This is a genomic window from Saezia sanguinis (assembly GCF_963921665.1).
Lineage (GTDB): Bacteria > Pseudomonadota > Gammaproteobacteria > Burkholderiales > Burkholderiaceae_C > Saezia > Saezia sanguinis.
The window spans coordinates 57,672-115,342 of sequence record NZ_CAWUGC010000005.1 but is presented as its reverse complement, the minus strand read 5'-3'; the positions used below and the strand labels follow the sequence as shown (position 1 = coordinate 115,342).

Genomic DNA, 57,671 nt, shown 5'->3' with positions numbered 1-57,671 from the left:
CAAATCACCCTGAACCCGCCGCCAGAATTCAGACGCTTCATGCGGATAGGTTTTTGCATACGCTGAAAACGTTTCATCCCACTGCGCTTCCGCTGCCATGCCCGTGGCTTTGGCATCCCATGCATCACGCACCTCATCTGGGATCACAAATGGCTCGGCACTCCAGCCTAAAGCCTCACGCGTCAAAACAATCTCTTCCGCGCCCAAGGGTTCGCCATGTGCTTTGGCCGTGCCGGCACGGTTGGGCGAGCCCTGTCCAATACTGGTTTTGCAGATAATCAGCGTGGGTTTATCTGCACTGCGCTTGGCCTGTGCAATCGCCGCGCTGACATCTTTTGCATCATGACCGTCCACATGGTCAATCACATTCCACTGGTAGGCTTCAAACCGCTTGGCAACATCATCCACAAACCACGGCGCAATCTGGCCGTCAATCGAAATACCGTTGCTGTCGTACAGTGCAATCAGCTTATTCAGCTTCCACGCCCCCGCCAGTGCACACGCCTCATGGCTGATGCCCTCCATCAGGCAGCCATCACCCAGGAATACATAGGTATGGTGATCCACAATCGTATGATCGGGTTTGTTAAACTCTGCCGCCAGCAGTTTCTCGGCCAGCGCCATCCCCACCGCATTGCTGATACCCTGCCCCAATGGTCCGGTTGTCGTTTCCACGCCGGGGGTCACATCCACTTCCGGGTGCCCCGGTGTTTTGCTGCCAAACTGGCGGAAATTCTTCAGCTCTTTCATTGGCAGGTTGTAACCGGTCAGGTTCAACAGCGCATACAGCAACATCGACGCATGCCCGTTGGAAAGCACAAAACGGTCCCGGTTCGGCCATTTCGGATTCGCCGGATTATGAACCAGGTGCTCACGCCATAAAGCCACGGCCATGTCTGCCATGCCCATTGGTGCACCGGGGTGTCCTGATTTTGCTTTTTGAACCGCATCCATTGCCAACACGCGTACAGCGTTGGCTAGTGTAGAAAGAGAGGGGGTTGTCATAAAATTTCCGGTAAGAAGAACAGAGTAAGCATAGAATTTTACCCGGGCTCAGGCTAATTTCACAGTGAACCGGCAGATGGGCCTTTACCATACTCAAATCTACAACAACCATGACCCAATTGTCCAAACCTCCAGTTACCGCCATGATTTTGGCCGCAGGGCGTGGCGAGCGCATGCGCCCGCTGTCAAACCACACCCCCAAGCCTTTGCTGAAGATACACGGCAAGCCTATGATCGTCTGGCATCTGGAAAAACTGGCCCAATCCGGCATCAAAGAAGTGGTTATCAATACCGCCTGGCTGGAAGAACAGTTTCCCGACCAGCTAGGCGACGGTTCACAATGGGGGCTGCAGATTCACTATTCCATGGAAAACCGCGACCACGGGCACGCATTGGGCACCGCTGGCGGTATTGTCAAAGCGCTCCCATTGCTGGGAAACGCCTTCTGGCTGATTTCCGGCGACATCTACGCGCCTGATTTTGACTTTACCCCCCAGACCGTCAACCAGTTTTTAAACAGCAACCTGCTGGCACACCTCTGGGTCATTCCCAACCCGCCATATCACCCGCAGGGCGATTTCGGCATCAGTGCAGATGGTTTTGGTCTGGCCGGCCAGCCTGGGCCCGATGGCAGGCTGTGGACATATGCCAGCATGGCGCTGATGCGCCCAGAGCTGTTTGCCAGGCTGCCCGCATCGCCCCAGACCAGTTTCATCAAACCGCTGTTACAAGGTATGCAGGAACAACGCATAACGGTAGAATCTTACATGGGGCGTTTTGAAAATGTCGGCACACCACAGCAGCTTCAGCAACTTAACCAGCCAGGCAATTGATCTGGCCTGGTTTCCAACTTGTGAACGAATGGTTTTGCCGTCAGATTATTCATTCCCCAAAATTCTTATCCTTTTTATTTTTACGCCATAACCATGACAGAAGCCCCTTCCTCTGCGTATATTCCCGTACGCGTCTGGTCCGTAGTGCATACGTTTTTTGCCCCTATTTATTATTTTGTATGCATTCCTGCTGCCCTCATTATGTCGTTCATATTTATCGCCGTCTCGGGGATGAACACGCTGACACTCGCGACCACCGCCCTGATGATTGGCACCGTTGTTGTCATCTGGTTTTTGTTCAAAAAAGCCCCCGCCAGCGCAGACAGCCTTGTCATTAAGCCAGACGGACTTATGTTTACCATGCGGGGGTTTGTTTCTTTTGCTGAAATGAATACGATCAATCCTTTGCCCTCCGGCATTTTTCAATTTACCAGCCGAAATAAACTGCTGCGTCAAAACGTTGAATTGGACACAGACCAGCAAACCAGTTTAAACCCTGTGGATGCACTTGTCCTGATCATGCTTGCCATTGATCGCTGGAAACAACAGCATCCCGAAGCAGCAAATTTAAAAAAACAGGGATTTTATGAATCTTGGGGAGCCAGGTTGTTAGGCGTTGGTTTTCTGCTTGTTGGTTTTTCCTGCATTGGTTTTTTAATTTACACTTGTTTTTTTGATAGCTTGCGAGACCTTCCAGTCAAAGGATTAATGATCATGGCATTTGGCGCGTTCATGTTCACAAGTGGGGGCGTTATCCTGGTGACTGGCAAGGGGCGGAATTACAGCTCTTAATTACCCCAAACCCATTTCATCAAACCATTGTGACAAAACAGGCAACCATTCTGAGATGACTGCCACACAACTGATTGCATCACCTTATTACAAGCGCATCAAGGTGCGGATAAAGAGAGAAACACCTCTCACATTTTCTCTCACCGCATCCTCACCGGAACAGATAACGGCCAAAATAGCCGGGTTCCAGTTGTCCGCAACAGAAATTGAAAAGCTGTTTGATCAGCACGCAGACGCCCTGCTGCTTTTCATTCATAAAAAGCACGCCATACAAAATCTGCCTTCACGTGAGTTAACTGATATTGACATCATTGAGGCTGCTGTCGAATTCTATTATCTGCACCATCGGCCTGATGAACTGCTCTCCATTTTGCGAAAAAATTCAACCCAGAATCTGGCTGCATATTACAAAAAACTCAAAACCATATACGCAGAAATCTTAAGCGCGCCTTTTACCACACCAGCCCCTCAAACCGCGTATGCTTTATCTGCGCTGGTTCACTTTGCTGTGCTGCAAAGCAGTTGTGATTTTTTTGATCAGTACAGCCTTTACATTCAACAGGATGAAGAGACAGGTCTGAACCCCCAGGCATCATGTTACCTGGACAACAGCCCGGATATCGACTGTAACGATGAAATGGTATTCCCTGAATTTGTCCGGCAGAACCAACTGTGCTTATATACCAGTGGAAATTTGTTTTATGATGTGATTCAAAACCTGTCGCTTCAACACCCGGACTTTTCCGATGCCGACGCTGTTGACGCGCTGGATTACTATCTGAAAAATGATACTTTCAAAGATTTTGAACCATAACGTTCCGATACATATATGACAACAACAACGCCATCACACACCGTTTACCAACAACGCCGCACCCGGGTCGCTCAATGGCTGAAAGCACATGGCGGCGGTATTGCCGTGCTGCCTACAGCCCCCGAAGTCTCCCGTAACCGTGACAACGATTACAGCTACCGCCCTGACAGCTACTTTTACTACCTGACCGGCTTTACCGAGCCGGGCGCCTGGCTGATCATTGACGATACCGGCCACAGCACACTTTTTTGTCGCGCTAAAAATCCGGATCAGGAAGTCTGGACCGGCTATCGTCTGGGGCCGGATGCCGCACCTGAAGCACTGGCGGTTGACACCGCTTATCCGGTAGAAGAGCTTGATCAACAAATACCGCAATTACTCGCCAATCAGCCTGCTGTATGGTTTCCGTTTGCGACACATACGGGACTGGAAGCACAAATCACCAACTGGCTGAAAGACGTGCGCGCGCTTGTACGCACCGGCGTATCGTGCCCGCAGGCTCAATATGATTTATGTGCCGTGCTGGATGAAATGCGCCTGATCAAAGACGCTCATGAAATTGAACTGATGCGCCGTGCCGGTGAAATCAGTGCGCTGGGCCACATGCGTGCCATGCAGAAATGTGCTCAGATGATGCGCGCCGGCGAAGATGTTCGCGAATACCATCTGGAAGCGGAACTGCTGCATGAATTCTGCCGACATGGCGCACAGGATGTTGCATTCAACTCCATTGTGGCCGGTGGTGCCAATGCCTGCATTCTGCATTATCGTGCCGGTAAGGCCGCTATCCATTCCGGCGACCTGGTGCTGATTGACGCTGGCGGAGAATATGGCTGTTATGCAGGGGATATTTCCCGCACCTTCCCTGCCAACGGACGTTTCAGCGGCCCACAGCGTACCCTGTATGATCTGGTGCAGGCCGCGCAGGAGGCTGCTATCGCAGCAACCGCACCGGGAGCCACATTCAACGATCCGCATGATGCCGCCTTGCGTATACTCTCGCAAGGCATGTTGGACTTGGGTTTGCTGAAAAAAGACACATATGGCAGCGTAGACGATGTCATCGAACAGCGTGCCTACTTCCGCTTTTACATGCACCGCACCAGCCACTGGCTGGGTATGGATGTGCACGACTGCGGCAGCTATGTTGAACCAGAGACGGAGCCTGTTGCTCATCACGATGCTAAAACAGGAAAAACCACTTACATCAGGCCCAGTCGAATCCTTCGCCCTGGCATGGCACTGACCATGGAACCGGGCATTTATGTACAGGCGGCCGATGATATTCCGGCGGAATTTCACAACATCGGCATTCGCATTGAAGATGATGCGCTGGTCACCGAAAACGGCTGTGAACTCTTAACGCGCAAGGCACCCGTTAAGGCAGATGAAATTGAAGTGTTGATGCGTTAGCATTGCCAACGATGAGTGAGGATGCACAATTCATTATTCTGATGGGCGTCTTGCCTGCGGTTTTAACTGCTCTGACCCTCTGGGCAGCCATCAAAAAAAGGCCATCCAAAACCTGGATAGCCCTCTTTGCTATTGTCGCCCTCTTGTCTTTATGCAGCATCGCGTTGTTGGCTTATATGCATGCTCTGGGCAGTGAATGGCGATATTAAAACCGCCATCATTGAAAAGGCATGGGAAGCATTACAAACTCCCGCAATCCCCGCTTAATGGTTCATGATGTAAGACAGTGGCGTGCTTGACCAGTCAACACTGTCAAACAGGTTTTTCACAACCAACCCCAGTTCGGTATCGCCCTCAATCATCAGTCTGCGGTTAAAAAACAGCGTGTCGGGGTCTTCTTCGCGCAGCAGAATTTTGATGAAATCGGCTGTGTTGGCCGCAAAACGCAAGTCTGGCGTTTGTGCAGACCGGCTCAGCGTGAATTTTTCTTCTGTTGCCGTAAAACGTATTGTCAGCCCGGCATCCAGCACATCAATTTGATAATGCTTGCCTGCCAGCAGACTCATATCTGCCGGCAACACACCTTTTTTCAGCATGCGGTTCAGCGTAAAAACCAGCGCCAGCTCCGGCGGCATGGCAGGCAATATACGGCCCAACTTGCCGACAAACGAAGGTAAAGTAAATTCAGGTATTTGCATGAGCAGATTCTCCTAATGCGGCAACACCTGCCGCACCTCTCCAATAACCATCCACCAGCGCACCCTGCGCCAGCCCCTGCAGTTGTTCTGTGGCCTGTTTCGGCGTTAATTTGCCATGCAGTTGATCATAATGCAACCTGACAATTTCCGCCATATGTTGTAACTGCGGCGACAGGCGCAGCATTTTCACCCCCATACCAGTCAGTTCCTGCTGGTGGCTCAGCAGGGCCTGGCAACCGGAGGACATGGTCTGTGTGCCATTGATTGTTAAGAATGGCTGCCCCTCCCGGGTATTGAGCACCAGTGCATCAGGGTGTTCCTGACACTTGAACTCGCACAGGTCTTTCCTCAGGTTGTAGTGTCTGGCGGTAAAGCAGCGTGCCGAATACGCCAGCGGCATCAGACCCCAGCCATATACCTCGCAGTCAACTTCCGGCCGGTTCTGGATGATCGTTGCCAGCTTTTTCGCCGATACCTCCACCGGAGGTACCCAACGCACAGCACCCAGCGACTGGAACAACTGCAGCGTCTCTTCGTTATAAATGTTCAGCGTTTGCCCGGCCACAAACGGCAGGCCATGCTCGCGCGCCAGCTTCACTGCGCCCAGGTCGTTGGCTTCCAGCTTGAAAGTGCCCTGCTCCACCAGTTTACGCAACCGGCGCAGATCAATTTCGCTTTCCAGCAGCACCTGCGATGACAGCACAATTTCTTTGCCCGTCTGTGACAGATCCTTCGCCAAATCGATCCAGTCTTCCACACGGATTTCATACCGCCTGGCGCAAACCACCTCGCCCAGATAAATGGCATCCAGCGGCAGTGTCGCCATTTCTTCATAAAACTTCAGCACCTGCGCTTTCGGCCAGAAAAACAGCAAAGGCCCAAGCGAAAGTTGGAGTGGTTGATGCTCTGATTGCGTATCCATCGTGTTCATGATTTCACTCATTTTTAATATCACTATTCGTGGGAAACCGGTACGTAGCCTACATCATGTACCAGTTGCTGGCCCTGCTCACTTAAAAACCAGTCCATCAGCTTTTGTGTATTTTCAGAAACTGGCCGTGCCGTCACCATGTAAACATCCACTGTAAACGGGTAGTTACCATTGCGGATGTTTTCCACGGTTGGTTCAATACCGTCAATAGCCAACAGGCGGATTTCATCGCTGGTATTCATGCGCGTTGAGTAATAGCGAAACGAGTATCCCAGCGCGTTCTCTGCATTGCGGTACTCGGCCACGCCCTCAATCATGCCGCCCATGCCTTCAAAAACGGCTTCTTTCAAAGGGGCACGCAATGGCACGCCTTCCATCACATGATTGACCATGGTACTCTGGCTGCCAGAGCCTTCCGCCCGCTGAAATGCCAGAATACGCGCGCCTTGCCCGCCAACCTCCCGCCAGTTATTAATCCGGCCTGAATAAATATCCCGTATCTGCTGCACCGCCAGTGTTTTTACCGGATTTTGCTGGTTGACCAGAAAAACAAATGCTTCTTTGGCAATTGGTGTCATCTGAAGCGTCAGTCCCTGTGCTTGTGCTGCTTCTATCTGTTTTTGCGATGGTGCAGCCACAAAAATCAAATCCACCTCGCCAGCAATCAGCCGCTGATAGGCGTTTGGCGTGCGGCTGCTTTGCACCAGTTGGTCCAGTTGTTTCTGTTCTTCCACATTTTGAGGCTTTTGGTATATGCTGTGAACAGCAGAAGCATAAATCGGAAACACCGCTGTCGCACCATCCAGCCGGGGAAAATCGCTGCTGATACTCAGTGTGCTTACCCCTCGCAGTACAACTGCCGGCATGTCACTCAATGCAGGGTTGGTATTTCGACGCCAAGCGTAATTTTGCTGCTCACCGATCTGCTCAGAAACTCTTGTGTACGCGCGCTCCACAGGTGAAAGCATTCGCTGACTGCGGTCATAATACTGCCACGCTGCAAACGCCAGCAGCCCCGCACAGATCAATACAGTTATAACCAGAATTTTGCTGCTTACCGGTTTAAAAAACCCTCTGCGCCAGCTTTTGGCAGCAAAGCCCAGTATAAAAAAAGTGTAGGTGGCAACCGGAATCCATAAAATAACCCAGCCTGAACTTGCACTCGCACTGAAAGATAGGCTTATCGATGTCAAGGCAAAAGCAATCAGCCCAACTCCCAGCCATAAAACAGCGCCCGATGAAATTTTACCCAAGGCAAAAACAATGGCATATACGGCAACGGTATACACAATGGGCGCTATCAAGGCTCCATAATGAAACTGCCAGTTGGCAGGCTGCGTTTTTTGAGATTTATAACGCCAGCCCAATACAAAGGCCATCACGGCCCCTACCAGCAGCATCCAAGGCTCCAAATAGTAGCCGTTGTTCAGCAGCTTTAGGCCAGATGCATCAAATACGACGCCCAATGCCAGCCCCATGAGAAAAGCAACCCATTGCACCAGCACAGGCATCAGCAACAGAACGGTAAAGAACGAACCCCAGGCAAAACGCCGTGGTTTATGGGGAGGTTGTGGTTCAAGCTCGTAGGTTTCTGGCATGTGGCTTATGGGTCATTCTGTGCAGTTTGATAACGTCGCCCACCGACTGATAAATGAATTTATTTCCACGGCCGGCTGTAAGCCCCCAACGTGGCCTGCTGCCCTTCGGACACCTTTCCCAAAGACTGTTGCCACAGCGGTGAAACCGTGAACTGATCGGGATTTTTAACCGCCGCATCAATCGCCTGCCTTAATACCTGCGTGACCTGTGCCGTATACACCGGGCTGCGCTGGCGACCTTCCACCTTGATCGCCGACACACCGATACGTACCAGCTCCGGCAGCAACTCAATCACGTTCAGGCTGGTCGGTTCCTCCAGTGCGTAATAGGTTTCGCCCTGCACATCAAAGCGGCCTTTGCACAGCGTGGGGTAACCTGCGGGTTCATTCTTGCCGAACTGGTCAATCAAAATGTCATTCAACCGCACATTCATGGTCTGCGGTTTTTGTTCCCAGCGCACAAATTTGGCCGGAGAACAGGCCCCCACCGTGTTGGGAGACTCCCCTGTCGCGTAGCTTGACAGGATACAACGCCCTTCCACCATCACACACAAACTGCCAAAGCCGAACACCTCCACCTGGACATCGGTATGCTCAATGACCTGGCGCACCTGGTCAATCGTCAACACCCGCGGCAAAATCACCCGCTGGATGTTGAACAGCTCACGCGCCAGATTGATCGCTTCGTAATTGGTGGCAGAACCCTGTACCGACAGATGCAAACGCAGATCAGGGTAGCGTTCACTGGCATATTTCAACAGCCCCATATCAGCCAGAATGACCGCATCCACACCCAGACCGGCCGCCGTATCCACAGCCTGATACCATTTATGCACTTCTCCTGCCTGGGCATAGGTGTTAATGGCCATCAGGACTTTGCGCCCGCGCTGATGCGCATAATTGATACCGTCCTGCGCGGCTTTCAGGTCAAAATTCAGCCCGGCAAAATTGCGTGCATTGGTCATGTCCTTCAGGCCCATGTAGACCGCATCTGCACCATGGTCAACCGCTGTTTTCAATGCAGGCAGATTACCCGCAGGACATACCAGTTCAGGGGCTTTTACATCATGTGACATTCGCTTCACCTTAACTCAGTTAACACCTTGTCTGTACAGATACTTTCACGACAGAGGAGCACCGAGCATCTGCGTCTGCGGCATTTTTGTGCCGCTGAATTGACAGCCGCATGTTCCATGCCTGTTTACCACTGCGGCATGCCGTCAGTGGTGTGCGTCTCCATTATGATACTTTGTATCTTTTGTGCAATCGAAAATCATGTCAGAAATCGGTCAACCACTTTTTGCGCCATATCAAGCCCTGACAAAATGCATATGGTTAAGCTGCCTGCTTAAAAAGATGGGTATCAAAAACACTGCGCATGAATAACAGGTTTTTGGCCATGCGCATTTGCGGCTTGCGGCCCCGGCGCTTGTTCGGCCCGGCATCTGCTGCTTCGTGGTTATCCGCCTGTGGTACAGAAATGTCGGCCTCCAGCTCTTGCCGTGCAGCGACAGCAAATGTATAAAACACCCGGAACGGCACGCGCCGTTTGGCCCAGTAGTCCGCCATGTCACGAAAAATATCCAGCAGCCGCTCACGTGCTTCTGCGCCAAATTTCAACGCGCTGGGAATATGGTCCAGCACCACCACAAATCCTTTTTGGGGGCCACTTTGACGCAAAACCTCTGTCATGCAATGATGCAGGTGCTCATGGTTTTTGGCTTTGGCCAAAGGCAGGCGAAACCCGCGGGCAATCATCCGGAAAACCTGTGTACGGCTGCGCGCCAGGCCCAGATCTGCATATAAAAAATGGTGTGCCAGTTTCATGGCCTCATTTTTCAGGGCCTGTGGCTGAAACGCTCGAATCGACTGAACAACGTTGGTATCGGTAGTTTGCAGCATGGTCATGTCTTCTTGATTATGGTACGGGAGGAATTTCGACTATCCGTCGAAAACTGTTGTAATGATCGGCAGAGTAATAACATACCTGAGGGGCTGTTTTCACATTTCCCCCACAGACAATCCGTCTGACACCCCGATGGCTGATCCCTGGTGTCTTTACGGTATATTCACGGTAATATCCACGCGCCTGTGCCGGCAGATGCCCTTCATAATTACCAAATACCGTGCCATCCTGCTGATAATCAAACGGCCCCCCACGCAAAATCAGCGTATAAGTATGTTGCGCTTGTGCAGGAAGACTTGAATAGACGATATCCCGGGCCGTTTCCTGCGGAGCAGACTGCATGGCATCTGTTTGTGCCTGGGTCGGAAAACTCCCGCGCGCCAAGCTATCGACCGGCACAAGCAATATACCTGCTGCCAGCCAAAGGACTGCCATGAATGGGCGGACAACACGCGCAAGGAAGTTCATTTGAATGATTTTTCAGCAATCTCTTGACGATGCTTAAGCGTAGCTGAGCCTATGGTAAATATCAAGATGTTGCGCCTCGTTGTAGTCAGCTATTATTTTGATGAAAATTTACAGCTTTTAATGCTTAAACAAGTATTTTTCAATGCAGATTGCACCAATTAGATCAATTCCCTCCTTTGTGAGAGAATCGGATCACACGTCAACAAGCAGGTAATGCACCAGTAAAAAAGGAGTTTGGTTTCCCAAACTCCTTATCCTCTTAATTCCCATGCTATGGGTAATAAAGCGCTCTTTTGACCAGCTATGCAGACTCCGCATTCGCTTTGACTGCCGTATAAGCCGTCATGTTGACAATGCGCCGCACTGTGCTGGTCGGCGTCAGAATGCTGACCGGCTGATTCGCGCCTAACAGAATCGGTCCGATGGCAATACCCTGGCCAGCGGTGGTTTTCAGCAGGTTGTATGCGATATTGGCCGCGTCAATATTGGGCATTACCAGCAGGTTAGCCGGCCCGGTCAATGTGGAGCGGGGCATTTGCTCCGCACGCAAGACCGCATCCAACGCGGCATCGCCATGCATCTCGCCATCCACTTCCAGGTCTGGCGCACGTTGACGCAACAAAGCCAGCGTTTGGCGCATTTTGAGTGCAGAAGGCTGATCACTGCCGCCAAAATTGGAATGTGACAGCAAAGCCACCTTGGGAATCAGCCCGAACCGCTGCAACTCTGTTGCTGCCAGCAGCGTAACTTCTGCCAGTTCTTCAGCCGAAGGATCGTAATTGACATGCGTATCCACCAGAAACACCTGTTTGCCAGGCAAAACAAGCGCGTTCATGGCCGCATAGACTTTTGACCCCACGCTGCGCCCAATCACCTGGTCAATGTAATGCAGATGCGTTCCATACTGCCCCCAGGTTCCGCAGATCAGGCCATCGGCCTCTCCCTTGGCAAGCATCATGGCCCCGATCAGCGTCAGGCGCCGGCGCATTTCAATTTTTGCCGTTGCCGCCGTAATACCCCGGCGCTCCGTCATACGGTGATATGTTTGCCAGAAATCACGATACCGATCGTCAAAATCGGTGTTGACCACATCAAAATCAACCCCTTCTTTAAGGCGCAGCCCAAAACGCTCAATCCGCTTGGCGATTACCGCCGGGCGCCCGACCAAAATCGGATGCGCCAGCTTTTCATCAATAACCACCTGAACGGCGCGCAAAATACGCTCTTCCTCACCTTCGGCATACACAATCCGCTTTTTGGTGCAACTGCGCGCCACCGCGAAAATTGGCTTCATGAATGAACCCGACTGGTACACAAACTGCTGCAGTTTTTCCACATAGGCGTCCATATCCGCAACAGGACGGGATGCCACGCCGGAATCCCTGGCGGCCTGAGCCACTGCAGGGGCAATTTTCATCATCAGCCGGCTGTCAAACGGTTTGGGAATCAGATATTCCGGGCCAAAGCTCAGTGTCGTTCCTGCATACGCCTTGGCAACAGATTCGTCCTGCTCGGCGCGAGCCAGTTCTGCAATGGCATTGACCGCAGCCACCTCCATCTCATCGGTAATGGTTGTTGCGCCCGAATCCAGCGCACCCCGGAAGATGTAGGGAAAGCACAGCACGTTATTCACCTGGTTCGGATAATCTGTACGCCCCGTTGCCAGAATGGCGTCCGGACGCACCGCTTTGGCTTCTTCCGGCAGAATCTCAGGCGTCGGATTCGCCAGCGCAAAGATAATGGGTCGCTCCGCCATGGTTTGCACCATTTCGGGTTTCAGCACGCCACCTGCAGACAGTCCAAGAAACACATCCGCCCCCTGGATCGCTTCCGTCAAAGTGCGCTGATCCGTCTTCTGGGCAAAAAATGCCTTATCCTCGTCCATCTGCTCCTGACGGCCTTCATAAACGAGCCCGACAATATCGGTGGCCCAGATGTTTTCACGCGGCAAACCAATTTTGACCAGCAGTTTCAAACACGCCAGCGCAGCAGCTCCTGCGCCTGAAGTCACCAGCTTCACCTGCTTGATGTCTTTACCGGCGACTTGCAACCCATTCAAAATGCCAGCAGCAACAACAATGGCCGTGCCATGCTGGTCATCATGGAATACAGGAATCTTCATCCGATCGCGCAGTTTACGCTCAATGTAAAAGCATTCCGGTGCTTTGATATCTTCCAGATTGATACCGCCAAATGTCGGCTCCAGCGACGCGATGATTTCCACCAGCTTATCAGGATCGAGCTCGTTGATTTCAATATCAAACACATCGATACCGGCAAATTTTTTAAACAGAACGCCTTTGCCTTCCATAACCGGCTTACCTGCCAGCGCACCGATATTACCCAGCCCTAAAACGGCCGTGCCATTGGTCACCACACCAACCAGATTGCCCCGGGCGGTATAACGAAAAGAGGTTTCCGGCTCCTTGACGATCTCTTCACAGGCCACCGCAACACCGGGCGAATATGCCAAAGACAAATCATGCTGGTTACTCAGTTGCTTTGTCGGCGTGACAGAAATTTTTCCCGGGGTTGGAAACTCGTGGTATTCAAGCGCTGCGGTGCGCAGCTTTTGCTTTTTGTCCTGCTGGTCGCTGGTTGGTGCCATTACAAAAATCCTCTAAGACGATCTGATACATTTACCTACCGCCTCAATCCAGCAATCAGACAGGTTCCAGATGAATATACGAAGCCTGTCTGCAAGACAGACCACACGAAACACTGGCTACCGTATCGCTCTTGTGCAATGGTTCTTGAGGAGGCTTTAAATTGGTATTTCTATGCCAAGCTCTATACTAATTCAACTTGCGGTAAACGTACAGAGGGCAAGTTATTATTGAAATGTTTCTTCACGGACATTGTGCTGCGCAAAAACTTTTGATAGTTGTTCCCGCTTCATTTTTGCCTGCACAAATTTGACCGGACGGTTTATCGGCGCGTTTGCAATAGCATCATGAACGCAGCTAAACCCGATCTGATCTTAACGCCAACCAAACATCATCCGCCTGGCCAACAGACGGCGCAACGGTGATATTTTTTGCATCGCACCTAATCCGAGATTACGCAATTCTGGCAACAACGGTACGTCCCAGGTAAAGCAACGGGCCAGCAGCTCGGTTACACCCATCACACCCCAGCGATCGGGCAGCCGGCTGAATGCGGCCCTTTTCAGCGCCTGATCGATATTTTCATGCCGGGCCAGTTGCTCCACCAGCACATAGGCATCACGCAGCCCGAGATTCAGGCCTTGCCCGGCAACCGGGTGCAGCGTCTGCGCCGCGTTACCAATGCGCACCGTACGCCCATGCACCAGTGTTCTTTCAGCATTCAGCCCCAATGCAAATGACTTCAGGTCTGAGACAGCGGTCAACCGACCAGCCTCTGGCGGGAACATGGTATTGAGCACGGCCAGACGTTGCGTCTGTGTCAGGGTTGCAACCTCGTCATGATCTGATGGCTGGCACCAGACCAGTGCGGCCTCATGCATCCCGATAGGCAGCAAGGCAGCCGGCCCATTGGCCGTGAAGCGCTCAAACGCCATGCCGTTCAGCGGTTGCTCCAGCGTGACAGTGCCAATCCATCCGTTCTGGTGGTAATCACTGACCACCGGTTTTTTCACCTGCTCGGAAAAAATGCCCCCTTCAGCCACGATCACCAGATCATAGTTTTTCAGCACTTGTGCATCCACTTCGACCTGACCATCTGGAAGCGTGCGAATATCTTTGACCTTATGACCAAAGCAGGCATGAAAACGCTGAGGGTGGTTGTGCACCATTTCCAACCAGCGCTGTTGCAGCGGCCCCAGCACGTTACCATACGAGATAACGGCACCCAGCATGGGTGCCTGCATTTCCTGCGCCGAGATCTGTACCGTGGCAGGAGGAATCAAAGAGGGCTGCTGCTGGGAAATATTGACTGTCAGAATCGGCTGTGCCTTGGCCGCAGACCAGGTCTGCAGGCGCTGTAACAGTTGGATGCTGCCCAACGATAGCGCAAGCGTTCTGGGGTCTTCATGCACATTATGGTCTGCCTGGCGGGCATCGTATGTTGTGATGTGTGCATTGGGCAACTGCGCTGCGGCCAACAATGCCAACGAGAGTCCTACCGGGCCGGCACCAATAATCGCAATCGAAACAGAAGATGAGTCCGGATGATCCACGTGCATAAAGTCAAGCCTCCACTTCGTTGAGTGTACCACTGCCGGCAGGCCTGAGCGCCTGCGCCAAAGCAATGTATTCCGTCACCGGCACCTCTTCCGCACGGCGCTGCACATCAAATTCGCCACCAAAATCCCGCTCCTGCAGCCAGCGCCCCAACGTATGGCGCAATAACTTGCGCCTCTGGCTGAACGCCACCTGTACCAGTTCGCTCAAAAGGGCCTGATCCAGTTGCACAGGCTGCGCCAACGGCACCATTCTGACGATGGCAGACACCACTTTGGGCGGTGGATCAAACGCTTCAGGAGGGACATCAAACAAGGACTCCACCTCATAACGCCATTGCAGCATCACCGACAGGCGGCCATATTGATGCGTGCAAGGCTCAGCAGCCATGCGGTCAACCACCTCTTTTTGCAGCATGAAATGCTGGTCTTCAATGTCTGCCGCGTAATTCAGCAGATGAAAAAGTATCGGTGTTGAAATGTTATAGGGCAAATTGCCGACAACCCGCAACCGCTTTGAGGTATCGCTATTGATACCTGCATCCTGCCGCAACTGCCGGAAATCCACAGTCAGCACATCCGCTGCAATCACGTTCAGTTGGTTGTGGGCCCGCAACCGCTCGACCAGATCACGGTCCAGCTCAACCACGGTTAAACGCCCCAGTCTTTCCACCAGCGGTTGGGTCAGCGCAGCCAGGCCAGGGCCAATTTCTACCATCAGTTGCCCTGCCCGGGGGCTGATTTCCGACACAATGCGGTCAATGACGCTGTTATCGGTCAGAAAATGCTGCCCGAAACGCTTGCGCGCAATGTGTTTGCTACGGCCTCCCATGGCAAAACAGGCAGCTTATTGCGGCGGATTACGCATTTCAATGTATGCGCTTGACTGGATATCACGAACCCACTGGTCCATCGCCTGTTCCACTTTGCGCTGGTGAATGCTTTCGCGGGCCACTTCGCGCTGCTGCTGAGGCGTCAGTTGTGATTCGCGCCGTTCCAGCACCTGGATCAAATGCACACCAAAACGGGTTGCCACCGGATCAGATATTTCGCCCGGTTTAAGCTGATTCATGACCCGCTCAAATTCCGGTACAAACATCCCCGGAACCACCCAGCCCAGATCACCCCCGTCTTTCGCACTCGCGTCCTGAGACTGCTCCTGCGCCAGCATTTCAAAAGTGGCCTGCCCTGTTTCGATCTGATGCTTATCAGCCAGCAGTTTATTGATTGCATCCTGCTCTGTTTGCTGTTCGGTAATATTCAGCAAGATATGACGTACCCGGGTTTGGGTCACCACCATGTCTGACTGCTCACGCTCCAGCACTTTGATGATATGAAACCCGGCGCCTGAGCGTACCGGTGGTGCAACGGCGCCAGCCCGCAAGCCGGTAACCGCCTGGATAAACAAATCAGGATAACGGGAAGCCGGCCTGGCACCCATCACGCCCCGGGTTGCAGATGCAGCCGGATCATCAGAATTGGCCTGCGCCAACGCAAAAAAATCGGCCCCGGCAGCTTGTGCCTTGGTATAAATATCCTGTGCTTTGGCTTCCAGCGCTTTTTCCTGTGCAGGTGTGGCATTCTCCGGCACCGCAATCAGAATCTGTGCCAGATTGATCTGCTGCTGCCCTGGGTCGGTCTGCCCCGAAAACTGCGCCAAATAAGCTTCCACTTCGGCATTGCTGACGGTAACGGTTGGGTCCAGCGTTCTTTCCCGCAATTGTGAAATCAGCAGTTGTTGCCCAATATCACGCTCCATGGTTGAAAAAGGAATGCCTTGTTCACTCAATACTTTTTGCAGTTCAACCACCGACATGCCGTTGTTACGGGCAATGGTTGCAATGGCTTGCTGTACGGTCTGGGGGTCTACCCGCAAACCATGTTCATGTGCCCGCTGTGCCAGGGCGCTCTGAGAAATCAACTGCTGCAGTGCCATCTGGCGCAACTGCTCCGCCGGTGGCTGCTGCTGCCCGGCATACTGCTGCCGCAAAGACAGCACATGCGCCCTGACCTGCGAATTGGTAATGGGCTCATGCTGGACAATGGCCACAATAAAGTCTGCAAGCTGCGGCTCTGCCGCCGCCGGTGCTGCCCCGGCATTCTGCTGCGCATGCGCACTCAGAGACATTCCCAAAGCACACAGCAGTGCGCTGATCAGTACATAAAATCGTTTACTCATATAAATAAAAACCGTTCGGTCTGCTAACCCGTTCATTTCGAATCGTTTCATAGTGATTGATATTATCCTGCAGCGTCTTCAACGGATTCACCCCGACCCGTGACAACCCCGTAAATTCTAATTGGAATGACAACCTGGTGTTCACTTCCGTACGCCCGGTTGAAATCCGCTCGGCCGCAACACGCGCAATCCAGCAGCAGCTCTGGTATTCAAATCCTAAAATCCCATCAACCAGTTTACTGTCACGCAAACTGTAGTTGATTCGTCCTACGGTATACCAGCGCCCGCCGGAACTGCTGGGCTCCGGCAACCTGGAGCCAAACCATGGCGAACCAATAGGCCATTGCCAGCTGAAATCCACCTGCTCGCTGAAGCCATGCATCATCCGGTAACCGAAATTCATCACCCGGTACTGCCCTGGTTTCCAGCGCGCCATCAGCAAACTGCGCTGCGACCTGTTTTCATCTGTATCGTATTGTACCAGCGCATCAAACCGCCAGTTGTGGACCAGTTCGGTACTGGCGCTGAGCAAGACATCACTGTAACGGCTGGTAATGGGCTCATCATCCAGCGTGACCCGCTGATTTGCAAACCGCAGCCGCTGTGCGAGGTTCAGGCTGAGCGCCTCAACGCCGGTTTGCGGGTTCTGCCAGCGCGTTCCCACACCCACCGTCATCATATTCACGTCTGCAATCCGGTCATAGCCTGAATAGGGGTTATCCAGATACAGCGTTGCCAGATTGTAGTCATAGGACCCGGTATCATAAAGCGGTAGCATGCTTTGATCCCGGTACGGCGTATAGGTATAAAGCGCCCGCGGTTCCAGCGTCTGCACATATTCGGTACCGAATAAATTCGCTTTGCGCTCAAAAATCAGCCCGGTGTCCAGACTGAATGTCGGTAAAGTAATGGAGCGGTTCCGTGTTGTCCGGTCGGAAGTCAGCAGCGGGTTGTCTGCCATGCTTTCCAAAACAATATCCGCATCAAAATCATAATACCGGGTCAGCATCTGCACTTTGGGCACAACAAACCAGCCCGGATGGCGTATCGGATAGCTTGCTGATAGTTGCAGCAGGCTGCGGACACTGTTCTCATTCGATTCGTCAGAAAGCCGGTCTGACTCAAACTTGGTGATATCCCCCATGACGGACAGGTCAAATCCGTACTGATCCGTCAGCCCATAATTCATACGCATCTGGGTACGATCAAACGGCGGGGTGATATAGGAATCCAGATCCTGCAGCACCTGCCAGCGCTGCACACGCACCAGTGTGGAAACACCCCCGTTATTCGATCTCAAGATACCTTCACTGTTGAGCAAACGTGTAGAAAGCGAGCCTGACGGTGCTCGGGGAAAATCGCGCCAGTAATTGTCGTCAGAAGCCCTGTTGAGATCCAGTTGCAGGTCTGTTGTGCCCAACAAACTCATATTGCGCGTCAGTATCTGCCTGTGCTGCCATGAATAGCCCCAGCGGTTGCGCGGCGTTGTCAACAGGCCGGCCAGAAACTGCGGGTCCCGCTCCATCCATTGGGTAAACTGGTCTGGACTGATTGATACCCCATCGCTTCGCAAGCGGTCATTGGGTAAAAACAGCCCGGTGAATGTTCCTGCGTAGTTGGGCTCCAGATACCGGAATTCCGTATTCAGCCCCACCCCACGTTTACTCATGACAAAAGGCGTCAGCGTTGCATCATAGTTGGGCGCAATATTCCAGTAATACGGCTGCTCATAGGTAAACCCGTTATCACTGTCGATGTCAAACGTGGGAACCAGCCAACCGGAGCGACGCTTATCCGACAGCGGAAAACTCATCCAGGGTGTTGCCAGAATGGGCACCCCCATGAACCGCATGACCGCATTGCGGGCCACACCCTCGTCTTTTTCAAAGTCCAGCTCCACCGAGTCGGCAGTCATGACCCAGTCATATTCACCGTCGGCTTTCGCATCACACAGGGTATATGTGGCATCATGCAAAGTCATCTGGTCTTTGCCAGTGAATTCAATCTGGCTTGACTGCCCATGCGCACCCGTTAACCTGACCTGATAGGTCGCTTCGTCAAAATGACCCTGGTACGTTGGCACATGCAGTTCTGCACGCGTTCCCCGGAACACATTCCCGTTATGGTTAATGCGAACATCCTGACATGCCGTTGCAACCTCTGTTTGCCGGTTATATGTCAGTTCCTCCCCTTGCACCACCGTCATGTCACGAATCAACTGGCCTCTTCCGGTCACTGTCACCAGCCCATCGGCATGGCCGTCAATGTGCTCGCCAGAAACATATACCGGCGGCGAATCCGGGTCAGCCCCGGGAGGTGGGGGGGGCACTTTCGCCGCCTCCAGCCCAGGAATGGCCTCTTCCACAGCGGGCTTTGTCACCGCATTGGTCCGCGTTTGATGGCCCTGCGCCGTAACCACCAAGGGCGCAGCATGGTTTTTCGGCTGCTCTTCATGCGCCTCGTCATCCGTCAACTGCTGCCGTTGCTGCCCGCTCTGCTGCTCAGTCACCGCCACCTTGGAAGGCGTCGCCTGGGCCAAATTGCCGGATGCACTCAACGCCGCTGGCGTATAGTCCGGGCTGACTTGGGCAACATAGATCTGCGGAATAACGTCTACCGGCTCCTGAACCGTAACCGCCACTTTAGAAGCATTGGGGCTTAACGGCTGTGCCTGTGCCTGATTTGCAAAAAACACGCCTGTTGCAAATAACATCATCAATGCAGGCGTTGCATAACGGTATTTGCTGCTATAGCGCCAGAATGGCAAACATGCGTGTTTTGGAATCATGCTGTGAAATCAAAGCCTGTCAAAAGGGTTTCCAGGGTTGTAAAAACACCGACAAAAGGTCCATTATAAAAAAGTTGCCCGCATTCGCACGGGCCATCCTGTTATTTCAAACCGTTGTAAGGATCTTGTTTGTAAAATAGCCTATTATTTCATGGACTCTCAATTTATTCCTGTGTCTGATCATAACCCGATTTCCGAGATTTCCTGGGCAGATCCCCAACGTGCTCAGGTTTTTAAGCAGTGGCTTGCTCCTTTGGCTGGCCAATTTGGTATAGAGCCACAAAGTTTACGCCCGGCATCGGTAGATGCCAGCTTCAGGCGCTACTTTCGCCTGTCTTCCAGCTTACCCGAAAACCCGACGCTGATTGTGATGGATGCCCCACCCCAGCAGGAAGACTGCCGCCCCTTTGTGCACGTTGACCAGTTGATGAAAGCTGCGGGGTTGCGTGTTCCCGATATTTTGGACTGGGATGAAGCCAACGGGTTTATGCTGTTGAGCGACCTGGGCAACCAGACGGTACTGGAAACCGTGAATGCCGGCACCCCGAACATGGCATTGGCACACCAGCTCCTGACTCAGGCATGCGATATCCTGGTCCGCTGGCAGCTTGCCAGCCAGCCCGGCACATTACCCGTTTTTGATGAAACACTTCTGCGCCGGGACCTGAACCTGTTTCCCGAATGGTATGTGGCCCAGTACCGTCAGATGCCACTCACCCCAGAGCAGCAAAAAGTACTTGCGCACAGTTTTGACCTGATTATTCAACGCAACCTGGCCAGTGCATCGGTCTACATGCACCGTGATTACATGCCGCGCAACCTGATGGTCGGCGGTACTTTGCCCAATGGGCAGACGGCTGAGCTGGGCGTGCTGGACTTTCAGGATGCCGTTTACGGCCCGATTTCTTATGACATTGCATCGTTGATGCGTGATGCCTTTCATTCCTGGGAAGAGGAGTTTGTGCTTGACATCACCATCCGTTACTGGGAAATGGCACGTAAGGCCGGTTTACCTGTGCCGGCGGACTTTTCTGAATTCTGGGTTGCGGTGGAATGGATGGGCCTGCAGCGGCACCTGAAAATTCTGGGTATTTTTGCCCGCCTGACATTGCGCGACGGCAAACCCAAATATCTGGCCGACACCCCCCGGTTTATCAACTATGTCCGCGCCACATGCGCCCGCTATCGGGAACTGGCCCCCTTATTAAAACTGGTTGACCAGATCGAAAACATTACGCCCCAGTTTGGTTACACGTTTTAAATCAAAGCCCGTTCATTAAAACCATGATCAGTCCCCCTGCCCCATCTGCACCCCGTCTATATGCCGACATGCCGCTGGAATCAGGCCTTTGTGCCCCGCTGCCGGCCATGGCGGCCCGCCACGTGCAGGTTCTGCGCATGCAGCCCGGACAGACGGTCTCGCTGTTCAATGGCCGTGGCGGACAATGGCGCGCCAGCATCACCCAGATGGGCCGCCAGCAGGTTGAAGTATTGCTCCAGGAGCATACACCCATCGAACGGGAGGCCCAGGTACAGGTCACCCTGCTGGTTGGCATTCCCGCCAATGAACGCATGGACTTTCTGGTAGAAAAAGCCACCGAACTGGGCGTTGCAGCCATTTATCCACTGCTGTTCGAGCGCTCGGTCATTAAACTCAATGCCGAACGCAGCAGCAAAAAAGTCGCCCACTGGCAGGCCGTTGCTGTTGCCGCCTGCGAGCAATGCGGCCGCAACCGGATTCCCCTGATTCACCCCGTTACCACCTTGCCGCAATTATTACAAACACAGATTTCCGATCTGCCTTCGGACAGGCGCATGCTGAGTTTGCTCAATGCTGCCGCGTGGACGGCTTCGCCTGCAAATACCGCGGTATGTATTCTCAGCGGGCCTGAAGGTGGCCTGACCCCTCAGGAAGAACAGCAACTGGTTTCTCTGGCACAGTTTCAGCCGTACAGCCTGGGGCCGCGCACATTGCGCGCGGATACCGCCCCGCTGGCTGCGCTAAGCACACTTGTGATCTGAACTGCCGGATACATTGTCTGTTTGACAGGCATTGTGTTTTTGCCGCCCTGATTTAACAGGGCATAAAAAAATATCGCATACAATGTTTTGTATCCCTCATGAATCTTTTCTCTAAACAAAATTAACCGTATGAAAAAAATCTTTGTTATTTTGAGCCTGGTCTTTATATGCGGATCTGCCTGGGCACAGCCTGCTGCCTACGAATCTCCGGAGCAGATGCCCATACTTGAGATCAGCAAGATTCAAATCAATGGTGTGCTGCCTGTGTCGGGCGCAAACAAGCAGGCCCTTATTGATGCATTTGGAATGCCTGATACGGTTCAACCCATTGAAGCTGATGCCGACTGCGGACTTCCGACAGATGACAACATGGACCCGGCTCAGGCCCAATACTATGTTTATGGCAAAACACAATTCATTGTTGATGCAGATGGCAACGTTACACTTTATAAACTGGACCTGAGTTCCGGCCGGTTTTTCCTGGAAACGTCGGACCAGCAGGTTTTCAACCAGCAGACCGACTGGAGCCAGATGCAGGCACTTTACCCGTCCATCGGCGTTTTCCAGACGCGCGATCATGGTCCTCTCGGCTGGGCAGCCGGGTTCAGGGTTTCACCCTGTATCGGCTGCGACGGCTCCGTCTTTTTATTCGGCTTTGACCAGGAACAAAAACTGGTGCAGTTTCTGTACTGGGGTACCTGTTAAAAAAAGGCGTCCATGTGACGCCTTTTTAACCGGAATGCTCAGACTACACGCAATGTGCCCATCATGCCCAGATCTTCATGCTCCAGAATGTGGCAATGGTACATGCGCTCCCCCGGCAGGTGTTGCATGGTTTTGAGCTGCACGGTTTCTCCGGCTCGTACGTTCACCGTATCACGCCACGCCAGAAAAGGTTCCGCAGTTTCTTCCTGCCCCTTCATTTGGCGCGCGATCACCTGAAACTGTGTGCCATGCACATGGAACGGGTGGTCCATGTCGCTGCTGTTCGTGACTTTCCACAGCTCCACCGTATCCCGCTGCATTTCAAAGTCGATACGCTGCGGGTCATACAAACGGCCATTGATCAGAAAATCCATACCCTGCACACGCCCATCAGGTGTCAGCCCGGCATGCATGCGCCTCATGTCCATCTTTTCCGTGAACTCAAACGTGCGCGTGACCTGCGCTGGCCCCAACACGCTTATGCTGCGTAATGCCGTGGGCAATGCATACGTTTTGTCATAAGGCGTCACATGAACCTGCGCCAGGACGATACGCTGCTCTGCTGGTGCATGCATACTGCCCATTGACATCTTGCCCCGCTCATAAGGTTCTGCAGCCAATACAACGTCTGCCGTCTTTGTAAATGCTGCCGGCGTGACAACCAGCTCTGCCCGCTCGCCCGGTGCCAGCAACAACTCAGACACCGTTTGCGGCGTTTGCAACAAACCGCCATCTGTACCCACCAGTGTTAACGGCACATTCCCCAGGGACAAACGCAAATACCGCGCACTGCACATGTTCCACAGCCGCCAGCGTTGCGGCTCAGCCAATTCAATCACGGGCTGGCGCTGCCCGTTGACCAGAGCAAACTGCCCTTCACGGCCATTCATCCAGTCCATCATGTCATTGGGAACAATTTGTCCGTCGCCACCCAATTTCAGATCAGAAATAATCAGATGCTGTTCCGGCAAGGCGGCCAGAGGGTCATTGCCGGAACGTACAATCACCGCGCCAGCCAGCCCGCGATACACCTGTTCAGCGGTCATGTGGTGCGGATGAGGATGAAACCAGTAGGTGCCGGCACAGTCTGTTGGCAGCGTGTACTGATAAATTTTTTGTTCTCCCGGCGCAATCAGGTCCATCGGTGCCCCATCCTGATCGGCAGGCACCGGCAAACCATGCCAGTGAATTGTTGTCGGCTGAGGCAACTGGTTGATAAATTCAATCTCAACCCGGTCCCCCTCGTTCAGTTCAATCAACGGCCCTGGCACATGGTCTTCATAACACCAGAACTGCGTCTGCTGCCCCTGCACCAGCTCCATCGCCTGCGGTTTGGCGACCATGCGCGCCCGATAAACGCCCGCTTGCCGGCTCATGTTGGGCAAGCGCCAAAGCGGGCGCAAGGACTGGTGTGCGGTAATGGCATCTACAGGAGCCAGTGCTGACGCATGCATCGGCATCTGGTGGTTCAGGTTATTCATCATTGTGTGCCCTCCGTTATGTGCCATTCCCGGCCTCATTTGCGCATATACCCATCCGGGCAGCAGCGCACCAGCACCCAGCGTTAGTTGTTTTTGCAAAAATTGACGGCGTTGTATTTTCTTTAACATGATATTCATTTTTCCCATGGATTGAGTAACCGGTTTATCTGTTTTAAAACCAGTTTGTCAGTAAATATGCTGATGGTGATTCAATGTCGTGGCAATGCAGATCGCTTGTGCATGTGCCTGTGACAACTCACCCCATGGGAGGAGGGACCGGCGGAGCGTAATGCTGGCTTTGAAAGCGCTTGTCACGAAGGACGGATACGGTTTCTGGCATTCCGGGCCAGAAATCAAATGCATATGACAGATTAGCCAGGCACATGACACAGACGGCTACGCAGCATGGATGATCGGCTGAAATATGCCCCTGATCGGGTAATTCCGGCTGGCAGCCATGCTCCGTTACGCAGGGCATAGGTTGCATATTTTCAGCTACCATCACGGTCTCGGCAGCCGCTTTCATATCAGAAGGCACAATAAGGCCTTGCCCTGCATATATATTCTGGGCAAGCATCAGAAACGACATCAGGCACAACAACAGATGCCGTACATTTCTTAACCTGAGAAGATATTTACCCATGATGGCCATTTTAACCCTGTCACCATTGTCCCACGGAATGGTTTCAAAAAAGCTGCCGCAACACATGATAACCCTGATTGCATTGGAAGATTCACCTCCCGCAGCCTTTGCATCGATCTTTTACGGTGTATATTGATCAACAAAAAAACAGCTGATAGCCATTACATATCAGCCAGAAACCACCCTTAAATTTGATAGGAGAAATGAACATGGCCAGTTACTATGAGATCAGCAAGAATACCAATGGTCAATTCCGCTTTGCATTAAAAGCCCCCAATGGTCAGATCGTTCTCGTCAGCGAACAGTATAAATCCAAAGACTCAGCCAAAAACGGTGTGGCCTCGGTTCAGGCTAATTGCACTCTGGATAAACGCTATGAAAAAAAGGTGGCTAAAAATGGCAACTTTTACTTCAATCTGAAAGCCGCCAACCATCAGGTTATTGGCACCAGTGAAATGTATACGACGGAAACCGCCCGGGATAACGGCATCGCCGCTGTCAAGGCAAACGGCATTGCCACCACCGTCAAAGACATTACCCAGTAAGTTTTCCAAACAACATTGCCGGGCAGAAGTTTCTGGCCGGCAATGTTTTCTGCAGCATCACCAATCAGCAGGACTGCCTGGCTTTTTCAATCATCTTGGTGGAGCTGCGCCCCGGTACCAGTTCAAAAGTCCGTACCTCTCCACCGTGTGCCAGAACATGTTTGGCACCAACAATCTGATCCACCGTGTAATCAGCCCCTTTGATCAGCACGTTGGGCGTGAGCGCTTCAATCAATGATTCTGGCGTATCTTCTCCAAACACAACCACCGCATCCACCGACTGCAGCGCTGCCAGCACATAAGCCCGGTCGCCTTCTGAATTAACCGGCCGGCTCGGACCTTTCAGGCGCCGCACAGAATCATCGCTGTTCAGCCCGACAATCAGCCTGTCACATTGTGCTCTGGCAAACGTCAGCAATGAAACATGCCCCACATGCAGCAAGTCAAAACAGCCATTGGTAAAGCCAACTTTCAGTCCCTGCTGTTGCCATTGCCTGCATAACTGCAACAATTCCGGCAGCGGGCCAATCTTGTTGCGTATGCTGTTTTGCGGATCGTGTTTTCTTTCCTGGCGTTTGATCGCTTCCAGCAACTCAAACATGGATACCGTTGCGGTTCCGGCTTTTTCCACCACAATGCCTGCGGCCATATTGGCCATTTTGGCGGCCTCCTCCAGCGGCAGGCCGGAGCCCAGGCATACAGCCAGTGTGGCCACCACGGTATCGCCTGCGCCCACAACATCAAAAACCTCATGTGCCGTTGCCCGGATATGCACAGCAGGCAAGCCGGCACGCACCAGCGACATACCCTGCTCTGCCCGGGTTACAAGCAGCGCACTGGCCTGGCTGATTTGCAGCGCTTTCAGCCCGGCGGCCTGAGCCTGTTCGTCATTGCTCGGGTCAATGCCCGTGGCCTCCAGCGTTTCTTTGGTATTGGGTGTGATCACTGTTGCGCCGGCATAGCGCGACAGATCGGATGATTTGGGATCCACGACCACCGGGATGCCCTTTTCCCGTGCCAGTGCAATTGCTTTTCCCAGTACTTTTTTGGTCAAAACGCCTTTGGCGTAATCAGAAAGTACCACCACATCATAAAGAGCGACTTCTTTTTCCAGCACCTCCAGCAGTTGCTGCTCCAAAGCGTCTGGCAGCAAGGCCGCGTCTTCCCGGTCGGCACGCAAAAGCTGCTGCCCTTGCGAAACATAGCGGATTTTTTCTGTTGTCGGGCGCTGTTCTGTCACCACAAACCGGGTCTGCACACCGTCATCACGGGCCAGTGTCATTTCCAGATCACGCCCGGTCGTATCCTTGCCAATAACACCCGTTACAGTCGCCTGCGCCCCCAGCGCAGCAATGTTGCGTGCCACGTTGGCAACGCCGCCGGCGATATTTTCCGTGCGGGTCACCCGTGCAACCGGGACCGGGCCTTCTGGAGAAATGCGGGAAACATTGCTGTGCAAATAACGATCCAGCATCACATCACCAATACACAATACCCGTACCTGTTTGATTTGTTCTATTTCCAGCATATATAAAGGCCGCTCTCTCAGCGCCAATGAAGTGTGAATCCCATGTATCATACTTGAAGATACACACGCTTTGTCTGCATGGTCATTTGACCGATTAAAATAATGCTGCAGTCGAGGTTGACATACCTGACTGGCTACCGTGTGTTGTACCCACTTTTATTTAAAGACGGGGAACTCCCGTCACTGACTTGATTTAATTTATATGACCTCACAGCAAACCGCTGAGCATACATCAGACCAGCGCCCCAAAACCGTCGTGCTGCACCAGCAAACCGGAATTGGCGACCTCATCTGGCACATTCCCTATATCCGTGCCGTTGCCAAAACCAGCCGGAATGATCAGGTTGCTCTGGTTGCCGCACCGACAACCCTGGCCAGGCAGATTATGGCGCCCGAAACCTGCGTGAGTGAGTATATTGATTACTACCATCTGCCACGCACACTGGACAAGAACAATTCGCGCAAAAACCGTCTGGGTCGCATGAAAAACATTGTGAATACCCTCAAAGGACATGAGTTTGACCGCATCGTGCTGTTTTCCGGCCGGGCCAGCCGGGGGCTGATTGCTTGTTGGGCCGGAATTCCACAGCGCCTGGGTTATGGCTACCGCTGGACCCAGCGCATTTTTCTGAATCAGCCTCCTTATATAGAGCGTTTTGCCGGTAAATCCAACCCTGTATACCACGACGCTACAGCGTTCTGTATTGCCCACGGTTTTTGTGATGCCCCCATCATCCCGAAAATGACCATTCCGCAGGAGCTGGAAGCAAAAATGGCCCGCCGTCTGGCACACTTGCCCAGGCCGCTTTACACGCTGGCAATTGGCTCATCGGAAGACTTTAAACAATGGGGGGTGGAAAACTACACCCGTTTGGCCCAAGCGCTCGTGGCCCGTGGCTTTGGTGTGCTGCTGTTGGGCGGTAAAATGGACCACGAAATGGCTACCGCCATTCAGCAACTGATTCCTGCGGCGCACCAGCACCAGGTCGAAATCGTTACCGATACGCCGATTCTGGAAAGCTCTGCTGCGGTAAAATGCACCGATGCCTGTATTGGCAACGATACCGGGCTGTGTCAGATTGCCGCTGCCTGCGACTGCCTGTGCTATATTATCATGGGGCCTCGCCCGACCCTGGACCATGACCCGATACAGCACTACGTGGTATCAGACCGTCTTTTGAACATCACGGTTGAACAGGTCATGGGACAGCTGGCACAAACGCCTGCGCCCGGTTTTTAAATATTTTTATCAAACGGATACTTCCATGATTATCGTTACTGGTGCTGCCGGATTCATCGGATCAAACATTGTCGCAGAACTGCAGGATGCTGGAAGAGGTCCTATCGCTGTTATCGACTGGTTTGGCGAAGAAAACAAGTGGCGCAATCTGGTTAAAAGAAATATTGCGGCCTTTGTTGCGCCGGAGCAGACCCTTTCATTTCTGGATAACAACGCAACCAAGATCGAATCCATCATTCACATGGGCGCCATTACGGCAACCACGGAAAAAAATGTTGACCTGCTGGTCGAGCGCAACATCAACTACTCTGTGATGTTGTGGGACTGGTGTACCCAGCATAAAGTCCCGTTCGTTTATGCTTCTTCTGCTGCAACTTATGGTGCACTGGAAAGCCTGCTGAAGGACGACGATTCTATTGAAGCGTTGAGCAAACTGCGGCCATTGAATCCTTATGGCTGGAGCAAAAATGCGACCGATCTTATTTTTGCCCAGCGCATTGCGGATGGAAAAACCCCTCCGCAATGGGTCGGGCTGAAATTTTTTAACGTCTATGGCCCGAACGAATACCATAAAGGCGATATGCGCAGCGTGATCACCAAGTTTTATGATGACATCCAGACCTGGGGTGCAGTCAAACTTTTCAAATCGGATCGCCCGGATATTGATGACGGCCAGCAAAAACGCGATTTTGTTTATGTCAAAGACTGTTCCCAGGCTGTACTCTGGTTTGTGGACCATCCTGCTGTCAGTGGCATTTTTAACATGGGAACCGGCAATGCCCGCTCATTCATCGATCTGGTCAAAGCCATGGAAAAGACCATTGGCAAACCGGTCGAAATCTCTTTTAAGGATATGCCCGAAGAACTGAAAAGCCGCTACCAGTACTATACAGAAGCCGATATGGGCAAAGCCCGTTCCGCCGGGTTAAACGTCAGTTTCCGTTCATTGGAAGCCGGCATTACCGATTACATTGAAAACTATTTATCCAATCCGGACAGCTATCGCTAGCCACCCAAAATAGCCTTACCATATCCATGCAAACCACTTTGCGTTTGAGTGCGAGGTGGCTGTTTTTTATTGCCGTATTCTTCAAATTTCTACCGTTTAATCTACCTCTGCATAACGGCACACGGCCTGTTTAGGCTTTATTGTTTTAAAGCTTGATCTAACTCCTGAAATCTCCATTTTTGTGCACTGATACGCGCATTTGCGATTGATAAAAATCAAGCATTTGCCAATATAAAAGTCATATATTGACAAAAAATCCCGGTTCTTTAGAAATATTTCAATGCTTTTACCAAGGTGGCACCTTATTTGGGTTTTAAAAAGGTTCTGCCAGAAAGAGTAAGTAATATGGCTGAGCAATCCACTTCCTCCACCCGGAAAATCTCAGGAAAGAACCGAAAAGGATCGATTCTCTCTGGTCGCTACCGGACCATTATCATTGCCATTGCCTGTTTTCTGCTGTTTGATTTAGGGGTTCTGATCCTTAACTTCTACACATCTTTTCAAATCAAGGAAGATGCTTTGGGAATCAACCTGGCAGGACGGCAACGAATGCTCAGCCAGCGCACGATCAAAGCATTGCTGATCGTCAGCGGAGAACCGCAAACCTCTTCTCAACGCGACTTGGCAGAGCTTAAAGAAGCCACCGCCATGTTCGACACGACCCTACAGGCGTTTCAGTCTGGCGGAATCGTCACAGGAGGTGATGGCCAAGCCACGTATTTGAAAGCCGTTCAAGACCCGCAGACTTTAAGTGTTTTGCAAAAAGCCTCGGAAATCTGGGCGCCTTACTATCGCCTGTTGCAACCCGTACTTGAAAACACGGCCACACCAGAGCAAGAACAACAGGTCATGACATATGCCCTGGAACATAACACCCAGTTGCTGCACCTGATGAACGAGCTGACAACCGCACTGGAGTTGCAGGCGGAAAACCGGGCATCTTTCTTACGCATGGTGCAAACTGTCGGGATTATCCTCGCCCTGCTTAACTTTGCTTTTATTTTATATAAATTCATTCACCAGTTACGCAGGTCTGACGATGCCATCGAAATCGTAAACGCAGAAAACCGCGAGATTCTCAATACAGTGCAGGAAGGGCTTTTTCTCGTAACGCCTTCTTGTCGGATCGGGTCGCAAATTTCGACCTCTGCCAGTGCCTTGTTCGGACAAAAAATCAATCCCGGTGACGATTTTTTTGAGATATTGGCCCCCCGTGTTTCTGCCAAAATTCTGCACGATGCACAGGAATATCTCAAATTATTGCTCTCTCCTCACATCAAAGATCATCTGGTGCGAAGCATCAACCCACTGTCTGAAGTCGAAGTGCAGGTCACCAATAGACTTCAGATTCAGAAAAGCCATTACCTCGCATTCAGCTTCAGCCGTGTGATGGATAAAAAAAGCGAAGAAGTGCAACACCTGCTTGTGACCATCCAGGACATCACCCACCAAATGGAGCTTGAAGCCAAGTTGCGTGATGAACGGTACCGCTCACAAAAAGAATTCTCCATGTTGCTTAAAGCCATGGAAGCGGACCCTGTTGAGCTGCGTTCATTCATAGAGCAAACGGAAAAAAGCCTGCTATATGTGAATGACCTGTTACGCGAAACATCGGATTCAAAAACGCAAACCAAACTTGCTGCAACCCTGGATGAAATCGCCCGAATCATTCACGCGATTAAAGGAAATGCCTCTGCCCTGAATCTGGACAGCGTTTGTGAACTCGCCCATACATTTGAATCCGAGCTGAAAGAAATTAAAGACATTGTTCACGAGAACAAACCGATCGGAGAATCTTTACTTGCACTGCCGATCCCGCTTGGCAACCTGTTGAGTATCATTTCCACATTAAAAACACTTTTCTTAGATGCTGCCGCTACCAGCACTAACGCCGACAGTGAGCAAGAGCCCTCGCCCCGTATACACTCCCCGCTGGCAATCAATCCTCTTGACAACAAAATGCTCACCCGTCTTGTGAACAACGCATCTGAAGATCACAACAAAAATGCACAACTTAACATTGCATGCGACGACGGCTGGGATAACATACCGATGGATACCGCCCGGCTGGTGCGTGAAATTGTGATTCAACTGGTCCGCAATGCCATTGTCCATGGCCTGGAAACACCGGAAGAGCGCGTCGCAGGACAAAAGCCCGAAGCGGGCAACATTGACATTCGTCTCAAGCGCGTTAATTCAAATGGATGGTCTTTAAGTGTGCGTGACGATGGTACCGGTTTACAAATTGACCGCATCCGCCAAAAGCTGTTAAAGCTTGGCTGGTTCAACCAGAAAGAACTGGATGGCATGTCCAATAAGGAAATTGCCTTGCAAATATTTAGACCGGATTTTTCCACCGCCCAAAATATCACCATGCATGCTGGCCGTGGTTCCGGGCTTGATCTGGTCGTTAACAATATCAATCAACTGAACAAACCACATTTGAATGTATCTTCTCGTCCCGGTTTATATACCGAATTTGCCCTCACATTTTCCGTTTGAGAAGCTTTATGCGTTTAATGATCGTTGATGACTCCAATACCATCCGAAGCCGGATTTTACGCATTGTGCGTAAATACAAGGATTCCAACATTGAGATCGTCGGGCTTGCTCCTGACGGGCAGCAGGCTTTGCAGATTGCCCGCAAAGCACTTCCCGATGTTGTGACCATGGATCTCACCATGCCGCAAATGGATGGCATTGAAGCCATTTCCAGACTGATCCAGCTTAATCCTGACATTAAAATTCTGGTGGTCAGCGCACTTGACGATAAAGCCACCGCGATTGTTGCACTGCGACTGGGTGCCTGCGGCTTTTTACCCAAACCTTTCACAGATGAAGAATTGATGCTTGCACTTCTGGATGTTTCCGAAGTAACCTGAAGGATGGATCTGTATGATTCTTAATTCTTTAAATGAAGAAGAACTCAAGTTCTTTGTGGATTCCGTGCGTAATTTTTTCAAAAAAACGGTACAGAGTGAACCCGAAATTACTTCCGCATTTTTAGGTACCGTTGATATTGAGGGTTATGAGTTCAATGGCATTGTCACGCTTTCGGGCAGCTACGATGGACAGATCATCGTCTCCATGCCTAAACAGATGCTGCGTGAAATCTTGCTTCTGCAACAGGAAGTCAACCTTGATGACAACAATTTACTGGACATTGTCGGAGAAATCGCAAACACGTTTGCCGGCAACGCCCGTAAAAAACTGTCTCATGGAGATGCGCTAACCGTCTCTGTTCCAATCAAACTGCAAGGCACTAATAAAACAAAAGCCCGTGTTCGCAAACATCCTTATATGATTGTATTGTCCTGGAATAAGTATCCGGCTCTTGTTTGCGTTGATATTGAAAAGAACGTCTAAACGCTTATCCGGATTCTGAATGAAAGCACGTTCATTTGCCACGCCAGGCAGAATTTTTATACATAACGCCTGCCTTGCTTTTTGAGGTCTGTTTGCCGCAGGCATGGTTTATCGGCAAAGCCGTATTACAGGCCGATTCTCTGAAAATTAAAATCACCACAGACACCCTCATCATATACCAGCCATGGATGGTTAACGCCGAGTAGTCGCTTCCTATTAAGCACCGTTAGTTTTTTAAACTCCGCACCTTCTCTAAAGGCCGGCAATGCCGGCTTTTTTTACGGCACAGTACAATACTCTCTTTTACTTTTTTGACCCATTTTCAATTATGATTTTATTGCAAATTAATTTTCATTTACCCGCAGAAATGATGGGCGAGGCGCTTGTTCACAGCGCTAAAGCATTAGCGGAGAGCATTAATCACGAGCCCGGATTTATTTCTAAATTCTGGATAGAAAATCAGCAAACAGAAGAAAGTGGCGGTATTTATCTGTTCCAGAATGAAGCAACAGCACAGCAATATGCACAGATGCATGTTGAACGCGTAAAAGCCATGGGTGCAACAGAGATTGAGTGCAAGTACTTTAACGTCAATATGCCGTTGTCAAAAATCAATCATGCCGTGCCATAAGGCTAAAGCATAAAAAACGGCGCCTGCATTTGTGCACAAGCGCCGTTATGTATCGCGGTGTTCTGATAATTAAAAATTATCCGTCGATGTGAACAGCCCGACACGCAGTCCTTCTGCCGTGTAAATTTCTTTTCCATCCACGCTCATGGTGCCATCGGCAATAGCCAGTGCCAGTGAACGGTTCATGACCCGTTTCAGATGGATGTGATAGGTTACTTTTTTCGCTGTCGGAAGTACCTGCCCTGTAAATTTAACTTCCCCTACACCCAGCGCTCTTCCGCGGCCTAAATGTCCGCTCCATGCCAGATAAAAACCAACCAACTGCCACAAAGCATCCAGCCCCAGACACCCCGGCATGACCGGATCATCGATGAAGTGGCATTGAAAAAACCATTGCTCGGGTTTGATATCGAGCTCGGCCACAATTTCACCTTTGCCATACTTTCCACCGGTATCTGTAATGGAAACGATTCTGTCCATCATCAGCATATTGGGAGCCGGCAGCCTGGCATAATCTTCACCGAATAATTTTCCTTGCCCACACCTGATCAATTCTTCATAGGTGTAACTGTTCTTTTTGGACATGCCAACTCCTAACCTGATTTTGTAAGTTAAATATAAAAATTATTGATATGAATCTGTTTGCTTTGTAATGTTGTGCTTGAATCACAATTGGATACAGAAATCAGGCATCCAGATTGGTCACCTTTAACGCATTATTTTCAATGAATGCCCTGCGTGGTTCAACATCATCACCCATCAGCATGGTAAATACTTTATCCGCTTCGATGGCATCTTCAATTTCTACCTGCAGTAAACGGCGATCTTCCGGATCCATGGTGGTTTCCCACAACTGTTCGGCGTTCATTTCCCCCAGCCCTTTGTAGCGCTGACGTGATACGGCACTTTCTGCCTGTTGCAGCAACCATTGCATGGCTTGGGCAAATGTCGTCACTTTCTGCCGCTTTTGCTTTTCACCCTCACCCCGGCGCACTTCAGCGCCTTCTCTGATCAGTCCACGGAAGACCTGAGCCATTTCTTTCAGAAATGCGTAGTCGTGGCTGTGAACGAAATCAGCAGAGATGACACTGGTTTGTATATTACCGTGATGCGGACGTTTGATGGCCAGTTGCAAATGGCTTGTTCTTGGATCAACAATCACCTCAACTTGTGCTTCGTGTAAAACGCTGCTCAACTCCTGGGCGGAGTTTTGTGCTTCTTCTTGTGTTGAAAGTTTAATTTCAACGCCGTGCGCAATACTTCTTAACGCCTCAACGTCCATCCAGTTTGCAAGGCGGTTAATGATCCGTTCTGTCAGAACATACTGGCGAGCCAGTTCGGCCAGCGCTTCGTCTTTTAAAATCTGGGTATTGTTGGCATCCGTAGCAACTTCTGCTCCATCCAACGCAACCTTCAGCATGAAAGCGTCCAGTTCCGTATCGTCTTTCAGATACCGTTCGCTCTTTCCTACTTTGACTTTATACAAAGGAGGCTGAGCAATGTAGATGTGGCCGCGTTCTACCAGTTCGGGCATCTGACGATAAAAGAATGTCAGCAGCAATGTCCGGATGTGGGCGCCATCAACGTCTGCGTCAGTCATGATGATGATACGGTGGTAACGCAACTTGTCCGGATTGAAATCATCCGTCCCGGTATTGCGTCCAATGCCGGTTCCCAAAGCGGTGATCAGCATCAATATCGCATCGCTGGACAAAAGTTTTTCATAACGTGCTTTTTCAACGTTGAGAATCTTGCCGCGCAGCGGCAAGATGGCCTGGAATTTACGGTCCCGCCCTTGTTTGGCAGATCCACCGGCAGAGTCGCCTTCAACGATATAAATTTCGCATAAGGCAGGATCTTTTTCCTGACAGTCAGCCAATTTTCCAGGTAAGCCCAAACCATCCAGAACACCTTTACGGCGTGTCATTTCGCGTGCCTTGCGTGCTGCTTCACGAGCTCTGGCCGCCTCGATGATCTTTCCGCAAATCAGCTTGGCATCATTGGGGTTTTCCAGCAAATAGTCCATCAACCCCTTGGACACAACGTCTTCCACCGGCCCGCGCACTTCACTTGAAACAAGCTTGTCTTTTGTCTGGCTGTTGAATTTCGGTTCGGGCAATTTGACAGAAAGTACACAGCACAGCCCCTCGCGCATATCATCACCGGTAACTTCCACTTTGGCCTTTTTAGCAAATTCATTGTCTTCAATGTATTTGTTGATGACACGTGTCATGGCTGCGCGAAGCCCTGTCAGGTGGGTACCACCATCACGCTGCGGAATATTGTTGGTAAAACACAAGACAGATTCCGAATAGCTGTCATTCCACTGCATGGCCACTTCGGTTGTGATTTCTGTTCCGATATCACTGGCCCTTGAACCCAGTACGTGCAGAATATGCGGATGCAAAACCGATTTACCCTGATTGGCAAATTCGACAAACCCTTTGACGCCTCCCGGATAAGAGAAGATTTCTTCCCGGCCTGTGCGCCGGTCAATCAACTGGATTTTTAATCCGTTATTCAGAAACGACAGTTCACGAAAACGCCGAGCCAGAATATCAAAGCTGAAATCCGTTATATTGGAAAAAATCTCATCATCCGGCAAAAACTGAACTTCGGTTCCTCGGCCTTCCGTCGGGCCAATGACTTTCATTGGCGAAATTTCAATGCCGTCTACATTTTCGATCAGACGGTCTTTTAAATGACCACGCTCAAAATCCAGCTGGTATTCTTTTCCGTCACGACGGACTGTCAATCGCAACGCTTTGGACAAAGCGTTAACGCAGCTCACACCCACACCGTGCAAACCACCTGAAACTTTATAGCTGTTCTGGTTGAATTTACCGCCGGCATGAAGTTCTGTCAGCGCGATTTCAGAAGCAGAACGTTTGGGCTCATGCTTATCGTCCATTTTGACTGCGGTAGGAATACCGCGCCCATTATCTGATACCGAGATAGAACCATCCTGATTGATCACAACTTCAATATGGTCACAAAATCCGGCAAGTGCCTCATCAACCGAATTGTCAACAACTTCAAACAGCAAATGATGCAGCCCCGTTCCATCAGAAACATCGCCGATGTACATTCCCGGACGCTTACGCACAGCTTCCAGCGGTTCCAGCATCTGGATATTGCCTGCGCCGTAATCTTCTTCTGCCTGATGATCCTTTGGGTTATGAGGATCATGAGCCTGCTGATCTGCACTGTTCATTGAATTTCTTTCATTTAAATCATTTGCCCAACAGGCAAAGAGCACCATCGCAGATTTTCCATCTGCTCCGGTGCTGAAAACTACCTATCTCTGCTAAATGCACAACACGGACAATGCATTTAAATTCTCATGGGCATGACAACATAGATGAAGCTGTCATCCCCAGGAACCGTGAGTAATGCAGAGCTGTTGGCATCTGCAAAAGAGATATTTACCTGCTCCTGGCTCATATTGGAAAGCACATCAATCAGGTAACTGACATTAAAGCCGATATCCACGGTGTTACCACTGTAGTCAATATCCAGCTCTTCAACCGCTTCTTCCTGCTCGGCATTATTGGCTGCAATGCGTAAGGTACCACTTTCAAAGGTTAAACGTACGCCTTTGAATTTGTCACTGGTCATGATGGCCACGCGCTGCAGGCTGTTAAGTAAAAGTACTCTGTCAATGCTGACAACGCTGGAATATCCTTGAGGAATGACACGGGTGTAATCAGGGAATTTGCCATCAACCAGTTTGGTAACAAATTCAAGCGAACCAAAGGTGAAACGGGCCTGATTGGATGCAAACTGGATCTCAATCAAACCATCACCGTCATTGTTCAGCAACCGTTGCAGTTCAAGCACGGTTTTACGGGGCAAAATCACCTGCTGGTGCGGGATTTCAATATCAAGCTCTACCTTGTCCAGCGCAAGGCGGTGACCATCGGTAGCGACCAGTGTCAGTGTTTTACCCTGTACCACAAACAAAATGCCATTCAGATAATAACGGATGTCATTGACAGCCATTGCGAAATGGACTCGGCTAAATAGATTTTTCAGTGTCTTTTGCGGAATGGCAAACTGGGGGCTGAAATCATTGGCTTTTTGAACCAGCGGAAAATCTTCTGCCGGAAGTGTCTGCAAAGTGAAACGGCTTTTCCCGCTTTTCAGCAGTAATTTTCCCTCTGCTGATTCCAGTGTCACCATTTGATCAGCAGGCATGGAACGTAGGATATCGATGACCTTGCGCGCAGCAACGGTCGTTGCGTACTGTCCCTGATCACCACCCAGGTCGGCAGTGGTCTGAATCTGAATTTCCAGATCGCTGGTGGTCAACCGAATTTCTTCGTTGACTTTATTGAACATGACGTTAGCAAGGATAGGAAGTGTGTTGCGTCTTTCAACGATGCCAGCAACAGACTGTAAGGCAGCGAGCACTTTTTCCTGCGTGTTCTTTAATACAATCATATTAACCTCTTAAATACTGTTTGTAGTAGTAGCATTTCCAGATAAATGTTGATAAGCCTAATTTTTATTTAAATTTCAATCAGTTAATGGCAGTCAAAGTCTGTTGACAATGAATGGTTGAACAGCGGATAAATAATGAACAAGTTTGAATTATCTGCCTGAGCTGTGAACAACTGTGATCTTATGCCAGAAAGATGCACAGAGTTTTCCACAAACAGGGTATTGTCCCATTTTCTGGGGATTTGTACCAGTGGTTGCCTGTATAAATTTACAGCTACTGTCTCAGTCTGTTGTAAGAGGTTTTGTCCGGTTGTCATTGGGTATGTTTCATGAAATAGATGGATCAGCCTTTGAGGGTCTGTTCCAGCACGTGTAATTGTTTGTTGAGTTCAGATTGTTGTTGCCGTTCCGAGGTGATCTTTCTGACCGCATGCAGTACGGTTGTATGGTCTCTGCCGCCGAAGAGCTCGCCGATTTCAGGCAGGCTCTTTTGTGTCAGTTCTTTGGCCAGGTACATGGCAATCTGGCGTGGTTTAGCGATGGAAGCTGGACGTTTCTTTGAATACATGTCCGCGACTTTGATTTTATAAAAATCAGCTACGGTTTTTTGGATGTTTTCAACAGAAATCTGTCTGTTTTGGATAGATAACAGGTCTTTCAGTGCGTCACGGGCCAGTTGTATCGAAATTTCTTTCTGGTTAAAGCGGGAATAAGCCAGAACTTTTCGCAAAGCGCCTTCCAGCTCCCGGACATTGGAGCGTACATTTTTGGCAATAAAGAAGGCCACATCTTCATTGAGCTGGGCGTTTTCAGTCTGGGCTTTTTTCAGCAGAATGGCAACCCGCATTTCTAGCTCAGGCGGTTCAAGTGCAACCGTCAGCCCTGAGTCAAAGCGCGAAGTCAGGCGTTCATCAATATTGCTCATGCCTTTGGGATAGGTATCACTGGTGAGGATGATGTGCGCTTTTTTGGTCAGCAGCGCTTCAAAGGCGTTAAAGAATTCTTCCTGTGTTCTTTCTTTGCCTGAAAAAAACTGAACATCATCAATCAGCAGCAGATCCAGGCTGTGGTAACGGGCTTTAAACTCGTCAAAAGTGCGGCGTTGGTAGGATTTGACAACATCGCTGACAAACTGTTCTGCATGGATGTACAACACCTGTGCATTGGGATTGTCGGAGACCATCTGGTTACCGACTGCATGCATCAAGTGTGTTTTTCCCAGCCCGACACCGCCATAAACAAAGAGCGGGTTGTACAGCACACCAGGTTCATGGGCGACATGCAGTGCTGCTGCACGTGCCATCTGGTTGGCGCGCCCGGGCACCAGGTTTTCAAAGGTCAGGTTAGGATTCAGATGGGAAAAATGGCGCAGGTGCTCTGCCGTTGCTTTTGGTACCTGCTGTGTCTGACTGGCAGGATTGATTTCTGTCGGGACGGCTATTTTTTGTAATCCACTGGACTGGTTCATTTGCTGGCGCTGAATACCCTGTGGTCGCTGACGTTGAGCCAGGGTAACCTCCAGGCGGACCGGCTGACCGCAAAGCTCTTGCAGAATGTCTTCAATGTGCGTTGTGTACTGGGAGCGAACCCAGTCCAGTTGAAACCGGTTGGCAACAGTCAGCGTTGCGTGTGACAGATCTTCCGCAACGACAGCAGGCGCCAAAGGTTTAAGCCATGTATTAAATTGTTGTTCTGGTATGCGAGCGACCAGTTGAGCCATGCAGGCTTGCCAGAGAGTGTCTTTCATGACTGTGGATATTTCCCCAATATAGACGGTCATTATAGTCGGCTGGATCTTTTTTAAGAAAACTTATCCACAGTTTCTTAAGTGGTCATTTTAAATGACTGCTTACAGGGTATCACTGTACTATATTGACTAAAAAGGAAAAATTTGCTGTAATAAAGGGTTCTGCATTTTGTGAAAATAGGATTCAGCTTGCTTTCGTTTATAAGGTGAGCGGAGAAAAGCCGTTTTGGCAGTATTGTGGGTGATTTGATACGGATTGAAATGACCCATAACGGCACAGTATGCCTGTATGTGAAATAGCTGCAAAGCTGAACGACAGTACAGGGATATGGATGCTTAAAACGTTTTCAAATGGGCTGGTGAATTTTTCATCAATTTGTTCGCGGTTAAAAAATCAGATGTTTAACTATTTGATTTTTAAGTATTTATCAGGTAAAAATCATGAAACGTACCTATCAACCTTCTAAAACACGTCGTGCGCGTACGCATGGATTCTTGGTTCGTATGAAAACACGCGGTGGACGCGCTGTTATCCGTGCACGCCGAGCCAAGGGCCGTAAACGCCTGGCAGTGTAACGGTATTTATTCCAACTGCTTACGGTAAGAAAGCGGTTGCTGAATGACCTCCGCGCCTCAAGTTCAGGTGAAAGTTGCCAGGCTGCAAACACATGCTCAATTTGAAGCGGTGTTGCAGCAATCAGTCAGTATCAGCAATTTTTATTTTGTATTGCACCATGGGGCCAGCAAGTTATCTACAGAGCCGCAGCAGGAAAAGCTTCAGTCTGTGGATAATTTGTTTTTTCAGGGCTCCAGATTGGGATTGATTATTCCCAAGCGGTGGGCAAAACGCGCTGTTACACGCTCTTTGGTGAAAAGACAGTGTCGGGCACAATTTGCGCTCGCGGCAGCAGATCTGCCTGCGGGAGACTGGATTATCCGGCTACGCCGTTCGCTGGACTCAGGCCAATGGAACAGCGCTTCATCACCTGCATTGAAGCAGCATGTCAGGCAGGAAATTCAGCATCTATTGGCACAGGCACAGCAGCGTTGGTCTAAGGAACATTCGTATCCATCTGAACAGGTCCTGATTAAAGGAGCGTCCTGCTGATGAAGTGGCTGTTAATGACCTTGATAAAAGGCTATCGTTTACTTCTAAGCCCGTGGCTGGGGGCCAGTTGTCGGTTTGAGCCGACTTGTTCTCAATACGGGTTGCAGGCACTGGAAAAACATGGGGCCGCCAAAGGTTCTTTGCTGATAACCAGCCGGTTGCTGCGTTGCCATCCCTGGTGCCAGGGTGGGTGTGACCCGGTCCCTGATACGTTGAATCTGGATCCTGGCGGCTTATTTACACGACTGTTAACACCGTCTTCTTCACAACGCATAAAATCAGCAGCTACGTCAACAGCTGAAACTGACTCTTCTCATATAAAGGTTCCACATGAATGATCTGCGTCGTACCCTGCTATGGGTCATTTTTGTTTTTTCGCTGATTTTATTGTGGGACCAATGGCAGGTTTATAACGGCAGGCCGAAAACTTTTTTCCCAGGCGGGTCGACAACAACAGAGCAACAGGCAACAAATAATGCTTCTGGCGCTCAAAATGCAGATCAGGATGTGCCGACGGCTTCCGGTGTTCAACCGGCAGGATCTGACAATGTTGCCATGCCTGTTGCAGGACAGGACAGCTCTGCTGAAAAAGTGGTTGTTACCACGGATGTTTACCGTTTAACTTTTGATACGGCCGGCGCCAGAATAACAGATTTAAGTCTGTTGAGGTTTGCTGATCAGGAGGATAAAGAGCAACCGTTCCGGCTGTTAAGCCCTGCATACGCTTATGAAGCGCAGACAGGTATTATCAATGCCGGTGGCGGCGAAGCATTTCCAACACACAATACGCTGATGCATCTGGTGGCGGGGCCGCTGGAAATGGCCGAGGGACAAAATACGCTGACGGTGAAGTTCCAGTCGGATGCGGTCAATGGCGTACAGGTTGTTAAAACGTTTGAATTCACACGTGACAGCTATGTCATCAATATGCGAACAGAGGTGGTTAATACGGGTGCCGTGCCGGTAACGCCGGAACTGTATCTGCAACTGGTTCGCAACAGCGACGCCCTGCCTGGTGGCTCCATGTTCTGGCATACATTCACAGGCCCGGCATACTATACGCAGGATGACAAATACAATAAGGTGGCATTTTCTGACATTGTCGAAGGCAAGAAGCCGTTAAATGCCCAGACCGATAATGGCTGGGTCGGCATGGTGCAGCATTATTTTGTCACGGCCTGGCTGCTGCCTGAAGGAACGCAGCGGACGTATTACACACGCTCCCTGGGTAATAACCGGGTTGCGATCGGCATGATTGCGCCGTTGAAGACGTTGGCCCCAGGTGAAAGCCTGACTTCGGAAGCCAAACTTTACACCGGGCCGCAAAATGAAACCGTGCTGGAAAAACTGGCACCGGGGCTGGATCTGGTTAAAGACTATGGCATGTTCAAGATTTTCTCCAAGCCGCTGTTCTGGCTGCTGAACATGCTGCACAGTCTTTTGAATAACTGGGGCTGGGCGATTGTGGCGCTGGTGGTGCTGATCAAAGCGGCATTCTTCTGGCTGAACGCAAGTGCGTATCGCAGCATGGCCAAGATGAAGGCGGTTGCGCCGCGTGTACAGGAAATGCGGGAACGTTATAAGGATAAACCGCAGCAGATGCAGCAGGAAATGATGCGTATTTACCGGGAGGAAAAAATCAATCCTCTGGGTGGATGTCTGCCGATTCTGGTGCAGATTCCGGTATTTATCGCGCTGTACTGGGTTCTGCTGTCTTCGGTGGAAATGCGCAATGCACCGTGGATTGGCTGGATTACGGATTTGTCGGTAAAAGACCCGTACTATATTCTGCCGATCATCATGACAGCTTCCACGTTGTTCCAGACCTGGCTGAATCCGACGCCGCCTGACCCGATGCAGGCCAAGATGATGTGGATCATGCCGATGGTGTTCTCTGTCATGTTCTTCATGTTCCCGTCCGGGCTGGTGCTGTACTGGGTGACAAACAATATTCTGTCGATTGCACAGCAGTGGTTTATCAATAAACGTCTGGGTGTGACACGGAAATAGGACGTTTATAGCTGTTATCCCGATAACCGCCCGCTTTCTGTATGCAACAGAACGGGCGGTTTTGTTTTAGATTATGGGCGGGTTAACACGCCTTAGGTAAAACACGCCGAATTGGAAGTTTGTTTTGTTAGGTTGAACTGATGCTTAACGACCGGAAAGATCCTATTATTGCCATTGCAACGGCTCCTGGAAGAGGCGCCGTGGGCATTGTGCGCCTTTCGGGCCCGGATTTGAAGGCATTTATGAATGCTTTCTTGGGGGTACAACTTCCTGCACGTGTTGCAACGCTGCTGCCGTTTAATGCGGCGAATGGCGATCCGATTGATCAAGGGCTGGCGATTTACTTTCCGGCTCCCCACTCCTATACGGGGGAGGATGTGCTGGAGCTGCAGGCCCATGGCGGCCCGGTTGTTTTACAACTGCTACAGCAGCGCTGTTTGGAGCTTGCTGCATCTGTAACGTCGGAAGGACAGCACGTTTTACCCCAATTGCGACTGGCCAGGCCGGGCGAGTTTACTGAACGTGCTTTTTTAAATGACAAGCTGGACCTGGTGCAGGCAGAAGCGGTTTCCGATTTGATTAATGCCACGACAGAAATGGCGGCGCGCTCTGCCAGCCGTTCCATAGAAGGTGTATTCTCCCGCGGGATTCAGACCTTGCTGGAAGCATTGATTGCCCTGCGCATGCTGGTGGAAGCCACATTGGATTTTCCTGAAGAGGACATTGACTTTTTACAGCGGGATGACGCTGCAGGTCAGACAGCGCGCATTTTGTCTGAGTTGGAAAACCTGTTGAAAAACGCCAAGCAGGGAGCCTTGCTCAGGGAGGGAATGGTTGTTGTGATTGCCGGGCAGCCGAACGCGGGCAAAAGCTCTTTGCTGAATGCCATTTCCGGTGTGGATGTTGCCATTGTGACGCCGGTGGCTGGAACCACGCGTGATAAGGTGACTCAAACTATACAGATTAACGGTGTGCCGATTCATGTGATTGACACGGCCGGTTTGCGCGAAACACAGGATGAGGTTGAGCGGATCGGCGTAGACCGTGCCTGGCAGGAAATTGCACGTGCTGATGCCGTCATTTTTCTTCACGATGCCTCGCGTACCGCAGATGCGGCATATGCAGCGTTAGAGAAGGAACTGCATCAACAAATTGCGAAATTGGTAGGTACCCAGGTGACCATGCTGGAGGTTTACAATAAATGCGATCTGGCAGATATTCATGATCTGGCATTGCCTTTATCAGGTGCAGAAATTTCAATTTCAGCAAAAACAGGTGCCGGGCTGGATACATTGCGGCAGAAATTGTTGCAGATTGCTGGCTGGCAGGCCGTGCCTGACGGCGTTTTCATGGCCCGCGAACGGCATGTGCAGGCATTGCGGCAGACAAAGGAGCATGTTGTACAGGCACAGGCGCTGTTAAACAGCAAAATCAAAGAACTGGAGCTGATTGCAGAAGAGTTGAGGCTGGCACAACAGGCGTTAGGAGAAATCACCGGGGCATTCAGTGCGGACGATCTGTTGGGAGTGATTTTTAGCCAGTTCTGTATCGGCAAATGAAATGGATACAAATCGCAGACAGTTTTAATGCAGTAGCAGAGAGAAGGTTGAAATGATTCACATTGACCATGATCGCATTTTGTCATGTGCACGCGAAACGGTGCAGATTGAAGAAGACGCGGTAAGCCACTTGAAAGCACAACTGGGAGAGTCGTTTGTAGATGCGGTACGTTTGATTTTGAGTTCTAAGGGCCATGTTGTTGTTTCGGGCATGGGTAAAAGCGGCCATGTCGGGCGCAAAATTGCCGCCACCCTGGCGTCAACGGGAGTTCCTTCATTGTTTGTACACCCGGCAGAAGCCAGCCATGGCGATCTGGGAATGATTACGGCGCAGGATGTGGTCCTGGGGATTTCCAATTCAGGGGAAAGCGAGGAGCTTACGGCCATTCTGCCGGTGATTAAGCGCTTGGGCGCTTCTTTGATTGCAATGACCGGGAATGTGCATTCAACGCTGGCCAGATTTGCCGATGTGGTGATTGATGCCAGCGTCAAGAAGGAAGCCTGTCCTTTGAATCTGGCACCCACTGCCAGCACAACCGTCCAGATGGTTTTGGGTGATGCGCTGGCCATGGCATTACTGGATGCGCATGGATTTAAGGCAGAGGACTTTGCGCGCTCACATCCCGGGGGTGCATTAGGGCGCAGGTTATTGACCCATGTGCGCGACGTGATGCGTCCAATGGAGGAAACACCGATCGTATTCCCTCAGGCGGGCTTCTCAGAAGTCATGCTGCAGATGACCAAAAAGGGCCTGGGGATGACCGCGATAACAGACGAGCAGCACCATGTCCAGGGGATCTTTACCGACGGCGACTTGCGCCGGCTGCTGGAAAAGCTGAATTCAACAGAACATCTGAGTAACTTGAAGGCAAGTGATATCATGACAGCAAATCCACAGACGGTGGCTGAAGATGCGCTGGCGGTACAAGCTGCCGAACTGATGGAAAAGCGTGCCATCTCGCAGGTGCTGGTGGTGAACCCACAGGGGCAACTGGTGGGTGTGGTGAATACCCACGATCTGATGCGCGCCAAAGTCATTTAAATGGGCGTACGCGCCCGGTAACCAGAAAGTTAATGTATGCCTACCAGCCAACATCCGGTTTTGCAGTTTGACCCAGAGGTTTTATTACAGGCCCAGGGCCAGAGCGAACAAGGTATTCGTGCGGCATTGCTGGATGTGGATGGCGTTTTTACGGATGGCGGCATCTATTTTTCCGAAACCGGCGAAACGCTCAAGGTTTTTCATACCCTGGATGGGTTCGGATTGAAAATGCTGCAACAAGCAGGAATCGAACCGGTTGTCATTACAGGGAGAGACACCGCGGCATTGCGCCTGCGGCTGGCTAACCTGGGGGTTGTGCATGCGTATTATGGCGTAGAAGATAAGCTGCAAGTGGCGCAACAGGTCATGAAAGAGCTGGACTTGAACTGGGGCCAGATTGCCGCAATTGGCGATGACTGGCCTGATCTGCCCTTGTTAACACGCGCGGCATTTGCGGCGGCGCCACTGAATGCGCATACCGAAGTGAAAGCGCTGGTGCATTATGTGACGCAGGTGGCCGGAGGCCATGGCGCATTGCGTGAGTTTTGCGATGTTTTGTTATTGGCGGGTGGTTGTTACGATCGTTTTTATCGACAATGGGTAAAGCCGGAAGTGTAAGGCGGGATCATGCGTAAGACGGTTTTTTTTGTGCTTGACTGGATGCTGACTTATGTGCCGGTCATTGTGATGGCACTGCTGGCAGCAGCCACTTGGTGGCTGGTGGAGATTACACCGGCTGCGCCAGAAGTGGTTGAAGCGGTTGAGGCCAGGCAGGAGCCGGATTACATTGTGGATGAATTCATGGCGGAACGTTTTGATGCCAGCGGCGCGCTGCGCTCCTGGATGACGGGTGATCAAGTCAGGCGCTATCCGGCAGCCAATCGCATTGCCGTTGATCAAGTCAACATGATGACCACAGAAATCGGCACGGACGAGCAGCAGGCACAGCCGGTGCTGGGCACTCCCGGGCTGGAGTTTTACCGGACGACGGCAATTGCAGACAAGGGGTTTCTTTTAAATAACAATGAAATCATTGAACTGCGCGATAACGCCTATGTGACCCGGCAGCCATTGGACGCCCAGGGGGATGCTGAAAAGGTTGAATTCCGGGGCGATGAGCTGAGAATTCTGGTCAGCGAAGACCGCATGGTTTCTAATAAGCCGGTTGATATTACGCAGGATGGAACACGTTTCATTGCAGACCGAATGATTTATCATAACGCTGCCAATACGCTGGAGATGCTGGGGGATGTGCGTGGTGTGGTGGTGAACCGGCCATGAGTCAAAAAATTGTTTTTATTACCGGTGCATCCAGCGGCATCGGTCAGGCATTGGCACACGGCTATGTGCAAGCAGGCTGGCATGTTGTCATGGTGGCCAGGCGGGTCTCCGAGTTGCAGCAATGGTGTGAAACGCAGCAACTCAACCCGGCGTCTTACACCATTTATGCAGCTGATGTCACAGACATTGGTGCAATCACGCTTGCAGGCCAGCGTTGTATTGAGGAAAAAGGTCTTCCGGACGTTGTAATCGCCGCGGCGGGTATCAGTATCGGTATTGATACGGCAGAGCTGGAGGATATTGAAGTGATGCGCCGCGTGTATGAAACCAATAACATCGGGATGATGGCAACGTTTCAGCCATTTATCCATCCGATGAAGCAACGCGCCAGCGGCAAGCTGGTGGGTATTGCCAGTGTGGCAGGCATTCGGGGGCTGGCCGGCCATGGGGCCTATTGCTCAAGCAAGGCGGCCGTTATCAGTTATTGTGAAAGCTTACGGCTTGAAATGCGCGAAGCCACGGGCAAACATGGTGTGCGTGTGCTGACGGTATTGCCAGGCTATGTGGCAACGCCGCTGACGAAGCATAACCGCTATGCAATGCCCTTTTTGCTTTCTGCACAGGAATTTGCGCGCAGAGCCATGCGTGCAATTGAGCGCAATAAGTCATATGCGGTGATTCCCTGGCAGATGGGCATTGTGGCCAAAGTCATGCGGCTGATGCCAAACTGGCTGTTTGACCGCTTGTTCATTGGGCGCGAGCGCAAGCAGCGCCAGAGTGAACAATAAAAAAAGCCATCAATGCAGATGGCTTTTCTTTTTAAAGCGGTCAGGCTTTCAATGAGGGATTAATAAAAACCACCTTCACGACCACCGCCGTTGCCACGGCCACCAAAGCCGCCGCTACCGCCACGGCCACCGCCGCCGAAACCACCACGGCCACCGCCTGCAGGACGTGGCTCACGCGGACGGGCTTCGTTCACAACCAGGTTGCGACCATTAACTGGACGACCATTCAGACCATTGATGGCGGCCTGTGCTTCGCTGTCATTGCTCATTTCGACAAAGCCGAAACCTTTGGAACGACCGGAATCGCGGTCCATCATGACTTTGGCAGAAGAAACGGTGCCAAATTCAGCAAACGCTTGTTGCAGGTCTTCGTCACGCATAGAGTAGGTCAGATTGCCTACATATAATTTGTTACCCATTTGAGAAACACTCCAGGAACTAAAAAAGAAATAGATAAAGCGATGGTGTTCCTAAAGAAATCAATAACTCACTCAGGCAACAATCCGATCACGCCCTCATTATCAGTCAGAATCTTTTCTTGTGGGGAACTTTTTTTAACACCTATACGCGGTTAAGTGCCAATAATCAAGGGTTTTCCAGTGGAATCACGGGTTTTTTGTGAAATAATGACTGGACGTAAGGGTAAAAAGTGTGTCATAATTACAACTTAAGCGCTGATTTGTTCCGGCTTGCGGGCGCTTTATAAATCCGGCTAAAGTGGGCACCCGTTGATAAAACCGGTTCTTGCTTGGTCAGGCAGAGCCGGTTTTTTTAATGGGATGAGTTTGTCATGCTTGTTCAACCACAGACCATGCATTTTGCGCAACCATTGCAGTTGTCTTCCGGAGCGCAGATTCATGACTACCAATTGGTTTATGAAACCTATGGGCAGCTCAATGCACAGCGCAGCAATGCGGTTTTAATTTGCCATGCGTTGAATGCATCGCACCATGTTGCCGGCAGTTATGCCAATGATCCGGATGACCTTGGCTGGTGGGATAACATGGTTGGCCCAGGCAAACCTGTGGATACCGATCGTTTTTTTGTCATCGGCATCAATAATCTGGGGTCGTGTTTTGGCTCTACAGGGCCCACGCATCCAAATCCGGATTCTGCTGTCAAGGGGCAGCCGTATGGTGCGGATTTTCCGGTGGTCACCGTAGAGGACTGGGTTGCTGCACAGGCTCGGCTGCTCGATGCATTGGGCATTGAACAACTGGCGGCGGTCATGGGTGGCAGCCTTGGCGGCATGCAGGTGCTTTCCTGGGCGCTGCAATACCCTGCCCGCATGCGGCACTGTGTGGCGGTGGCGACAGCGCCGAATCTTTCCACAGAAAACATTGCTTTTAATGAGGTGGCGCGGCGTGCCATTATGAGTGACCCGGATTTCTGTGGCGGCAACTATCTGCAGGAAGGTGTTATTCCCCGCAATGGTTTGCGGGTGGCGCGGATGCTGGGGCATATCACGTATTTGAGTGACGATGTCATGCAGCAGAAGTTTGGCCGTGAACGCCGTCCCGAATACCATGGCGATGCGGCCTACAGTTTTGACGTGGAGTTTCAGATAGAGAGTTATCTGAAACACCAGGCAGATAAATTCAGTGAATATTTTGATGCCAATACCTACCTTCTGATTACACGAGCGCTGGACTATTTTGATCCGGCAAAAGCGTATAACGGCAGCTTGAGCGCTGCGTTGTCCAATGTGCTGGCTCGGTTTCTGGTGATCAGTTTTACGACGGACTGGCGTTTTTCACCGGAGCGCAGCCGGGAGATTGTCAAGGCGTTGCTGGACAATAAACATCCGGTGACCTATGCAGAGATTGACGCCCCGCATGGACATGATGCATTTCTGCTGACAGACCCACGTTACCATGCGGTTGTCAAAGCCTATTTTGATCATATTGCGCAGGAGGTTCAGCCATGACCGGACGCACGACAATGAAGTTACTGGCAGACCTGGTACCTACGGGAAGCCGGGTGCTGGACCTGGGCTGTGGCAATGGCGAAATGCTGGCCTATTTGCGCGACGAACGGGGCTGTACCGGCTATGGCGTGGAAATTGATGATGCCAACGTGCATGAGTGTGTTCAGCGTGGCGTTGATGTCCTGCAACTGAATCTGGAGGATGGGCTGAAGATCTTTGATGATCGTAGCTTTGATGTGGTGTTGCAGATCAATACATTGCAGCATATCCGCAACCTGGAAGCTGTGTTGCGGGAAACAGCCCGTGTCGGGCGTCAGGTGGTGGCGAGCTTCCCCAACTTTGCGCATTGGCCCAACCGGTTTTCGGTGCTAAAAGGCCGCATGCCGGTGACCCGCACCCTGCCCTATGAATGGTATGACACGCCCAACATCCGTGTGGGTACGTTTGTCGACTTTGAGATTCTGGCAGAACGCAATGGACTGCATGTGCAGAAAAGCTTCGGGTTGCAAAACGGCAGAGTTATCCACCGTTTTCCCAACCTGCGGGCCTCTTTGGCGGTCTTTTTGCTGAATCAATAAGCAAGGCGATTGTGACCATGGTGTTGCTGTTGGGATACCGCATCTAGGGTTTGTCCCGATGCCATTTAATTACATTTCTCTTATCATGGGTTTAATGCGATGGCCAACTGACAATAGTTGGTTGATTGCAGGAGGCCCGAGGAGAATTAGACAACGAGAAGTTTAAAAATAAACCCCCGAAAAAATAAAAGTGTGATCATGACATTAAACCAGGACAAAATGTTCTGGTTTTTTTTTGCCGGCTTTTTATCGGAATGAAAGAAGCGGCTGCCGCAGGCTGTTGAAAACCATAATTATTTTTCACATATCCCGGCGATACCATCCATACCATTGGCGTCAGAATTAAAATAGCACTTTTGATGAAGAACTTGGCAATTTGCCAAAAAAGGATTTCATGCTGTATCCGGACAAATTTGATGTCATTGTGGTTGGCGGTGGCCATGCCGGCACTGAGGCTGCGCTGGCAGCCGCCCGCATGGGCTGTAAAACCTTGCTGCTGACGCACAATATTGAGACACTGGGACAAATGAGCTGTAACCCGTCGATCGGCGGAATCGGTAAAGGGCATTTGGTGAAAGAGGTTGATGCGCTGGGCGGTGCCATGGCTGCGGCAACCGACGAGGGCGGCATTCAATTCCGTATCCTGAATGGCTCGAAAGGGCCGGCGGTGCGTGCAACACGTGCCCAGGCGGATCGTATTTTATATAAAGCCGCCATTCGCCAGCGGCTGGAAAACCAGCCGAACCTGTGGCTGTTTCAGCAGCCAGTGGTGGATCTGATGCTGGAGAGTGACGGCCAGAACGAGCGTGTTTGTGGTGCTGTGACACAGGCCGGCATTCAGTTTGCCGGCCGTGCGGTGGTGCTGACGGCTGGTACGTTTCTGGACGGAAAAATTCACATTGGTTTGAATAACTATGCAGGTGGCCGTGCCGGTGATCCACCCGCCTCTACACTGGCTGTCCGGCTGAAAGAGCTGAAGCTGCCGCAAGGCCGCCTGAAAACAGGAACCCCACCCCGCATTGACGGGCGCAGCATTGATTTTTCTAAACTGCAGGAACAGCCAGGCGACCTGGACCCGATCCCAGTTTTCAGTTTTCTGGGTAACGCCAACCAGCATCCCAGGCAAGTGCCCTGCTGGATCACACATACCAATGAGCATACCCACGATATTATCCGCTCCGGGTTTGACCGCAGCCCGATGTTTACCGGTGTGATTGAGGGGGTGGGTCCGCGGTATTGTCCGAGTATCGAAGACAAAATCAACCGGTTTGCGGATAAGTCATCACACCAGATTTTTCTGGAGCCGGAGGGGCTGACAACCCATGAGTATTATCCCAATGGCATATCAACCTCGTTGCCATTTGATATCCAGTATGCATTGGTTCGCAGCATGCCGGGGCTGGAAAACGCATTTATCCTGCGGCCGGGCTATGCGATTGAATATGATTATTATGATCCCAGGTCGCTGAAGCCAAACTTTGAAACGCAGCAGATTTCAGGACTCTTTTTCGCCGGGCAGATTAATGGCACCACAGGCTACGAAGAGGCGGCAGCACAAGGCTTGTTTGCCGGAGCCAATGCAGGCTTATATGTGAAGGGACAGCCTGCCTGGCTGCCCCGCCGTGATGAAGCGTATCTGGGCGTATTGATTGATGACCTTATTACCAAAGGCGTTACAGAACCCTATCGCATGTTTACCAGCCGGGCGGAGTTCCGCTTGCAATTGCGTGAAGACAATGCCGACTTGCGCTTGACCGCTGTGGGCCGGTCTTTGGGCTTGGTGGATGACGTGCGGTGGGATGCTTTTTGCCGCAAACGCGATATGATTGACCGCGAGCTGGCATATTTGCGCAGTACGTGGATTCGCCCGCAGACGGCAGATATGCAACAGGTGGAAAAGGTGCTGGGCAAACCGATTGAGCACGAATATGCACTGGCAGATCTGCTGCGCCGCCCTGGCATATCGCTGGAAAATGTTTTGTCGCTGGCGCCCCAACCAACAGATGAAGCGGGGATGCCTGTAACTGTTTCACGTGAAACATTGCCACCGGAAGTACGGGAACAGGTTGAAATTACGATTAAGTATGCCGGGTATATTGACCGGCAGAAAGATGAAGTGGAGAAAGCCGCTGCTTTTGAAACCCTCCCCTTGCCTGCCGATCTGGACTATATGCAAGTGAGTGCATTGTCGATAGAGGTGCGGCAAAAGCTGAACCAGCATAAACCACAGACTTTGGGACAGGCCTCGCGCATTTCAGGCATAACCCCTGCGGCGATTTCGTTGCTGCTGATCTACCTGAAGAAGCTGCGGCGTGTGCAGGCAGAGCACCAGCGGGAAACGTCTGCGCAAACCGATACAGCTGAAAGTGAAAAGCAGCAATGAAGCAGGATGAATTGACAATGGAACAGCTCCATACTTCCTTGCTGCAAGGGCTGGAGTTGTTGGATCTGCGTGCATCGGAAACACAGATTGTGCAACTGCTTGACTATATCAGGCAACTGCACCAATGGAACCATGTATACAACCTGACCGCAGTTCGTGATGTGCATGAAATGCTGGTGCAGCATATTTTTGATTGCCTGGCAGTTATTCATCCTCTGCAAAAACAGGTGTCATATACTCCCGGAGCCCATATTCTGGACGTTGGCAGCGGTGCAGGATTGCCTGCAGTTGTGCTGGCAATAATGCTGCCGGAATGGTCGGTTACAGCGGTGGATGCGGTAGCAAAAAAAATGGCATTTGCGCAGCAGGCTGCAGGTGTTTTAAAACTGAAAAACCTGCAAGCGAAACATGTGCGTGTTGAACAGTTGCAAAGCACTCAGCAGCGTTTTAGTCTGGTGATCTCGCGGGCATTCTCTTCTCTGGCAGATTTTATCCAACTCACATCCCCGTTGCTAGGCCATCAGGGTGTCTGGTGTGCAATGAAAGGCAAAGAGCCGGTGGATGAAATCAGGCAGATCGAGAATAGTGTCAATGTGTTTCACGTGGAACAATTGCACGTACCCCAGATGGGTGCACAACGCTGTCTGGTGTGGATGCGGCCATTTCCTGCTGAGCAGTGAACCACAGAATAATTGAGAGTCAAGGTGACGAATGCTCTGCTCTGCCAAAGGTCTGTGTCATAATCAAGAGCAGATAAAAATAGAGATGCATCTGAGAGTTGAGGGGTAATCCGTTATGAGGAAGCGCATATCATGGCCTGTCGAATTTTTTGTGTAGCCAATCAAAAGGGTGGTGTCGGCAAGACAACCACAGCCGTCAATCTGGCAGCAGGCCTGGCGCAGGTTGGGCAACGGACTCTGTTGATTGACCTGGACCCACAGGGCAATGCAACCACCAGCTCGGGTATCAATAAGCGCGAACAGACAACCAGCGTTTACGATGTGCTGATTGGTAATGCAAGTATTGTGCAGGCGCGCAGGCGTGCGCCGTTTGACGAACAAAAAGCAGGTTACGATATCGTTGGCGCAAACCGGGAGTTGGCTGGGGCTGAAGTTGAGCTGGTTGAACTGGAGCGGCGCAATCTGCGCCTGAAAGATGCATTGGCAGAAGTAACAGATGCTTATGATTTTGTTATCATTGACTGCCCTCCTTCGTTGTCGTTATTGACGCTTAATGGCTTATGCTGTGCACACGGCGTGGTGGTTCCTATGCTGTGTGAATACTTTGCGCTGGAAGGCCTGACGGACCTGGTCAATACCATTAAACAGATTCATGCCAACCTGAATCCGGGGCTGAAAATCATTGGGTTATTGCGCATCATGTTTGATCCGCGTATGACCTTGCAACAACAGGTCAGCGCGCAGTTGAAAGAGCATTTTGGCGATAAAGTGTTTGATGCGGTGATTCCACGCAATGTGCGGCTGGCGGAAGCCCCCAGCTATGGCATGCCAGGCGTGGTGTATGATGCCTCTTCCAAAGGGGCTCAGGCATTTGTTCAGTTTGCCTCTGAAATGGTTGAACGGGCCAGCCAGTGGAACTGATGAAGCACCTGCACATCATACGAGCTGAGCCGCAACAAAACACGGATAGAAATAGGAAAAGACATGGCAGCTAAAAAACCAAAAGGTCTCGGAATGGGGCTGGAAGCATTGTTAGGCCCCAAAGTGGAAGAACAGCAAACGCATGCTGGTGAAGGGATCCATACCCTGAAAATTGAACAGCTTAAAGTCGGAAAATACCAGCCGCGTACGCAAATGGATGAAGGTGCCCTGTATGAGCTGGCCGAAAGCATCAAGGCGCAAGGCATCATGCAGCCGATTCTGGTGCGTCCGGTAGATGGCAAGGATAAGGCCAATACCGCGTATGAGATCATTGCTGGAGAGCGGCGTACACGTGCGGCTAAGTTGGCCGGGCTAACCGAAGTACCGGTGCTGATTCGCGATGTCAGCAATGAAGCCGCTGCGGCCATGGCACTGATTGAAAACATGCAGCGCGAAGACCTGAATCCGTTGGAAGAGGCGCATGGCCTGCAACGCCTGATCAATGAATTTGGCATGTCACACGAAGCGGCGGCGAAAGCTGTCGGGCGCTCGCGCAGCACGGCATCTAACCTGCTGCGTCTGTTGAATCTGGCCAAACCTGTACAGACCATGTTGATGGCTGGCGATATTGATATGGGGCATGCCCGTGCCCTGCTGGCACTGGAACGTGCTCAGCAAGTGACTGCCGCGAATGAAATCGCCAGTAAAAAACTGTCTGTGCGGCAGGCAGAGCGGCTGGTGAAGCAGCAGGTACAGCAGCACCATACAGGTAAAGAAAAAACCAAAGTGGAAAAAGACGGCGACCTGAGACGGCTGGAAGAGGAGCTTTCCGATAAGCTGGCGGCCCCTGTAGAAATCCGCCTGAAAAAGCGGACCAAACGCGGCGACCAGGGTGAACTGGTCATCGGGTTTGGCTCGTTGGACGAGCTGGACGGATTGCTGGAAAAGTTAAGATAACTATTTGATTTTATTTAAAATTTCTGATTTTGGGCCTGCGTCAGGCGGGCCTGAACAGCATAAAAGTGGCGATGCCTAACAACGTCATTGCAACGGAGCCACCAACATGGGAGGCAATGCCTGCGGCAACCCAACCCCAGCGGGCATGCTGAATCAGTTCAACAATCTCGGCTGAAAATGTTGAAAATGTGGTTAGCCCACCCGTAAAGCCGGTGACGATGAAAAACCGCCATTGTGGGGGCAGCGTAGGGTGGCTGGCAAAAAAGGCAATGGCAACACCGATGATGTAAGCACCAATCAGGTTGGCCAGCAAAGTACCCGGCGGCAGTGTCGGAAATAACATATTCAGTGCGTTACCCAGCCCCCAGCGGCATAACGCGCCGATGGCTGCACCCAGACTGATGACAACAATTGCGATCAGCATGATATCTGTCCCCTTCTCTCCTGAACATTGCAAGTCTGAGAAACAAGTGTTTGAAATAGCACTGCCAGGTGCCATTGTGGGGTATTGTAAGCGTAGGCCGTTTTGTTTTCGCTGAACATCATTATCAGTTACCAAAGTGAAAATTGAACTGACTGATCAGGATACGGCATAGAGAGCAAAGAAAAATGCCTACAGCGTTCCTGAACAGAACCTGTAGGCATCATCAGCCACATGAAAATGCAGCGGTTAAAGGAGGTATGCCATCTCCAGTGCTTCCAGTTTAACGCATACCCGGCAAATTCTCAAGTGGCAAGTTTGCGGGAGCTTAGGCCGCTATCCTCTCCCCAGCGGGAGAGTCCGGGCACGTCCAGATCGAATAGATCCAACGCGCGAGCTACGCTGTATGTCACCATGTCGTCAATGGTCTGGATGTGCTGGTACATGGCCGGGACGGGCGGGTAAATGACGCCCCCCATCTCGGTAACGCATGTCATATTACGCAGGTGCCCTAGGTGCAGCGGGGTTTCACGCACCATCAGCACCAGCCGGCGGCGTTCTTTCAGCACCACATCGGCAGCACGGGTCAGCAGATTGTTGCCTGCGCTGCTGGCAATGCTGGACAGTGTATGCATGGAACACGGCGCAACCAGCATTCCCATGGTTTTAAATGCGCCGCTGGCAATTGCAGCGCCAATATCGTCAATGGGGTACATAACGCTGGCCAGGGCTTCAACCTGGTCTTTTGCCAGCGCCGTTTCATGCGTTCTGGTGATTTGGGCCACCTTGGAAACCACCAGATGTGTTTCGATGCCCATAGGCTTGAGCAGTTCCAGTGCGCGTACACCATATATAAAACCGCTGGCGCCGCTGATTCCGATGATAATACGTCTGGTTTTCATATTTAAAAGGCGCATGGAGCCTTAGGAAATGGGGGTGAGCTACCCCAAAAGCGATGAAACAACAGCTTCATCTGGATTCAATGGAGCGTATTTCTTCTTTGTTTACCCCGGTTTCTTTACCGTCAGGCTGTGTAAAGTAATAAAAGCCGGTTTCGTTATCCAGTTTGGGTGTGTCTACAGACAGGAGCTCTCGCCCGTCTTTCAATGTAATCACCGTTGGTGATGAGCATGCTGCAATGGTTGCTGCGCAGATGAGCACCAGCAGGGAAATGAGTTTTTTGTGTGGTTTCATCATATCGGAGTTTAAATAAAAACTGGCGGTCAGTATACCGCCAGTCATAAGGTTTATTCTCGCGATTCAATTTTAATGACTTCATCTTTGTTAACGGTTGTAACGCCGCCGCCTTCAATGCGTTCGAAGGTGTAAAAACCATCATCTTCATTAAATGCGGGTTTATCAACGGTGTAAATCTGGGTGCCGTCTTTCAGCGTAATGACCGATGGTGTGGATGAACAACCGGCGAGGATTCCCAGACTTGCGGCTAAAAACAATGCGGCAATGGTTTTGAAATTCATACTATTCTCCTTGCGTATATGATAGTAAAGGGTATCGAATTGAGATAGTGCCCTCCTGTAAAAACAATCTCATAGGACCCTTCTTTCTAACATAAACGCCAAACGGCCCGCAACCTTACCAGGTAAACACCTTACCGGGATTCATGATGTTATCCGGATCCAATGCGTGTTTGATGCTGCGCATCATGGCAACAGCGCTTGCTCCCGTTTCTTCAATCAGAAATGCCTGTTTGTGCAAACCCACGCCGTGTTCCCCGCTGCATGTGCCTTCCATGCGAATAGCCCGTTGCACAACATGGTGATTCAACTGCTCGCCAATTTCCAGTTCCTGGGGGTTATTCGGGTCAAGCAGGTAGCACATATGAAAATTGCCGTCTCCCACATGACCCACTACAAAATAGGGAATGCCTGAAGCGTTGGCTTCTGCAATGGTTTCGAGTACACAATCGGCCAGGCGCGAGATCGGCACACAAACATCCGTTGTAATCGCCCGGCAGCCCGGGCGCAGCTTCAGCCCCGACAAATAGGCGCGGTGGCGTGCTTTCCACAGGCGTGAGCGGTCTTCCGGTTGCTCTGCCCAGTTGAAATGTTGTCCTCCATGTTCTTCGGCAATTTCTGCCATGGTTTGGGCCTGTTCACGTACAGCAGAGGGCGAGCCTGCAAATTCCATCAGTAATAAAGGCGAAAGCTGCAAATCCAGATGCTCTGCCCGGTTGACGGCTGTGACGGCATTTACATCCATGAACTCGCAGCGGGAAAGCGGGATGCCCATTTGAATGGCTGCAATGGTGGTTCGCACAGCAGCTTCGATGCTGGGAAACGAGCAAACCGCTGCCGAAATGGCTTCAGGCAGTGGGTACAGCCGCAGGGTGATTTCGGTGATAACGCCCAATGTGCCTTCCGAGCCGACAAACAGGCGGGTCATATCGTAGCCGGCGCTGGATTTTTTGGCCCGGGTTCCTGTATGGATGATGTCGCCGCTGGCCGAGACGACGCTCAGCTTTAATACATTTTCGCGCATGGAGCCATAGCGCACAGCATTGGTGCCGGATGCCCGGGTGGCGGTCATGCCGCCGATAGATGCGTTGGCGCCCGGGTCTATCGGGAAAAACAGGCCGTCGTGCCGCAAAGCCTCGTTGAGTTGCTCGCGGGTGACGCCGGGCTGCACGGTGACTGTGAGGTCTTCTGCATTGATATTTAAAATCTGGTTCATCCGGCTGACATCAAGGCTGACGCCGCCTTCCAGTGCCAGCAGGTGCCCTTCCAGCGATGAGCCGGCACCATATGGTATGACCGGGACTTTATGGCGTGCTGCCAGCGATACCACAAATACAACGTCTTCTGTGCTTTCTGCAAAAACGACGACATCGGGCGGATCGATATCAAACACGGATTCGTCCCGCCCATGCTGTTGCCGCACAGAAAGGGCCAGGCTGCAACGCTCGGCAAAGCGGGATTGCAGCTGATCCATCATTTCTGCGGGAATCATGCGGCGTGAAGTTGTTGAAGCAGAGGAAGCTGACGAGTGCATATAAAAATAGATATCAATGAAAAACAAAGATATCTATTGTAAAACGCACGAAATGAATCT

The 57,671-nt window shown here is 51.2% G+C and carries 53 protein-coding genes, 1 pseudogene and 2 riboswitches (1 of these 56 only partly in view); of the genes and pseudogenes, 30 read left to right on the top strand and 24 right to left on the bottom strand.

Annotated elements, in window-relative coordinates; all coding sequences use genetic code 11:
- Positions 1 to 1,005 carry the 5' end (the start) of a transketolase gene (gene tkt, locus AACY98_RS04515; RefSeq protein ID WP_339802120.1) on the bottom strand. It extends 1,041 nt beyond the left edge of the window, so the window shows 1,005 of its 2,046 coding nt (coding positions 1–1,005); the start codon lies at positions 1,003 to 1,005; its stop codon lies beyond the left edge, outside the window.
- A 110-nt stretch (positions 1,006 to 1,115) separates the two neighbouring features.
- On the opposite strand from tkt, the gene AACY98_RS04510 reads away from it, so the two are divergent.
- The 5 genes from AACY98_RS04510 to AACY98_RS04490 all read left to right on the top strand — a co-directional run bounded on the left by AACY98_RS04510 (position 1,116) and on the right by AACY98_RS04490 (position 5,066).
- A complete protein-coding gene (locus AACY98_RS04510; RefSeq protein WP_339802117.1) occupies positions 1,116 to 1,838 on the top strand; it encodes a nucleotidyltransferase family protein in 723 nt (240 codons plus the stop codon).
- Between the two features lie 93 nt (positions 1,839 to 1,931).
- Positions 1,932 to 2,630 (top strand): hypothetical protein, encoded by a 699-nt coding sequence (locus tag AACY98_RS04505; protein WP_339802113.1) that lies wholly within the window; start codon positions 1,932 to 1,934, stop codon positions 2,628 to 2,630.
- Positions 2,631 to 2,685: 55 nt separating this feature from the next.
- Positions 2,686 to 3,444, top strand: coding sequence for a DUF7716 domain-containing protein (locus tag AACY98_RS04500; RefSeq protein ID WP_339802110.1), 759 nt, complete (start codon positions 2,686 to 2,688; stop codon positions 3,442 to 3,444).
- A gap of 15 nt (positions 3,445 to 3,459) precedes the next feature.
- Entirely contained in the window at positions 3,460 to 4,857 is a 1,398-nt protein-coding gene (locus AACY98_RS04495) for an aminopeptidase P N-terminal domain-containing protein (protein WP_339802108.1), read from the top strand.
- A gap of 11 nt (positions 4,858 to 4,868) precedes the next feature.
- The gene (locus AACY98_RS04490) at positions 4,869 to 5,066 is read left to right on the top strand and encodes a hypothetical protein (RefSeq protein WP_126981044.1); all 198 of its coding nucleotides are present in this window, start codon (positions 4,869 to 4,871) and stop codon (positions 5,064 to 5,066) included.
- A gap of 54 nt (positions 5,067 to 5,120) precedes the next feature.
- Here the strand turns inward: AACY98_RS04490 and ubiT are convergent, their stop codons facing one another.
- The 11 genes from ubiT to AACY98_RS04435 all read right to left on the bottom strand — a co-directional run bounded on the left by ubiT (position 5,121) and on the right by AACY98_RS04435 (position 19,587).
- Positions 5,121 to 5,555, bottom strand: a complete 435-nt coding sequence (gene ubiT / locus AACY98_RS04485) for a ubiquinone anaerobic biosynthesis accessory factor UbiT (RefSeq protein ID WP_126981043.1) — start codon at positions 5,553 to 5,555, stop codon at positions 5,121 to 5,123.
- Positions 5,542 to 6,486, bottom strand: coding sequence for a U32 family peptidase (locus AACY98_RS04480; RefSeq protein WP_339802104.1), 945 nt, complete (start codon positions 6,484 to 6,486; stop codon positions 5,542 to 5,544). Before AACY98_RS04480 ends, ubiT begins: the two co-directional genes overlap by 14 nt.
- Positions 6,487 to 6,509: 23 nt before the next feature.
- Positions 6,510 to 8,084 carry a substrate-binding domain-containing protein gene (locus AACY98_RS04475; RefSeq protein ID WP_339802101.1) on the bottom strand — a complete coding sequence of 525 codons (1,575 nt, stop codon included), beginning with the start codon at positions 8,082 to 8,084 and terminating at the stop codon, positions 6,510 to 6,512.
- A 59-nt stretch (positions 8,085 to 8,143) separates the two neighbouring features.
- The gene (ubiU, locus tag AACY98_RS04470) at positions 8,144 to 9,160 is read right to left on the bottom strand and encodes a ubiquinone anaerobic biosynthesis protein UbiU (protein WP_339802098.1); all 1,017 of its coding nucleotides are present in this window, start codon (positions 9,158 to 9,160) and stop codon (positions 8,144 to 8,146) included.
- 259 nt (positions 9,161 to 9,419) lie between these two features.
- Positions 9,420 to 9,992, bottom strand: coding sequence for a barstar family protein (locus tag AACY98_RS04465; protein WP_339802096.1), 573 nt, complete (start codon positions 9,990 to 9,992; stop codon positions 9,420 to 9,422).
- Positions 9,993 to 10,002: 10 nt separating this feature from the next.
- Positions 10,003 to 10,332 (bottom strand): ribonuclease domain-containing protein, encoded by a 330-nt coding sequence (locus AACY98_RS04460; protein WP_239442552.1) that lies wholly within the window; start codon positions 10,330 to 10,332, stop codon positions 10,003 to 10,005.
- A 427-nt stretch (positions 10,333 to 10,759) separates the two neighbouring features.
- Entirely contained in the window at positions 10,760 to 13,066 is a 2,307-nt protein-coding gene (locus AACY98_RS04455) for an NADP-dependent malic enzyme (RefSeq protein ID WP_126981039.1), read from the bottom strand.
- A gap of 372 nt (positions 13,067 to 13,438) precedes the next feature.
- Positions 13,439 to 14,623: an FAD-dependent monooxygenase gene (locus AACY98_RS04450; protein WP_339802092.1), complete on the bottom strand. Its 1,185-nt coding sequence runs from the start codon at positions 14,621 to 14,623 to the stop codon at positions 13,439 to 13,441.
- 4 nt (positions 14,624 to 14,627) lie between these two features.
- On the bottom strand, positions 14,628 to 15,452 hold the full coding sequence (rsmA, locus tag AACY98_RS04445; protein ID WP_339802089.1) for a 16S rRNA (adenine(1518)-N(6)/adenine(1519)-N(6))-dimethyltransferase RsmA: 825 nt from the start codon (positions 15,450 to 15,452) through the stop codon (positions 14,628 to 14,630).
- Between the two features lie 15 nt (positions 15,453 to 15,467).
- Positions 15,468 to 16,799: a peptidylprolyl isomerase gene (locus AACY98_RS04440; protein ID WP_339802087.1), complete on the bottom strand. Its 1,332-nt coding sequence runs from the start codon at positions 16,797 to 16,799 to the stop codon at positions 15,468 to 15,470.
- Positions 16,792 to 19,587 carry an LPS-assembly protein LptD gene (locus AACY98_RS04435; protein ID WP_339802084.1) on the bottom strand — a complete coding sequence of 932 codons (2,796 nt, stop codon included), beginning with the start codon at positions 19,585 to 19,587 and terminating at the stop codon, positions 16,792 to 16,794. The genes AACY98_RS04440 and AACY98_RS04435 overlap by 8 nt, the downstream gene beginning before the upstream one ends.
- 151 nt (positions 19,588 to 19,738) lie before the next feature.
- Here AACY98_RS04435 and AACY98_RS04430 point away from each other — a divergent pair, with 151 nt between their 5' ends.
- The 3 genes from AACY98_RS04430 (at position 19,739) to AACY98_RS04420 (ending at position 22,314) form a co-directional block, all read left to right on the top strand.
- A complete protein-coding gene (locus tag AACY98_RS04430) occupies positions 19,739 to 20,848 on the top strand; it encodes an aminoglycoside phosphotransferase family protein (protein ID WP_339802082.1) in 1,110 nt (369 codons plus the stop codon).
- Between the two features lie 23 nt (positions 20,849 to 20,871).
- Entirely contained in the window at positions 20,872 to 21,609 is a 738-nt protein-coding gene (locus tag AACY98_RS04425) for a 16S rRNA (uracil(1498)-N(3))-methyltransferase (protein WP_339802079.1), read from the top strand.
- 129 nt (positions 21,610 to 21,738) lie between these two features.
- Positions 21,739 to 22,314: a hypothetical protein gene (locus AACY98_RS04420; RefSeq protein WP_339802077.1), complete on the top strand. Its 576-nt coding sequence runs from the start codon at positions 21,739 to 21,741 to the stop codon at positions 22,312 to 22,314.
- 38 nt (positions 22,315 to 22,352) lie between these two features.
- On the opposite strand, the gene AACY98_RS04415 is transcribed toward AACY98_RS04420, so the two are convergent.
- Complete coding sequence (locus AACY98_RS04415; RefSeq protein ID WP_339802074.1) at positions 22,353 to 23,924, bottom strand: multicopper oxidase family protein; 1,572 nt, start codon at positions 23,922 to 23,924, stop codon at positions 22,353 to 22,355.
- Between the two features lie 723 nt (positions 23,925 to 24,647).
- Between AACY98_RS04415 and AACY98_RS04410 the strand changes: the two genes are divergently transcribed.
- Positions 24,648 to 24,983 (top strand): YegP family protein, encoded by a 336-nt coding sequence (locus AACY98_RS04410; RefSeq protein ID WP_126981030.1) that lies wholly within the window; start codon positions 24,648 to 24,650, stop codon positions 24,981 to 24,983.
- Between the two features lie 64 nt (positions 24,984 to 25,047).
- On the opposite strand, the gene hldE is transcribed toward AACY98_RS04410, so the two are convergent.
- Positions 25,048 to 26,511: a bifunctional D-glycero-beta-D-manno-heptose-7-phosphate kinase/D-glycero-beta-D-manno-heptose 1-phosphate adenylyltransferase HldE gene (gene hldE, locus AACY98_RS04405; RefSeq protein WP_339802072.1), complete on the bottom strand. Its 1,464-nt coding sequence runs from the start codon at positions 26,509 to 26,511 to the stop codon at positions 25,048 to 25,050.
- A gap of 202 nt (positions 26,512 to 26,713) precedes the next feature.
- Between hldE and AACY98_RS04400 the strand changes: the two genes are divergently transcribed.
- The 6 genes from AACY98_RS04400 (at position 26,714) to AACY98_RS04375 (ending at position 32,757) form a co-directional block, all read left to right on the top strand.
- Complete coding sequence (locus AACY98_RS04400; RefSeq protein ID WP_339802069.1) at positions 26,714 to 27,751, top strand: glycosyltransferase family 9 protein; 1,038 nt, start codon at positions 26,714 to 26,716, stop codon at positions 27,749 to 27,751.
- Positions 27,752 to 27,776: 25 nt separating this feature from the next.
- Positions 27,777 to 28,760 (top strand): ADP-glyceromanno-heptose 6-epimerase, encoded by a 984-nt coding sequence (gene rfaD / locus AACY98_RS04395; protein WP_339802066.1) that lies wholly within the window; start codon positions 27,777 to 27,779, stop codon positions 28,758 to 28,760.
- A 345-nt stretch (positions 28,761 to 29,105) separates the two neighbouring features.
- Positions 29,106 to 31,262: a type IV pili methyl-accepting chemotaxis transducer N-terminal domain-containing protein gene (locus AACY98_RS04390; RefSeq protein ID WP_339802064.1), complete on the top strand. Its 2,157-nt coding sequence runs from the start codon at positions 29,106 to 29,108 to the stop codon at positions 31,260 to 31,262.
- Between the two features lie 8 nt (positions 31,263 to 31,270).
- Positions 31,271 to 31,642, top strand: coding sequence for a response regulator transcription factor (locus tag AACY98_RS04385; RefSeq protein ID WP_339802061.1), 372 nt, complete (start codon positions 31,271 to 31,273; stop codon positions 31,640 to 31,642).
- Between the two features lie 13 nt (positions 31,643 to 31,655).
- Positions 31,656 to 32,126, top strand: coding sequence for a chemotaxis protein CheX (locus AACY98_RS04380; protein ID WP_126981024.1), 471 nt, complete (start codon positions 31,656 to 31,658; stop codon positions 32,124 to 32,126).
- Positions 32,127 to 32,391: 265 nt separating this feature from the next.
- On the top strand, positions 32,392 to 32,757 hold the full coding sequence (locus tag AACY98_RS04375; RefSeq protein WP_339802057.1) for a monooxygenase: 366 nt from the start codon (positions 32,392 to 32,394) through the stop codon (positions 32,755 to 32,757).
- Positions 32,758 to 32,826: 69 nt separating this feature from the next.
- Here the strand turns inward: AACY98_RS04375 and fabA are convergent, their stop codons facing one another.
- From fabA to dnaA, 4 genes are all read right to left on the bottom strand, one after another.
- A complete protein-coding gene (gene fabA, locus AACY98_RS04370) occupies positions 32,827 to 33,342 on the bottom strand; it encodes a 3-hydroxyacyl-[acyl-carrier-protein] dehydratase FabA (RefSeq protein ID WP_126981023.1) in 516 nt (171 codons plus the stop codon).
- A gap of 100 nt (positions 33,343 to 33,442) precedes the next feature.
- Positions 33,443 to 35,971, bottom strand: a complete 2,529-nt coding sequence (gene gyrB, locus AACY98_RS04365; RefSeq protein ID WP_339802052.1) for a DNA topoisomerase (ATP-hydrolyzing) subunit B — start codon at positions 35,969 to 35,971, stop codon at positions 33,443 to 33,445.
- A gap of 119 nt (positions 35,972 to 36,090) precedes the next feature.
- Positions 36,091 to 37,200, bottom strand: a complete 1,110-nt coding sequence (dnaN, locus tag AACY98_RS04360) for a DNA polymerase III subunit beta (protein WP_339802049.1) — start codon at positions 37,198 to 37,200, stop codon at positions 36,091 to 36,093.
- Between the two features lie 343 nt (positions 37,201 to 37,543).
- Positions 37,544 to 38,980 (bottom strand): chromosomal replication initiator protein DnaA, encoded by a 1,437-nt coding sequence (gene dnaA / locus AACY98_RS04355; protein ID WP_339802046.1) that lies wholly within the window; start codon positions 38,978 to 38,980, stop codon positions 37,544 to 37,546.
- Between the two features lie 408 nt (positions 38,981 to 39,388).
- Between dnaA and rpmH the strand changes: the two genes are divergently transcribed.
- From rpmH to AACY98_RS04310, 9 genes are all read left to right on the top strand, one after another.
- On the top strand, positions 39,389 to 39,523 hold the full coding sequence (rpmH, locus tag AACY98_RS04350) for a 50S ribosomal protein L34 (RefSeq protein WP_126981019.1): 135 nt from the start codon (positions 39,389 to 39,391) through the stop codon (positions 39,521 to 39,523).
- A gap of 43 nt (positions 39,524 to 39,566) precedes the next feature.
- Complete coding sequence (locus AACY98_RS04345) at positions 39,567 to 40,055, top strand: ribonuclease P protein component (RefSeq protein ID WP_339802042.1); 489 nt, start codon at positions 39,567 to 39,569, stop codon at positions 40,053 to 40,055.
- Positions 40,052 to 40,393: a membrane protein insertion efficiency factor YidD gene (gene yidD / locus AACY98_RS04340; protein WP_423817518.1), complete on the top strand. Its 342-nt coding sequence runs from the start codon at positions 40,052 to 40,054 to the stop codon at positions 40,391 to 40,393. The genes AACY98_RS04345 and yidD overlap by 4 nt, the downstream gene beginning before the upstream one ends.
- Positions 40,386 to 42,065 carry a membrane protein insertase YidC gene (yidC, locus tag AACY98_RS04335; protein ID WP_339802036.1) on the top strand — a complete coding sequence of 560 codons (1,680 nt, stop codon included), beginning with the start codon at positions 40,386 to 40,388 and terminating at the stop codon, positions 42,063 to 42,065. The genes yidD and yidC overlap by 8 nt, the downstream gene beginning before the upstream one ends.
- 140 nt (positions 42,066 to 42,205) lie before the next feature.
- On the top strand, positions 42,206 to 43,624 hold the full coding sequence (gene mnmE / locus AACY98_RS04330; protein ID WP_339802033.1) for a tRNA uridine-5-carboxymethylaminomethyl(34) synthesis GTPase MnmE: 1,419 nt from the start codon (positions 42,206 to 42,208) through the stop codon (positions 43,622 to 43,624).
- Between the two features lie 52 nt (positions 43,625 to 43,676).
- Positions 43,677 to 44,666, top strand: coding sequence for a KpsF/GutQ family sugar-phosphate isomerase (locus AACY98_RS04325; RefSeq protein WP_339802030.1), 990 nt, complete (start codon positions 43,677 to 43,679; stop codon positions 44,664 to 44,666).
- Between the two features lie 36 nt (positions 44,667 to 44,702).
- Complete coding sequence (locus AACY98_RS04320) at positions 44,703 to 45,284, top strand: KdsC family phosphatase (RefSeq protein ID WP_339802027.1); 582 nt, start codon at positions 44,703 to 44,705, stop codon at positions 45,282 to 45,284.
- A 9-nt stretch (positions 45,285 to 45,293) separates the two neighbouring features.
- The gene (gene lptC, locus AACY98_RS04315) at positions 45,294 to 45,947 is read left to right on the top strand and encodes an LPS export ABC transporter periplasmic protein LptC (protein WP_126981013.1); all 654 of its coding nucleotides are present in this window, start codon (positions 45,294 to 45,296) and stop codon (positions 45,945 to 45,947) included.
- The gene (locus tag AACY98_RS04310; RefSeq protein WP_339802023.1) at positions 45,944 to 46,735 is read left to right on the top strand and encodes an SDR family oxidoreductase; all 792 of its coding nucleotides are present in this window, start codon (positions 45,944 to 45,946) and stop codon (positions 46,733 to 46,735) included. The genes lptC and AACY98_RS04310 overlap by 4 nt, the downstream gene beginning before the upstream one ends.
- Positions 46,736 to 46,803: 68 nt before the next feature.
- Here the strand turns inward: AACY98_RS04310 and AACY98_RS04305 are convergent.
- Positions 46,804 to 47,154: pseudogene (locus tag AACY98_RS04305) on the bottom strand (RNA recognition motif domain-containing protein); the annotation flags it as partial.
- 242 nt (positions 47,155 to 47,396) lie between these two features.
- Positions 47,397 to 47,472: riboswitch (SAM riboswitch) on the top strand.
- Between the two features lie 53 nt (positions 47,473 to 47,525).
- On the opposite strand from AACY98_RS04305, the gene metX reads away from it, so the two are divergent.
- From metX to AACY98_RS04275, 6 genes are all read left to right on the top strand, one after another.
- A complete protein-coding gene (gene metX, locus AACY98_RS04300) occupies positions 47,526 to 48,662 on the top strand; it encodes a homoserine O-succinyltransferase MetX (protein ID WP_339802018.1) in 1,137 nt (378 codons plus the stop codon).
- Positions 48,659 to 49,240, top strand: coding sequence for a methionine biosynthesis protein MetW (metW, locus tag AACY98_RS04295; RefSeq protein WP_339802016.1), 582 nt, complete (start codon positions 48,659 to 48,661; stop codon positions 49,238 to 49,240). Before metX ends, metW begins: the two co-directional genes overlap by 4 nt.
- A gap of 394 nt (positions 49,241 to 49,634) precedes the next feature.
- Positions 49,635 to 51,623 (top strand): tRNA uridine-5-carboxymethylaminomethyl(34) synthesis enzyme MnmG, encoded by a 1,989-nt coding sequence (mnmG, locus tag AACY98_RS04290; RefSeq protein ID WP_339802013.1) that lies wholly within the window; start codon positions 49,635 to 49,637, stop codon positions 51,621 to 51,623.
- A gap of 17 nt (positions 51,624 to 51,640) precedes the next feature.
- Entirely contained in the window at positions 51,641 to 52,303 is a 663-nt protein-coding gene (gene rsmG, locus AACY98_RS04285; protein ID WP_339802010.1) for a 16S rRNA (guanine(527)-N(7))-methyltransferase RsmG, read from the top strand.
- Between the two features lie 132 nt (positions 52,304 to 52,435).
- Entirely contained in the window at positions 52,436 to 53,224 is a 789-nt protein-coding gene (locus AACY98_RS04280; RefSeq protein WP_126981006.1) for a ParA family protein, read from the top strand.
- Between the two features lie 63 nt (positions 53,225 to 53,287).
- Positions 53,288 to 54,181, top strand: coding sequence for a ParB/RepB/Spo0J family partition protein (locus tag AACY98_RS04275; RefSeq protein ID WP_339802006.1), 894 nt, complete (start codon positions 53,288 to 53,290; stop codon positions 54,179 to 54,181).
- A 40-nt stretch (positions 54,182 to 54,221) separates the two neighbouring features.
- Here AACY98_RS04275 and crcB read toward each other — a convergent pair whose 3' ends face one another.
- From crcB to AACY98_RS04250, 5 genes are all read right to left on the bottom strand, one after another.
- Positions 54,222 to 54,605 carry a fluoride efflux transporter CrcB gene (gene crcB, locus AACY98_RS04270; protein WP_339802003.1) on the bottom strand — a complete coding sequence of 128 codons (384 nt, stop codon included), beginning with the start codon at positions 54,603 to 54,605 and terminating at the stop codon, positions 54,222 to 54,224.
- Positions 54,606 to 54,812: 207 nt separating this feature from the next.
- Positions 54,813 to 54,882, bottom strand: a riboswitch (Fluoride riboswitch).
- 25 nt (positions 54,883 to 54,907) lie between these two features.
- Positions 54,908 to 55,504, bottom strand: a complete 597-nt coding sequence (locus AACY98_RS04265) for a UbiX family flavin prenyltransferase (protein ID WP_339802000.1) — start codon at positions 55,502 to 55,504, stop codon at positions 54,908 to 54,910.
- Between the two features lie 67 nt (positions 55,505 to 55,571).
- Positions 55,572 to 55,799: a YgdI/YgdR family lipoprotein gene (locus tag AACY98_RS04260; protein ID WP_339801997.1), complete on the bottom strand. Its 228-nt coding sequence runs from the start codon at positions 55,797 to 55,799 to the stop codon at positions 55,572 to 55,574.
- Positions 55,800 to 55,849: 50 nt separating this feature from the next.
- Entirely contained in the window at positions 55,850 to 56,080 is a 231-nt protein-coding gene (locus tag AACY98_RS04255; protein ID WP_339801994.1) for a YgdI/YgdR family lipoprotein, read from the bottom strand.
- A 115-nt stretch (positions 56,081 to 56,195) separates the two neighbouring features.
- On the bottom strand, positions 56,196 to 57,554 hold the full coding sequence (locus AACY98_RS04250; protein ID WP_404948045.1) for an FAD-binding oxidoreductase: 1,359 nt from the start codon (positions 57,552 to 57,554) through the stop codon (positions 56,196 to 56,198).
- Positions 57,555 to 57,671 lie beyond the last annotated feature (117 nt).

Excerpts from the sequence above, each read along its gene's own strand:
- AACY98_RS04510 (WP_339802117.1), top strand. The coding sequence starts at position 1,116 with ATGACCCAATTGTCCAAACCTCCAGTTACCGCCATGATTTTGGCCGCA.
- AACY98_RS04505 (WP_339802113.1), top strand. The coding sequence starts at position 1,932 with ATGACAGAAGCCCCTTCCTCTGCGTATATTCCCGTACGCGTCTGGTCC.
- AACY98_RS04500 (WP_339802110.1), top strand. The coding sequence starts at position 2,686 with ATGACTGCCACACAACTGATTGCATCACCTTATTACAAGCGCATCAAG.
- AACY98_RS04495 (WP_339802108.1), top strand. The coding sequence starts at position 3,460 with ATGACAACAACAACGCCATCACACACCGTTTACCAACAACGCCGCACC.
- AACY98_RS04490 (WP_126981044.1), top strand. The coding sequence starts at position 4,869 with ATGAGTGAGGATGCACAATTCATTATTCTGATGGGCGTCTTGCCTGCG.
- ubiT (WP_126981043.1), bottom strand. The coding sequence starts at position 5,555 with ATGCAAATACCTGAATTTACTTTACCTTCGTTTGTCGGCAAGTTGGGC.
- AACY98_RS04480 (WP_339802104.1), bottom strand. The coding sequence starts at position 6,486 with ATGAACACGATGGATACGCAATCAGAGCATCAACCACTCCAACTTTCG.
- AACY98_RS04475 (WP_339802101.1), bottom strand. The coding sequence starts at position 8,084 with ATGCCAGAAACCTACGAGCTTGAACCACAACCTCCCCATAAACCACGG.
- ubiU (WP_339802098.1), bottom strand. The coding sequence starts at position 9,160 with ATGTCACATGATGTAAAAGCCCCTGAACTGGTATGTCCTGCGGGTAAT.
- AACY98_RS04465 (WP_339802096.1), bottom strand. The coding sequence starts at position 9,992 with ATGACCATGCTGCAAACTACCGATACCAACGTTGTTCAGTCGATTCGA.
- AACY98_RS04460 (WP_239442552.1), bottom strand. The coding sequence starts at position 10,332 with ATGCAGTCTGCTCCGCAGGAAACGGCCCGGGATATCGTCTATTCAAGT.
- AACY98_RS04455 (WP_126981039.1), bottom strand. The coding sequence starts at position 13,066 with ATGGCACCAACCAGCGACCAGCAGGACAAAAAGCAAAAGCTGCGCACC.
- AACY98_RS04450 (WP_339802092.1), bottom strand. The coding sequence starts at position 14,623 with ATGCACGTGGATCATCCGGACTCATCTTCTGTTTCGATTGCGATTATT.
- rsmA (WP_339802089.1), bottom strand. The coding sequence starts at position 15,452 with ATGGGAGGCCGTAGCAAACACATTGCGCGCAAGCGTTTCGGGCAGCAT.
- AACY98_RS04440 (WP_339802087.1), bottom strand. The coding sequence starts at position 16,799 with ATGAGTAAACGATTTTATGTACTGATCAGCGCACTGCTGTGTGCTTTG.
- AACY98_RS04435 (WP_339802084.1), bottom strand. The coding sequence starts at position 19,587 with ATGATTCCAAAACACGCATGTTTGCCATTCTGGCGCTATAGCAGCAAA.
- AACY98_RS04430 (WP_339802082.1), top strand. The coding sequence starts at position 19,739 with ATGGACTCTCAATTTATTCCTGTGTCTGATCATAACCCGATTTCCGAG.
- AACY98_RS04425 (WP_339802079.1), top strand. The coding sequence starts at position 20,872 with ATGATCAGTCCCCCTGCCCCATCTGCACCCCGTCTATATGCCGACATG.
- AACY98_RS04420 (WP_339802077.1), top strand. The coding sequence starts at position 21,739 with ATGAAAAAAATCTTTGTTATTTTGAGCCTGGTCTTTATATGCGGATCT.
- AACY98_RS04415 (WP_339802074.1), bottom strand. The coding sequence starts at position 23,924 with ATGTTAAAGAAAATACAACGCCGTCAATTTTTGCAAAAACAACTAACG.
- AACY98_RS04410 (WP_126981030.1), top strand. The coding sequence starts at position 24,648 with ATGGCCAGTTACTATGAGATCAGCAAGAATACCAATGGTCAATTCCGC.
- hldE (WP_339802072.1), bottom strand. The coding sequence starts at position 26,511 with ATGCTGGAAATAGAACAAATCAAACAGGTACGGGTATTGTGTATTGGT.
- AACY98_RS04400 (WP_339802069.1), top strand. The coding sequence starts at position 26,714 with ATGACCTCACAGCAAACCGCTGAGCATACATCAGACCAGCGCCCCAAA.
- rfaD (WP_339802066.1), top strand. The coding sequence starts at position 27,777 with ATGATTATCGTTACTGGTGCTGCCGGATTCATCGGATCAAACATTGTC.
- AACY98_RS04390 (WP_339802064.1), top strand. The coding sequence starts at position 29,106 with ATGGCTGAGCAATCCACTTCCTCCACCCGGAAAATCTCAGGAAAGAAC.
- AACY98_RS04385 (WP_339802061.1), top strand. The coding sequence starts at position 31,271 with ATGCGTTTAATGATCGTTGATGACTCCAATACCATCCGAAGCCGGATT.
- AACY98_RS04380 (WP_126981024.1), top strand. The coding sequence starts at position 31,656 with ATGATTCTTAATTCTTTAAATGAAGAAGAACTCAAGTTCTTTGTGGAT.
- AACY98_RS04375 (WP_339802057.1), top strand. The coding sequence starts at position 32,392 with ATGCCGGCTTTTTTTACGGCACAGTACAATACTCTCTTTTACTTTTTT.
- fabA (WP_126981023.1), bottom strand. The coding sequence starts at position 33,342 with ATGTCCAAAAAGAACAGTTACACCTATGAAGAATTGATCAGGTGTGGG.
- gyrB (WP_339802052.1), bottom strand. The coding sequence starts at position 35,971 with ATGAACAGTGCAGATCAGCAGGCTCATGATCCTCATAACCCAAAGGAT.
- dnaN (WP_339802049.1), bottom strand. The coding sequence starts at position 37,200 with ATGATTGTATTAAAGAACACGCAGGAAAAAGTGCTCGCTGCCTTACAG.
- dnaA (WP_339802046.1), bottom strand. The coding sequence starts at position 38,980 with ATGACCGTCTATATTGGGGAAATATCCACAGTCATGAAAGACACTCTC.
- rpmH (WP_126981019.1), top strand. The coding sequence starts at position 39,389 with ATGAAACGTACCTATCAACCTTCTAAAACACGTCGTGCGCGTACGCAT.
- AACY98_RS04345 (WP_339802042.1), top strand. The coding sequence starts at position 39,567 with ATGACCTCCGCGCCTCAAGTTCAGGTGAAAGTTGCCAGGCTGCAAACA.
- yidC (WP_339802036.1), top strand. The coding sequence starts at position 40,386 with ATGAATGATCTGCGTCGTACCCTGCTATGGGTCATTTTTGTTTTTTCG.
- mnmE (WP_339802033.1), top strand. The coding sequence starts at position 42,206 with ATGCTTAACGACCGGAAAGATCCTATTATTGCCATTGCAACGGCTCCT.
- AACY98_RS04325 (WP_339802030.1), top strand. The coding sequence starts at position 43,677 with ATGATTCACATTGACCATGATCGCATTTTGTCATGTGCACGCGAAACG.
- AACY98_RS04320 (WP_339802027.1), top strand. The coding sequence starts at position 44,703 with ATGCCTACCAGCCAACATCCGGTTTTGCAGTTTGACCCAGAGGTTTTA.
- lptC (WP_126981013.1), top strand. The coding sequence starts at position 45,294 with ATGCGTAAGACGGTTTTTTTTGTGCTTGACTGGATGCTGACTTATGTG.
- AACY98_RS04310 (WP_339802023.1), top strand. The coding sequence starts at position 45,944 with ATGAGTCAAAAAATTGTTTTTATTACCGGTGCATCCAGCGGCATCGGT.
- metX (WP_339802018.1), top strand. The coding sequence starts at position 47,526 with ATGCTTGTTCAACCACAGACCATGCATTTTGCGCAACCATTGCAGTTG.
- metW (WP_339802016.1), top strand. The coding sequence starts at position 48,659 with ATGACCGGACGCACGACAATGAAGTTACTGGCAGACCTGGTACCTACG.
- mnmG (WP_339802013.1), top strand. The coding sequence starts at position 49,635 with ATGCTGTATCCGGACAAATTTGATGTCATTGTGGTTGGCGGTGGCCAT.
- rsmG (WP_339802010.1), top strand. The coding sequence starts at position 51,641 with ATGGAACAGCTCCATACTTCCTTGCTGCAAGGGCTGGAGTTGTTGGAT.
- AACY98_RS04280 (WP_126981006.1), top strand. The coding sequence starts at position 52,436 with ATGGCCTGTCGAATTTTTTGTGTAGCCAATCAAAAGGGTGGTGTCGGC.
- AACY98_RS04275 (WP_339802006.1), top strand. The coding sequence starts at position 53,288 with ATGGCAGCTAAAAAACCAAAAGGTCTCGGAATGGGGCTGGAAGCATTG.
- crcB (WP_339802003.1), bottom strand. The coding sequence starts at position 54,605 with ATGCTGATCGCAATTGTTGTCATCAGTCTGGGTGCAGCCATCGGCGCG.
- AACY98_RS04265 (WP_339802000.1), bottom strand. The coding sequence starts at position 55,504 with ATGAAAACCAGACGTATTATCATCGGAATCAGCGGCGCCAGCGGTTTT.
- AACY98_RS04260 (WP_339801997.1), bottom strand. The coding sequence starts at position 55,799 with ATGATGAAACCACACAAAAAACTCATTTCCCTGCTGGTGCTCATCTGC.
- AACY98_RS04255 (WP_339801994.1), bottom strand. The coding sequence starts at position 56,080 with ATGAATTTCAAAACCATTGCCGCATTGTTTTTAGCCGCAAGTCTGGGA.
- AACY98_RS04250 (WP_404948045.1), bottom strand. The coding sequence starts at position 57,554 with ATGATGGATCAGCTGCAATCCCGCTTTGCCGAGCGTTGCAGCCTGGCC.